Here is a 57,671-nt window from a genome sequence, read left to right on the forward strand (position 1 = left end):
GTAATCGGACGTAAGAACTGGCTGCATGCCGACACACCTCGTGGTGCTCATGCATCGGCGACTTTTTACAGTCTGATTGAATCGGCTAAATCGGCCTCCCTTGAGCCGTATTGGTACATTCGTTACGTACTTCAAAAATTGCCGAAAATTGAATCATCAGAGAGCTCATGGGAGGATCTGCTTCCAGAAAAATTAACCCCGGAGATGTTACTCACCTCTTCTTTTTAAGGGGTGGGGTTTATGGAGCGGTTACCTCATATTCACTAAAACTGATCATCTCTGAGCTGCCGTCCGGCTTCCGCTCGGTGATCCATATCTCATCTCTTCTGAAGATTGATTGATTCATCAAGAGTAGATCGTGAGTCGTAAAGAGCAGCTGTTTCCTGTTAGTTTCAGTACAGCTGGAAAGGAATACCTCCAGAAGCTGTCGAGTTAGTAGTGAATGCAGACTTCGGTCAATCTCATCGATGATATAGACCTTTGGAACACCGGTTTCCGCCAGATCAAGGAAGGCTGGTAGAAGGTCGATTATTCGTTTAGAACCGTCTGACTCCTGTCGCATTTCAAAACGAGTATTCGTTCCTTCTGTGTTTTGATGATACGTATAAAGCTTCTTTACATTCAGCTCTCCATTCTGGCGTGTGATAACGATCTTCTCATCATCGTTATTGAGTTTAATAGAAAGACCCTCACGGGCATCTTTTTTCAATTTCTGTTTCAAAGTCTCCGGAAGAGGAAGACTATCCATTGAAATCTCTTCCCCACCCAAATGGCAAATGCCGGTATCCAGATTGGGAAGAATGGCATTCATGGTCTCATACAGATGACTGCCCTCGGTAACAAAATGCTCGAAGGATTCAAATCGCGTATCAGGAGCCACCAGAACAAGAGTCTGGGCAAACCAGTTATAAACTGGTGCAAATACAGCGAGTTTCTGCGATACACTGTTGGTAAGGAATAGCTGATTCTCCCTTGTTCCTTCAAAAGCAAACTCAAGACGTTTGGATCTTATTGAAGAATGAAACTGCGGATTAGGGTCATTGTGATGTCGGTGATAAAGAAGCTTCTCACTAGTACTGGTAACCTTTATCAGCTTCTCCTCAAGCACCTCTTTGGTGGTGAGAGAAAATAAAAACTCATAAATATCATCTTCAACCAATATTTCAAAAATGAATACGACTGGCTTTGTTCTGGAAACCTCGTCCAGCAAAAAGGGTTCAATATTAATCTGATAGTCCGGTAGAGATCCTTTGATTATGAAGTGTTTGGCGAAGTTTATTGCTTTAAAGAAGTTGGTTTTACCCGAAGCATTTCCGCCGTAGGAAGAGCCCGAAAGCGATATTTATTCAGTTTGGTCAGTCGGTCCCCATGTTGCTGTTCTTTGGTCGCCGTCATTGTAAAACTCGTCTTATCTCGAAAAGACATCCAGTTCTCTATGGTAAAGTTGATAAGCATAGCAAATACACTCCTGTAGTGTTAAATATATACCTATTGTCCGCTATTTGTAGCAAAAGAAGAGAAATAATCACATCTATTGTAGCCTAATGGATTCTACCACATTACGCTTTAACTGTGGTAGATTCTAAGGTTGTGATCAAGTGACAAAACGTTGACATCTATAGATATTAGTATACAATTAGTCACATAGTGACTCAGCGGGATATTGCAAAACAACTTCTATCCAATAACTCAATAGTAAGTTCCAGGGAACTTGCAGATTCCGGTGTGCACAGAGAGACCATTCGCAGGCTGATAGAATCCGGCGAAATGATAAGAATTGCCCGTGGACTATATTCTTCTCCTCAGTTTATCCCTGCTGAAAAATATTCGCTTATTGTAGCTCAGAAAACCGTAAAGAGAGGAGTCGTATGTCTGATGAGTGCACTAAGCTTTCATGAAATTGGTACTCAGAATCCTTCTGAAGTATGGATGGCAATTTCTCGGCCTGGTCGCATTCCGACTGTTGATAATATCCCAATGAAAGTAATAACCTTCTCCGGGGCTTCATTTACTGAAGGTATTGAAACGCATCAGATAGATGATGATGAAATAAAAGTATATTGCATATCCAAGACAGTTGCCGATTGCTTCAAGTATAGGAACAAGATCGGGCTTGATGTGGCAATTGAAGCGCTGAAAGATGTAATACAAAACAAGCGTACTTCCATAGAGGAGATTATTCATTATGCGGAAGTATGCAGGGTAAGAAAGATTATGCGGCCATATATGGAAAGTATAGTATGAGTGAATCACGAAAGGATTATTCGGCGTCGATACTCGCAAGATTATTGAATCACAGTCGTGAACATAAGAAGATTATCAGTCGTTGCTTATCAGGTATGTTGCCGAGAGGTTCCTGTATAGATTGGGACAATCGGATTATCGGAAAAGCTACGTCCTCAAGGGAGCATATCTGCTCACTATCACGCTTGAAGATCAGATATACCGGACAACAAAGGATATTGACTTTCTGAAAACCGGTAATACTGATCGAGAATTCATCCTTGAATCTATCAAGAGCATTTGTGATATCCAATACCCTGAAGATGCAGTCAGGTTCGATACTGATACGATCATCATTCAGGATATCCGAGAACAAAATAAATACCATGGACAGAGAGCAAAAATTAAGGCTTATATTGGAAAGGCCAGAGTACCCCTGCAAATTGACATCGGTATTGGCGATTCAGTACATCCCGGACCTGTTACCAAGTCGATACCGTCTCTCTTGGAGATAGAGACTGCGAGTGTTGAATCCTATCCTATTGAAACAATTATTGCCGAGAAACTGGAAGCGGCGGTTGCTCTGAGTCTGCTTACCAGCCGTATGAAAGACTTCTATGATTTATACATTATAATCCGGACATTCGAGTTAAACTTCGTCGAGGTGGCTACTGCAATTCAGCAGACTTTTGAGCGTCGCAAGACTGATATACCAATTGAAATGCCGGTTGTCTTCACGGAGAAAGTATATCAGGATTCTGCAAAACAAAAGCAATGGAAGGCCTTTGTCGGGAAACTCCGTAATGAAAACTCAGCTCTCGAACTATCTGAAGTTATTGAAGTTATATCGCAGTTCAGTAGTGTCTTCTGGCATAACAGCAGAGAGAAGCCGATTCTCTGGATACCGGCTGAAGGTTGGAGATAGAAATAATTATCAGGTTACATGAGAGAGATCGCATGCGCGAATCTGATGTAGCCAATTCAACGTACTTTTAACAGCGTTCAACTACAATGAACAGCACGTAACTAACCTAAGTTTATTATCCAGGCATACCGTTTTTTTATGTTTTTATTGACATCACACCTCGGCGCGGTACAATAAGGTGAATAAAAAATGGTGGACATGAGCCCAATAGTTACCGACCTACCATAAAGCCCGCCTCATCCCTGAGGAGAAGAACATGACAACACTATTCGATCGATCTGTCGTCCGTAACGGGATATTCAGACTTGAAGAGGTAACGCGACAGGGCCTGAGTGGGCTCTTTTTCGATGAAGCCCCGTCACTTGTACTTGGATTCGTATCACCTTATCTTGATTTTGATGAAGTTGTCCGTAACGTGAGGTCGCTTCTTCCGCAGACCACAAGGCTTATCATGACGAGTACGGCAGGGGAGCTGTGTATTGATTCGCCGGAAGCGCTTTCGCCTTATCTGGAGACCGGAGATCGATGGGAAACGGTTGTACTGCAATCCTTCTCAAAGGAGATGGTGAGGGCCGTTCATAGCATTACCATCCCTCTGGAGGACGAGGATATCAGGAAAGGGACCGTGGTTAAGTCGTCGGCTCAGCGTGTTTCGGCTATTGTGCAGGAACTGAACAAGATCAGCCTTCCCTTCTCGATCGACTACCGGGATACCTTCGGCTATACCCTTATCGACGGTCTATCGAACAGCGAAAGTTTCTTCATGGAAGCGGTATACGAGAGCGGAGCATTCCCCTGTCTCCTGATCGGAGGAAGTGCCGGCGGAACACTCGATTTCAGACATACCTATATCTACGATGGCCTCGAAAATCGGCAGAACTGTGCTGTCGTCACCTTCATGAAGTTAGCCCCTCAGTTTCGCTTCGGGGTATTTAAAAGTGATAACTTCAAAAAGACCGAACATTCATTCTTCATCCTTGACTGCGATGTGGCCATGCGTATGGTTGCCGAAGTGCTGGATGACGCCAACATGAAGCGGGTAAACATTATCGACGCACTCTGCAACGTCCTGGGCTGTTCCGAAAAGGATCTTGAAAATCGACTCGAAGACTACTCCTTCGGCATCGAAATCGATGGAGAAATGTATGTACGTTCCATAGCCTCCGTCGATAGAATTGGGAGGACGGTAAAATTTTTCTGTGATATCGATATAGGAGACCAGCTTTATCTTTTACGACGGACGGATTTTCTTTCCGCCACCGATCGCCACTTTGCCCGCTACTGTGCAGGAAAGCCGAAGCCTGTCGGAGGCATTATGAACGATTGCATTCTCAGAAGGCTTTTCAATGCAAAGAAACTTCCGCAGCTCTCCAGCTTCAAAGGGATACCCGTAGCAGGCTTTTCAACCTTCGGAGAACTTCTCGGCATCAATATCAACCAGACATTAACCGCAGTATTCTTCTATGAGGTACATGCCGCCGGAGACTTCTCCGATCCCTATGTCGATTACTTTCCGGTCAAATATGCCGCGTTCAAATCCTATTTCATCGAACGCAAGTTATCCCAGGAACTGCTTATCAGAAATCTCTACAGGAAGGTGCTTTCCGACATATTCGAAAGCACACCGCTCATTCAAACCCTTACCGAGGCCTATTCTAATATGATTGAAGAGATCAGGCGTTATATCGATTATCTAAAGCGGCTTAAAGAGGAACTCTCTTCGGTCTCTGCCGCCATCGGAGACTCGGCAGCGGACAATTCGGCAATCTATACTCAAATTCAGGCCCTTGCCGAACATATGGCAAAGATCGATTCGATTTCCATAACGGTTTCCGATATCGCCGAGCAGACGAATATCCTTTCCATTAACGCGGCGATTCAGGCGACACGGGCAGGAAACCACGGGAGGGCCTTCTCTGTCGTCGCCCAGGAAATACGTAAACTATCGACGGAGACTCAGAGAAACGTCGAAATGATTAACGGCTCGACAAAAACCATTGTCGATGCCGTTAACAACATCAAAACAAAAACAGAAGGGGCAAGAGTGAATCTCGAAAGTATGGTTCATGCCAACATGAATATCAAAGCACAGATGGACAAAGTCATTACCGAAACGACAAGCGCGATGAAACTCATGGAAGCACATGCAGAAAATAACGTATCAATTGTGAATTTTCTCCATGAAATAGCAAATTCTAAATCACTGATACATTCCATCATGGGGCGAACGCAAAACCACGGCAATGCGCTTCTACAATCTCAGCAGAGATCTGTCGAGGAAATATCGAATGCCCTTGTCTATTGAATGGCGAAGCTAAGCCCCACCCAAAACTGAACGGGGTCATCGGAGAAGGCAGGCTTAGGGTAAAGATCAAAGCCCGGCGCAACCTCTACGAAGAGTTCCGCAATGTTGTCCAGAAAGAGAAGGCTTATGCCCACAGGCAGCCGTGTTCCCCATTCAACCACATCATCTGCCGATGACTCGGGATAAAATTTTGCATAGGCACCGAGCCCAAAGTAGCAGTAAAGTGGTCCGCTTATGGGGATATATCCTGCAGGACGCCAATCGCCGCTGATAAAGATGAACTGGCTTCCCTCTGTAAAATCATAGCCCAGACGCAGATCAAAGGGGGTCGGACGATAGATGAGCACGGCGTTTGGTGTCCCAAGTCCCAGACCGATCCGCGAAGAACCAAGCCCCGCAGCTGCCAAATTTTGGGTTGAGACGAACACCAACATAAGAAGTACAAAAAGCGTCAAAACGCCTGATTTTCGCATATATTCCTCCTCATATGTGTATTACTGTACCCCTTTTTCACAAAAAAGACCATGGCTTACGGCTTGAAAGCTCACAGGAGCATTTTTTCTTTGTAAATAAAATAAAAAACTGACTATCGTTACTTTTCTTCTTAATCGTTATATAGTATATATAGATAAGAAAGGAGCTATATATGACATATCTAATCGTAGGCGGTGTTGCCGGTGGGGCCGCCACCGCGGCGCGGCTAAGAAGGAACGACGAAAAAGCGGCCATTATCATTTTCGAGCGGGGGGATTATATCTCCTATGCCAACTGCGGCCTTCCCTATTATCTGGGCGGAACAATCAAGGAACGGGGAAGTCTCTTTGTCGAAACCCCGGAAAGCTTCAAGAAGACGCTGGATGTGGATGTCCGCATATCCAGCGAAGTCGTAGATATAGATACAGAGACAAAAACCGTCGGCGTTAAAGATCTCAAGAGCGGCAGGGAGTATCGGGAATCCTACGACGCGCTGATCCTTTCCCCAGGAGCAGAGCCTCTGCGACCGCCGATACCGGGAATCGATTCCGAACGGATTTTCGCCCTGCGAAACGTACCCGACGTGGACCGACTCAAGGGCTTCGTCGACGAGAATCAGCCAAAGCGGGCAGTGGTCGTCGGAGCAGGCTTCATCGGTATGGAGGTGGCGGAAAACCTCTATGACCGGGGAGTAAATGTCACCATCGTCGAGCTTGCAAATCAGGTTATGGCGCCCCTGGATTTTGAGATGGCGGCCCAGGTGCATGACCACCTCAAGATGAAAGGGGTCGAACTCTACCTTTCAGACGGTGTAAAGGAGTTTGCGGATCGAGAGGGAAAGATGGATATCACCCTTAACAGCGGAACATCCATTGTTGCCGACATGGCGGTTCTTTCCATCGGTGTACGCCCGGAAACAAGTCTTGCGAAAAAGGCGGGGCTGGAGACTGGGAAAGGGATACTTGTCAATGAGTATATGGAAACCTCCGCAAAAGGAGTCTACGCCCTTGGGGATGCAGCCGAATTCCGCGAACCTCTTACAGGGGCCCTGGGGATTACCCCCTTGGCTGGTCCGGCCGGAAAGCAGGCAAGGATTCTGGCGGACAACCTCGTTTATGGCAAAAAGAAGAGGTACAAGGGTGCCATAGGAACCTCCGTTGCAAAGATTTTTGATATGACCGTAGCCTCCACAGGCGCGGCCCGGAAGGTCCTCGACAGAGAGGGCATTCCTGCCATCAGCGTTGTAACCCACGGCCATTCCCATGCAGGTTACTACCCGGGCGCCACTCCCATGGTACTCAAGCTGGTCTTTTCGCCGGAAGACGGTAAGATTTACGGTGGGCAGATCGTCGGCTATTCAGGCGTTGATAAGCGAATAGAAATGATCGCCGGGGTGCTGAGGAGAGGCGGTACCATCGAGGATCTGACAGAACTCGAGCAGGCCTATGCTCCTCCCTACTCTTCCTCAAAGGATCCGGTGAATATTCTCGGATTTACTGCGGAAAACGTTCTTTTGGGGCGCAGCAACCATACAAACTGGAAAGAGCTTCATGAGCTTATCGAAAAGAAGGAGCCGAACCTCTTCCTTCTCGACGTAAGAACTCCCGACGAATACAATCTGGGCTCACTGCCGGAGGCAGTCAACATTCCAAAAGAAGAGGTCAGAACAAGTCTCGATCGAATCCCAAAAGACAAGAAAGTTGTGGTCTACTGTGGTGTTGGACTGAGGGCCTATCTGGTTGAGCGCATCCTGAAGCAAAACGGCTACAGGGATGTAAGTATCCTTTCAGGTGGTATGAAGATCTACAAGGCCGCGGTGGCAGATCAGAACAACCGGGATCTTTTTACCCAATACGAAACAGGCTATGCCCTATCCGGGGAAAGCGCAGCCAAATCCGTGCTCTCGTCGGCGGTGACGGTACTGGAGGTTGACGCCTGCGGACTCCAATGTCCCGGTCCCATCTTAAAGCTGAAAACGGAAATTGAGAAGATCAAACCTGGAGAACGGCTCCTCCAAAAGGCTTCCGATCCGGGATTTGCCCGAGATGTCAAATCCTGGTGTAACATGACGGGAAACAAGCTGGTAAGCCTCAGGGAAGAAAAAGGGATCATAGAAGCGGTTATCCAGCGCTCAGGTGAGGAGAGTGGAAGCCAGGCAACGCTATCCGGCGTTCATATTGCAAAGAATACGGGAAACGAGCTGACCCTTATCTGTTTCTCCGACGATATGGATAAAGCCCTGGCATCCCTGGTCATTGCCAACGGAGCCCTGGCATCGGGCAAGAAGGTTACCATCTTCTATACCTTCTGGGGCCTGAGCATCATCAAAAAACGGAACAAACCCCGTGTCTCGAAGGACTTCATGGGCAAGATGTTCGGAATGATGCTTCCCGGCCACAACGGGAAACTGAAACTTTCGAAACTCAACATGGGTGGAATAGGAGCCTCCATGATGAAGGGGATCATGAAAAAACAGAAGATCGATACCCTGGAGAATATGCTTCAGACCGCCATTGACGGAGGCCTTCGCATCATAGCCTGCCAGATGTCCATGGATGTCATGGGTGTCAAGCGCGAGGAGCTTATCGATAAAGCGGAAATTGGCGGTGTTGCAAACTACCTGGAAGCCGCCAGCAGCGCGGGAATCAATCTGTTTATCTAAGCCATCTTATCTGATCCAAGACCAATATCCCGGTACCTCTAACATCGGGATATTGGAATCAATAATCATGCAGTTACCCTACAGGAGGTCAGTGATACTGACAGCACGAAATACCTTCCTCTTTGGTATTATGGCGTTCTCGGTATTGAGAAATGTAGCCTCCCTCGTATTGCTTAAACAACTTATATAAGGCTCGCGACGAAGAAAAACCAATCTTTTCCGCAATTTCCTCGATAGAATCATCCGTGGTACAAAGAAAATCCTTCGCATAGGCAATCCGCAATAAATTGGTATTTTTCATGAAGGTAGTGGAAAACATGGACTTGTATGCACGATTGATGTGACGGGGGGTGACATTGAGAGCCTCTGCAACACTTTGTACAGATATCTCTTCCCGATAATGCGTATGAATATATTTTGATACCGACATTGCCAGGTTTTCCTTACCGGAAAACCGGATATCCGTCACCGCCTTTGTTGCAATCATACGCAACGCACGAATGAAAAATTGATAACAAATCATGACGGCTTGAGTATTCCAGCCAACTTTTCGCTCTCGTATCTCTCGCTCAAATGTCGCCAGAAGATGCTGCTCGGAGAGAGGCTTTGAGATATAAAACCGATTTTTATTGACGATCTCCATTGCATCGAATATATCCCGATATTCCATCGGCCCATCCGGTCCCTTCAGGGCGTTTGTATCATGGAGGACCAAATCAAAAATCAAGGCAAAATATTTTTTGGGGACGTCAGGCTCATACAATACATGGTGTCTGATATCCTTGGAAAGAAAACATGCCTGTTCTTTTTTAATCTCCGTCACCCTGTCGGCTATCCTAATCTTTATGCTCCCGTCCACGACATAATAAATCTCGTAGAGTGCATGGTTATGTGGGAATTCCGCAATCCATTGATCCATAAGCTCCGCATAATACAAAATAAATTTATATCCGGAAAAACTAAGCTCGGAAATGTTTCTCATGTATTGTCTGCCGCTCATACATCATCTCCTTTTCCCAGAGTACAGAGAAGGATGCTCTTCCATCCCTCTCTGTAAAAGAAGAGCCGCAAATCAGAGAAGTGACGCCCCTTCATGATAGATGTGACCAATCGCATCAGCCGTTTTATATGCACCGACGACCATCTCATGGGTAACAGGAAACGGGTGATGACGAATAAAGGGTTCCCGCAAAACCGCTTTCGCCATTATATCATACTCTTCCTCGGTCAAATTATTTAAATGCATATCCTCAAAGGTGATGGGAAGCCCTACATCCCTGCAGAAGCGGTACACCTGATCAAGCTGCTCGTTAGAGGCCCCCTGCATGATTAATTGACAACAGGTAGAAAAGGCGACACCCTCGCCATGATAGACATACTCTTCTCGATCAGCAAGAGCGAGGGTACCAAAATAGAAACAGTGGTCGGAGGCCGAGCCATTGTTCTCAAAGCCCATACCGCTCATCAGAATATTAACCTCCGTGATGATATTAAAAGCGTCTGTCAGCACCTTTTGCTCCGCGGCGATTTTAGCCTGGCGACCATAACGAAAAAGCATATCGTAGGATAATTTAGCGACCGACAGGGCCGTTGCGGTACCGACACCGCCAAAATGGTTATCAAAATAGTGATCCTGGCACACAACACCGCCGACATACGTAGAAAGCGCATCACCCATCCCGGCAACAAACAGGCGTACCGGAGCATTGATAAGAATTTCGGTATCGGCCAATACAACATCGGGGCTCTTCGGAAAGCAGAGAACATCTGCAATTGTTCCATCCTCATTGTACACCAGCGACGTTGCACTCGTAGATGCATCGCTTGCTGAAACGGTGGGAACGACAACCACATGCGAGCCTGTATCGTGAGCCACAACCTTTGCCGCATCGGCTATTTTTCCCCCGCCGACCCCAAGGATAGCCGAGGCCTTTGTGCTTTTGGCAAGATCCTCAATATGGTGAATCTGTTCCCATGTAATCTGCTTCTCAAACTGGAAAAAGGTAACGTGTTTCCCTTCAAGCGCCGTTGCTATCCGATCCCTTAAATCCCGCAAACGCCCCTTACTGGCGATTACAAGAAAGTTCTCCCCCATCCAGTCGATATAGGTTTTTAGATTTTTGATTTCACCATAGCCTTGTATGTAACGGCCGCAACAACCAAGTATCTGAGTTTTCATCTGTTGCCTCTGTTCAGCAGATCTTTTATTGTTACTGCGATTCCATGGCGATCCATCCCGTAATAATGGTAGATTTCGTCCGGTGCTCCCAATACTGAGAATTCATCCGGCATTCCAATACGTTTAAATATGCCCTGATATCCTGCCTCGCACAGAACCTCTGCAACCGCTCCCCCAAGGCCTCCGTTTATTGAATGGTCCTCAACCGTAACCACCATACCGGTTTTTCGGGCCACACGAAGGATGGTATCTATGTCCAAGGGCTTTATGGTATGCATATCCACCACACCGATGCTCAAGCCCAGCTCCTCCTTTAGTATTTTAGAAGCCATTAGACATTCATAGATGTTTGAACCACAAGAAATTATGTATCCATCGCTTCCCGCAAGGGTCTCAATGGCCTTTCCAATCTCCAATTGGTACTCCTCGGCATAGACATTCGGAGACCCGGCCCTATCAATGCGAATAACCATCGGACCTTCGTACTCCATCGATGCACGAATACACTTGCAGCATTGGCCAGCATCTGCCGGTACCACAATCGTCAGGTTGGGAATGGCTCGGTACAATGCCAGATCGGCGATAACGTTGTGTGTGGGGCCGCCACCGGAGGTAACACCCGAATGGGTACCTATCAGACGAACCTTGACATCGTTATAGGCAATGTCGGTATGAATTTGGTCGGCCGCGCGCAGGGATAGAAAAGGTCCAAAGAGTTGCGAGAATACCGTGCAGCCGGACAGAGCAAGCCCTGCGGAGGCTCCCACCTGATCGGCCTCCGCAATTCCGAAATTGAAACAGCGTTCGGGAAACTCCTTGAGTAGTTTCCCGGCAGAAGATGAGGGTGCCACATTATCGCTAAACGTGAAGGCAAAGTCTTTTCCTTCTTTCGCCATTCTGTAGAGTTCTTCTCCATATGCCTCTCGTGCATTGGAAAGCATTTGATCAAAATTGTATGTTGTCTTTACCGCCATAACCTTAGTTCCTCGTTTGTCCGTTCGACACATCGGCAAGCGCGATGTTTAGGTCGGCTTCGCTGATGCCTCCGCCATGCCATTTATGGTTCCCTTCCATGAAGCTCACACCTTTACCCTTTACCGTATTACTAATGATGAAGGTAGGTGCATCATGCTTTTTACAATTGCGTTCGGGTAAGCGATTGAGAGCGGCACAAACCTGCTCCATGTCGTTGCCGTCTGCTATCTCTATGAGATTCCAGCCAAAGGCTTTAACCTTGTCCGATACGGGTTCGATGTTCATCACCTGCTCGGTAGTACCTGTCATTTGGAGTTTATTCTTGTCCAGGATGCACACCAAATTGTTCAGTTTATAATGGCCGCCTGCCATGAGTGCCTCCCAGTTCGTACCTTCATCAAATTCACCATCACCAATCAGGCATATGACACGGTAGTTCTCACCTCGGTAACGTGCACCAAGAGCATAGCCTACCGCAATTGGAAGGCCGTGGCCGAGGGAGCCGGCGGAAACCTCAATCTGCGGACACCGCTTACGGTTTGAGTGCATACCAAACTTATAGGTATCCAGCGATTCGAAGTACTCGACCATATAATCCTGGGTGTATGCACCCTGATCCGAAAAAATCGTATAAAGGGTTTCCGAGCAGTGTCCCTTTGAAAGGATGAAACGGTCCCGCCCATCCATGTGCGGGTTCAAAACATCGAAATTCAAATACTTATAGTAGAGCGCTACCGCCATTTCCACGATGGACAGTTCACCACCTAAATGGCCCATGCCTATTCTGTAAATAAACTTGAGCAAATTGCTGCGAATATCGACGCATTTATCCTCAAGCTCGGCAACTGTCTGAAGTCCATTCCTTTGCATAATCTTCTCCTCATGTTCCTCTATTCGCCATCAAAACGATTACAGCGAATAATTACTTTCGGGTATCTTCCGCTTAGATGAGCCGTAAATGCCGCCTCGCAGTCATCAATATCGAAAATCTGGTCGGGGCCGGTAAACATACCAAAATCCATTTCCGGTAGCATGCTGACCGTTCGCTCAAAATTGTAATGGGAGCAATAGGTTCCCGTGATGGTGACCTCTCTGCTGTAGCAGTACTCGTACAGATTCAGCGGCAGGTGATAATTATTCGGAAACATGGCGGTATAAAGCACAGTCGAGCACTTCGCCGCCAGCTTGATAACCGCTTCGGCGGCACTAGGCACACCGGAAACCTCAACGATAACGTCATAGCCAAGTCCCTGGGTAATAGACATACCGCGGTCAAAGAGATTTTCCTGTAACGGATTAATCGTATAATCAACCCCAAAGCCCTTGGCGATACGGCAGCGTTCTTCATTCGGCTCACTCAGTGTCAGGGCAGTCGCACCATATTTTTTGAAGAGTTGACAGATTATTAGACCTATCGGACCGCCGCCGGAGACAAGGACCCGACTGCCGATCTTCATATTGGCCTTATCCATGACACGAACACCAATCGAAAGGGGTTCGGTCAGGCACCCTGTTAAAAGGCCGACATTGTCCGGCAGTTTGACTACTTGTGATTCGTGCCAGACAACATATTCGGCCATACAGGGTTCATTGCCGGCATGTTCGCAGTATTGCTGATTGCCGGTTACACAATGATAACAGGTGCCGCAATAGTGCAGGAAATTACCGCTAACCCTATCCCCTACTTTCAGACCACGAATTCCGGCACGTTCCCCTAATTCGAGAATTACGCCTGACATTTCATGTCCTAAGCCAAAAGGCGGAGTAAGCCCAAAGGCTCCCCCCACGATATGCGGGTCGGACCCGCATATCGAACAATAGGCCACTTTTATTTTGACATCCTCGGGGCCGATAGATTTGACGGGAAAATCGACAATTCCGACTTTTCCCCGTTTCGCTTCATCACGCTCCTTCATGTTGCCTACTTTGATGCCGCAGACCACTTTCATATGGATAACCTCCGCTGTATGTTGTTTAAGCTAGTTTTCCGCCTCGCCCTGGAGCGATAACCGACGTTTTGTCAGTTCTTCAACGATAAAGTCATATTTATCTTCCGTCAGGGAGTAGCTTCGGTAGACTATGATTCCGATGATCAGAATCACGGCGGGAATGATTGAATTCATCGCTTTTATTGCAGTCAGGCATGCTGCGTTTTGCACTCCATTGGGAACATAATGGACAAAGCTGAAAACGATGGTGGGCAGGATACCCGCAATAGTCAAAGAGATTTTGATTGAAAAAGACGCCAGCGAAAAAACAAGCCCCCCGCATCGCCGGCCGGTAACATATTCTCCGTACTCTACACAGTCAGGCAGGGTCGACCAAATAGTCGCCAGGGTCATCCCGTATCCGAAAGCACCAAGCACTTTACCAAAGCAAAAACCGGCATTGGCACCTTCCGGCACAAAGAAGAACAAGAGCATTCCTGCCGTAGAAATCAGGCAGCCGGTGATAACTGTTTTCTTCTTACCGATCCGCTTGGCAATAGCGGGAACAAAGAGCATCGGGATGATGGAAGGAAGCGTCTGCAACATGGACCACGTGGCCATGGAAATACGCCCGCCAAGGTTATAGGTAACAAAATAGGTCCCGACAGAGGAAACCAGAATATTGTAGGTGTATGCAACAAGATACATCACAAATAAAATCAACAGGGGTTTATTTTTGGTAAGTTGTGTTCCGATATCCCGCCATTTGAAGGGTTCCTGTCTATCAAGTTGACTTTCCGGCACACGTTCCTTACATACCTTGCCGGTAACCAGAAATGAAATAACCATAACGACCGCCATAACGATCATTGCACGTTGATAACCGTTCTGTGGTGTAGTACCTAACCGCTCAGAAAGGATCGGAACAAGTACGGCACAGGCAACTCCTCCGAGACCTGAACAAAACATTCGGAATGAATTAAGTTTTGCGCGCTCTATCGGATCCTGTGTCATGGAAGAAGAGAGGGACGTAACAGGAATAATAATTCCGGTAAAAAGCATGCCGAACAAAATGTAGGTAAACCAGGCATAGGCGACCTTTGAGATGCTCTCCGGCGTGGTAAACACAAGTATGGTCGAAATACCGTATGGAATACACAACCCCACAAACCATGGAATGTATTTTCCCTTTTTAAAATGACATTTCTCTACAAGGGCCCCCATAAGGGGGTCATTGATTGCATCCCATATACGGGCGGCCAGAAACAAAGCCGTAACCTGGACCGCTGAAATGCCGAAAATGTCCGTATAAAAAAATGTTAGATAGATGGTAATGGTCTGGAATACCAAATCACTACCAAAGCCCCAAAAGCCGTAAGCCAGCTTTTCACCACTACCTATTTTTATGTAGTAGCGCCTGCTTTCATCACGTACTGTGCTCATGTTACTCTCCTTAGATGGCACAACTTTCCCATCATCTGTTACAGGGAACACCTGCCGATTTGAGTCAGATATTGCGTACTTTATTTGAAAGGAATTTTGAATAGCTCGAGCTTTTAGGTCCGGATTTGATTTTTAGTCCACATACCTCCTTAACTTTTCATAGGCCTCGGGAATAACGACATCTGGGCCTTTTCTCCAGATTCCGGGATTAAGGACCTCAACAGATATCACTCCGTCGTAGTCAATGGCACGCAGGTTATCGACATAGCGCACGACATCAATCCGACCGTCTCCAGGCATGCAGCGATGCATTTGATCGATCCTGGCAAACGGTATCCTTTCCGCATCGTTAATATGTGCAATAAAAATCTTACCGGGTTCTATATGAAGGATATCGTCGAAATCGGATCCCACATCCCATAAGAACATATTAAAATCATCAAGGACTATACCCACTTCGGGTCTGTCGATTCGACGGACAATCTCCCATGCAGTTTTGATGTTTCCTACGGCCATTGTACCGACAGGCTCGAATGCAATGTTCATTCCATGGGGCAATCCTCTATCGGCAAGTCTATTCAGAACAGCAACGGTATCATCAAAAATCATTGCATCGGTGGTACCTTCCGGCAAAGTACTGCGCTCGCTAGAAAGTACAATAACTTTGTCGGCGCCACAGCTATCGCCCAATTCACAAGCAAAATCGAACTGCTCGCAAATACGCCTCCACTTTTGATTTGTACAAAAATTGAGATCAAAGATGGCATTAATAGAAGCACATTTCAGACCATGCATTTTTATGAGGTCACCCAATTCAGACATGGAATGTGTTCTCAAATACGCTTGGGCCTTGGCAAAATCTATTTCAATAGATGAGAAACCGACCTTCGCACAAAGACTAAGATCCTTTTCTATCGTAGAAGTACCCGAACAAGTCTGAAGGTTGTAGCACAGTTCCATGAACATACCCCTTTCCATCCAATGGATAAATAATTTTGATGCACGAATTCTCATTTTCCAATGTTTATAAAAGACGACAATCATAAAGTTTGGTCTCTTTTGTACATAGGCAGATGATTACCATGTAAGTAAATAGTTCATGGAATTACACTAAGGCGAAGAAAAATAAGTAATATGGAATAGATATGAGGCGGGGATCTTACTATACTTTTTATAAAATGGACCGGCCTACCGACTCTCTCCGCATCGAAGGCCCATGCAGGGGGGGATCCGGCTCTGGGTCCACAGATTTTGTTCGATGCAGGATTGAAGTGATAGTAGGCCGATCGGGCAAATGCCTGCCACTCTTTTTGGGAAAGGATGGCGGGCTTTGCCTTTGGGATCGTTTATTCATTATCCTCCTTTAACTCGATCCCTCGTTCGGTAAGAAAGTCGTTCAGTCCTGCAATGAACGCATCTGGATCGGCTACCTTCTTGAGTTCCAGTAATTTTCCAAGCGGCTGAGGAAAGGGCCCCGAGCATGTGATGGGCGAGACTCTGTTTTCAATAAAATAGGAAACTACGCCGGGGATTTTCATGATTTCTTCAACCTGCGTGTTGCTGTCTATCATGCTGAACCTGCCTTCAATAGTGATAGCCATTTTGCAGGGGCCCTTTTACAGGCCCCAGAATCGACACAATAACAGATCAATAGAGGCCGAAAGGTTTTTCGGTCATACTGATATAGATGTTCTTCATCTGCGTGTAGTGATCGAGTATCACTTTGTGGGTCTCACGCCCGATACCCGACTTTTTGTACCCTCCGAAGGGGGCATGGGCAGGAAGATTATTATAGTTATTTACCCACATACGTCCTGTTTCCACGGCTCGGGCGACCCGGAAAGCACGATTGATATCCTTTGTCCAAACGGCACCGCCGAGACCATATTCGCTGTCGTTTGCCATATCAATGACTTCCTGCTCGCTCTTAAACTTGATTACGGCGGCAACAGGGCCGAAAATCTCTTCCTGAGCAACCCTCATGCTGTTCTTTACATCCACAAGCATGGTTGGCTTCATGAAAGCACCGTTTTCAAGTCCATTACCCTCTGCCCGAGTTCCGCCGCAGGCAATCTTCGCCCCCTCTTTTTCTCCGATATGTACATAGGCGAGGATTTTATCGAGCTGATTCTGATCAATCTGGGAGCCCATGACCGTATCTTTTTCCCACGGCATCCCCACCTTGATGCTGTTAAAGGCTTTAACGAGCTGGGCGAGGAACTTGTCGTAGATATCCTCATGAACGAAGACACGGGAACCAGCGCAGCAGACTTGTCCCTGGTTGAACAGTATCCCCATCTGAACGCCTTCGATGGCCTTATCCCATGGAGCATCGGGGAAGAAGATATTTGCAGATTTACCACCCAATTCCAAGGTTGCGGGGATCAATTTCTTGGCAGCGGCATCGGCAATCTGATACCCGACCTCCGTTGAACCCGTAAAAGCCAACTTTCTTAAATCCTTATGATCAAGGAGGAACTGGCCGGCTTGAGACCCTCTGCCGGTAACGACATTGAGAACTCCGGGAGGCAGTACGTCGTTGACCAGCTTTGCAAACTCAAGGATACTGAGAGAGGTTGAGCTTGAGGGCTTAATCACGACACAACACCCCGCCGCAAGAGCAGGAGCAATCTTCCAGGCAGCCATCGTAAAAGGGAAATTCCAAGGTATGATCTGCCCGACCACTCCGATGGGCTCACGGAGAATGATGCTCATGGTCTGATCGTCGATCATCACCGCCTGTCCCTCTTCCGCGCGAATGGCACCAGCGAAATAGCGAAAATGATCGGAACCGAGGGGAACATCGATTCCGGATGTCTCCCTGATCGGTTTACCGTTGTCCAGCGTTTCAATCATTGCCAACTTATCGAGATTGGCGTCGATCAGGTCGGCAATCTTAAGCAGAAGCGCCGATCGTTCCTGAGGACTGATCTTTTTCCAGCCGTCGAAGGCCTTCCATGCAGCCTTCACCGCCTTATCGACATCCTCTTTACTGGCGTCGGGAAAGGTAGCAAGGACCTCTCCGTTGGCAGGGCAGTACGCAGTACAAGTTTTCCCGTTCGAGGCTTCCACCCATTGGCCCCCGATCAGCATCTTGTACTTTTCATCCATTGGTCTCGGCATGTTCATGTGCGTTCTCTCCTTATTACGTTTTCTTATGGGTAAGCACGTACCCGCTTAGTTATTATGCAAAAAACGTACCAAAAGGCATGGACATGGTGTTATTGGCAAAATCATGGTAAAATAAGCAGGAAAAACGAAGATATCATCTGTGATGTGTGATATTTCGGAATATTCGAAGTTCCTTCATCGCAGGTGATGCCACGATGGTGTCACTTTTTTTTGCAAAAATGATACAGTTACGTTACACCTTTGTGACACTTTTTTGGACCATTGTTTTAGCAAAGGGTGATGTAATAATGGAATCAAGTGCGACTGAGACAAAGGTGATGTGGGAACGATTCATCACAAAAGGTCGAATCGAAGAGGGAGCTCTTCGTAAAGAGATTACCGAGGCCTGGATGCGATGTATTAATGCATCCGTTGATCCCTTTGCGGACCGAAGCAGCACGGTACTCCCCCAGCCCTTCCTCAACGAAATTCTACAACATCATAAAACCCTCATCGATATCGCCCGTCCCTTTATGGAAAACCTCTATCGATTCGTCGCGGGATCGGGGTTCGTGGTTATTTTATGTGATGAAAAGGGGTATCTGATGGAGGCCGTAGGCGATAACGACGTGCTGTACGGTGATCACGGCTTGAATCTCCAACAGGGCGCATGGTGGGCGGAGGAAGAGGTCGGAAACAACGGAGTGGGAACGGCGCTCCGTCTAAAACGCCCATTCCAGGTCTCCGGTGCGGAGCATTTCTGCCGTAAGCACCATCCATGGACCTGTTCAGGGGCTCCTATCTTTGACGACAACGGAAGGGTCATTGCGGTCTTGGAGATGTCAGGGCCTGTTGAGAAGACCCACCTGCACACTCTCGGCATGGTTGCGGCCGGTGTGGAAGCAATTCAGCAGCAGATGAGGGTTAAGAAACAAAATCGGGAGCTGACGGTCCTGAATAACAGCCTCAATAACATCTTTCTCACCGTTTCCGATGGTGTCATTGTCATTGATTCCAGAGGCGCCGTCGATCAGGTAAATCCAGCGGCGGAAAACATTTTGCATCAAAGTGCGGAGAAATTGGCGGGACATCCCTTTCAGGAGTATATCGATAATTGGCATCCCATTCATGAGATGCTTGAAATGGGTACTGCTTTCCACGAAATCGAACTTTCGATCAACGACGGCGATGGTGCCATCACCTGCCTCACCTCGGCAAAACCAATCAAAGACGGCGGGGGAACAGTCACAGGCGGGGTCATTTTCATCAATCCCATCACACGGATCAAAAAACTCATCAACCGTTTCAGCGGGGCCCACGCTTCTTTTACCTTCGATGATATCATAGGATGCGGCCAGTCGCTGAGCAAAGCAATCCATCTGGCAAAACTGGTGGCGGACAACGAAAGCATCGTACTGCTCAGCGGCGAAAGCGGGACCGGTAAAGAGATGTTTGCCCAGGCGATACACAATAAAAGCAATCGGAGGAAGGGCCCTTTTGTGGCGGTAAACTGTGGTGCGATCCCTCGGGAACTGATCGAAAGCGAACTTTTCGGTTATGTGGAGGGGGCGTTCACCGGTGCACGAAAACGGGGAAAGCCCGGAAAATTCGAGCTGGCCTCGGGAGGGACCCTCTTTCTCGACGAAATCGGAGAGATGCCCCTTGAACAACAGGTTGCATTGCTAAGAGTTCTCCAGGACAAGAGTCTTACCCGTATCGGCGGCGATAAAACGGTAATGATCGATACCAGGATCATCTGTGCCACCAACAAGAATCTCCAACTGGAAGTGGCACGCGGGACCTTTCGTCAGGACCTCTACTACCGCCTCAATGTGATCTCGATTCATCTTCCCCCATTGCGTGAACATCGTGAGGATATCCCGACAATGTTCGAGGTGTTTCTTGAAAATGCCTGTAAAAGGATCGGTGTGAAGGTCCCCCGGATAAACGATGAGGTGATGCAGCGCCTGCAATGTTACGATTGGCCCGGTAATGTGCGAGAATTTCGAAATGTTGTCGAGCGGGTGGTCAATATGACGGCCGGTAGCGATATTTGCCCGGAGAACCTTCCCGATGAAATTCTCTCTCCGCGAAAAGGGCTCTGGCCTTCGCCGATGCTCAGTGAGGCCCACAATTTCGATGAAGAGCGAAAGAAGATAAAAGCACTGGCGGAAAAGAAGGAGCAGGAAGAAATTCTTGCGATGTTGTATAAGCATAACGGCAATGTCAGCCAGGCTGCACGTGAAATGGGCATTTCAAGGAATTCACTCTATCGGAAAATGCATAAACAAGGCGACTGACCTCTTTTTTTAACCATATCCTAACATGAAGCTTATCGTATACTTACCGGAGCGTCATACTCCTTTCCTATGGAGCGGATATCCTTCTTTTGTGATACAGCGGAACTTTCTCTGATGCAGGTAACAGATCTTCACCTTGCCCTTCGGTATCCGTTAAAACGGTTTTTCTTACACAAACTTGCCAGGCTTGTCAAAACCGAGGCCCCCCAGCTATTGATCAATAGTGGCGATTTCTTCTGTCGACGAAAAATCACCTCACCAGTGCCGATTATTCGACTTTTCGATCACTATATCGGCACATTTGTCCCGTGGACCTTTGCATGGGGAAATCACGATTTGGAGATAGGCAGAAAGGGAAGAGAAGCGGGACTCTTCGAAAAGGTGGAAAAAGCATTACTTCGTTCAAAGCACTGCTTATATGCAAAAAGCAGCATTCCTCGTCCATCATCTACCGGCGGCGACGCATTTACCGGTGGAAATTTCGTTATCGAGATCTTTCAAAGGGGCGAAGAAAAACCCTCCTGGCAAATTTTCATCCTCAATTCGGGAAGGAAACAGCATATCACAAAGGAAGTATCCGCCGCCATGGAAGAAGAGATTTGTCGCTACGAAAGAAGTGTGCCCGGGATTTGCTTCTTCCATCGCCCTATAAAAGAGACGGATAAGGCAATGAAATGGGGGCTTTTCAAAGGTGCAGGAGGAGAACGTGCCGACTGTGGAGATGAGAACGGCCGATTGCATGCCGAGCTCAAGGAGTTGGGAACCATTAAAGCCTGCTTCTACGGCCATGACCACGTCAATAATTTCTTTTTTCGGAAAGATGGTATTGCATATGTCTACGGAAGGAAGACACTTCCCTTTGCCTATGGTTCCTCGAGCCTGTCAAATCTGGATAGGTCTAGACAAAAAGATCCAAGAACAATAGCCTGGGGCTTTCTCATGATCAAACTTCCCCTCAGTCAAAAAGCCTTTCAGGAAGCTCCTGCCATTGAGATTGCATCTATTCTTGAAAATCGGGAAACAGCGTATAGGTGGCAGATTCCTCTGGAGGAAGCCCAGAGCGAGGCAGAAACATTCGAGGGAATGAATATTACAATGATGTGCTGAGAATTTTCTTTAAAGTATCATCATCGTTTTCGAAATGCCGATACACGGCCATAGGTGTAACCCCGATAAGACGTGCAAGCTTTCTTAACGAAAACTCTTCATGTCCTTTTTCCACTATGAGGCGACGCTCCTCATGCAATAAAGCATATACGCTACGATTTCAGAAGTCAACGAGAAGCCGCCTTTGCAATCTCTGCATGCATATCACGACAAAATCCGATAAACTCTCCGACAAAAGGCATGGGAGAGAATTCGGTATAGACAAACGTAATTTGACGTTCCAGGATACCGGATGAAAACGGAATTGCAGAGAGGCTTCCCAAAAGAAGTTCGCGCTCTACCGCATGCCGCGACATAACCGAACAGCCGAGACCAGATTCACAAAGAACCTTTATCGCACTCAGGCTCCCCACCTCCATGACAACGGAGCTCTCATCGATGTGAAGTCCCAACCTCCCGAGGAATTGTTCAAAATGCTCCCGGGTGCCCGAACCACGTTCTCGAAGGACCAGGGGGTAGGTGTTGATCTTCTCTTCGTGTACCACCCTATCCCTGGCCCAGAGACTATCAGCAGCGGTAATAAAAAGCAATTCGTCAAAAAGAAAAGGTTCATGCAGAAAACGTGAAGAATCAAAAGGGCCCTCAATGACGGCGAGATCGATTTTTCCTTTCTGTAGCAGTTCGAGACATCGAAACGTATTTTCAATCGTCACGTTGAGCTCCCGCCTTTCATGACCCTGCTTATACCGGGCGAGATATCGGGGTAAAAGGAATTCTCCCACCGTCAAGGTTGCCCCGAGAGAGAAGAATCTCCGGCCTCCCTCGAAATTCAAGAGCTCTTTTCTAATCTGGCGCGAGTGGACGGCAAGAATTTCGCCTTCATGCTGTAGGAATTCTCCGGCTTGGGTGAGTTGAACGCCCCGTCCACTCTTCTCAAATAACTGCGCCCCAAACAGCTCTTCTAAATGATGAATATGCTGGGTTACGGCAGGCTGTGTAAGCCCTAAAAGCTCCCCTGCCTTGGTAAAATTTCCTTCACGGGCAGCCGTCAAAAAGGTGACAAGACGAAAATCAAGCATAAAGATCTCTAACGGGCATCATCCTGAACGATTCCCTCCGGCAATTTGTTTATCAGTTTCATTAACTCTTCAAACATGAAGTCGATGTCGATGACGGCCCTGATATTTCCCTTCTCATCCCGAATGGGAAACGCAGCAGTCAAGATCAGCCTATTGGTATAAAGGGAAAAGAAAAGATGGGATATATACGGCTTACCCGTTTCAAGGACCTGGCGGAACCACTCCTTTTCCTGAAAATTCTTGGTAAGCAAGTTTCTGAACAGAGATTTCTCGCCATGCTTCGAATAAATTTGACTTATGCGAAAACCATCGGTGTTCGTCACGGCCAGAAGCTGGATCGATCCTTCCCTTTTGACGATCTTGCCAAGGTAACCGTCCATTACAGCGGGATCGAGAGTCTCCAGCTCCGGGGCATGGGTCACATCTTCAGCAATTACCATGGCAATCCGTTTTGCCTCTTCCTTTGCCTTGTCCAGTTCCGATTCAAAGAGCCCGGGAAGATAGCGCCTGGCCTGTGCCATAAGCTCATCGTATGATATTGCAGTGGTCCGTCCATGTGTATATTGAGTAGAAACCCAGAGAGCTATATGGCGGATGCCGGGCGAACGTTTTGTCACCTTTTCGCATTTTCCCGATTTGATCAGTGAAACATTTTCGTTGAGCCAGCGGGCGATACCGGCAAGCCCGGATTTATCGGTTACCATGGTGCGAATGGGGCGGCCAAGCAATGTTTCGGTATCGAAAATATTGTAGATCTCGGGATTTTTGAGGATCCCGTCGGCATGGATCCCCGCCCTGGTGGTGTTGAAGTTTTCTCCGGTAAAGGGATAGTTTTCCGGTATGTCGGCACGTATCTCACTGCGAAAGTAGTCGGCAATCTCACTTATGACCGTGGTATCTATCGAATCATCACCGGTAAGCGACATGTATTCGATGACTGCCGCCTCAAGAGGAGGGTTTCCAGTACGTTCACCATAGCCCAGGATACTGGTATTGTTGGATGCGCAACCGTAGAGCCAGGCGCTTGCGGCATTGATATGGACCTTATGAAAATCATTATGGCCGTGCCATTCGAGTAATTCCGAGGGATAGCCCAATTCGGAGTGAAAGGCATGCACCAGCCTGGGGACCGAGCGGGGAAGCACGGCTCCGGGATAGGTGACCCCGTATCCCATGGTATCGCAAAGCCGGATTTTAACCGGCACCTTTGCCTCCTGGGAAAGATCCAGGAGTTTTTCCGCAAGGGGCAGGCAGAATCCATAGACATCCGCCCGTGTAACATCCTCGAAATGACAGCGGGGAATGATGCCCTCGGCAAGGCACTCTTTTACAATGCCGAGATAGGCATCCGCCATCTTTGCCCGGTCCGATTTCAGTTTTAGGAAGATATGGTAGTCGGAAACCGAGGTCAGAATACCAGTCTCCTTCAGCCCCAGGGATGTAACCAATTGAAAATCCTTTTTATCGGCTCGTATCCAGGAGGTAATCTCGGGGAATCGATATCCCTGAGCCTGACACAGGCCCAGGGCCTCACGGTCACGCTCGCTGTAGATAAAAAATTCGGTCTGTCGAATGAGGCCCTTTTCTCCGGAAAGCTTGTGGAGAAGGCTATAGATATGGGCGATCTGTTTGGGCGTATAGGGAGGCCGGGACTGCTGCCCATCACGAAAGGTGGTATCGGTTATCCATATCTCCTTGGGAAGATTAATAGGAACATCAACGCCGTCAAATCTGATTCTTGGAACAGCCGTATAGGGGAACTGATCGCGATACAGTTCGGGAAGATCCCTCCGAACCAATGGAAAACTTCTTTTTTCAGAACCAATAAGCTCCATAACGGCCTCCTTTAATACAAGTTATTTACAATATAATGCGATTTTTGTCAATTTAATGTATGCATTATTTGAAAAACTCATATAAAACAAGACATATTACTTCAGTAAAGGTTGCCTTTTGCTTAGTGTTCCGAATCCTGGTGGTCTGCCTGCACTTTTTTCAATAACATACTCGATTTAGGGGCAGGTACTCGCTTTTTTCTATGGTTTCTCCTCCAGGTAGCTGCAGGAAAAGGAATTACGTTCCTTCAACCACCAGGATTCGGAACAGTAGGTTCCTTTATTGGCTCTCCGCAAAAAAAGGGGCTGCCCGGACTGGCAGCCCCTTCAGACTTCTCGGAAATCCCTTTAGAGCTTGTCTTTTGTAATAACGGAAACGCCGGTATCGACATACTTCGCACCGACGTCTTCACCCTTGAGGACCTTCACGGCACTCTTCATTCCCTCGTAGCCCATTACGTCAGGATTCTGAGCCATGGTTGCAAGCAGGTAGCCGTTCTTGATAAGGCTCAGGATCATATCTGATTTATCAAAGCCTACACCGATGATATTCTTTCCGGCCTCCTGAATGGCGTTTCCGGTTCCTACGGTACAGCCTTCGTTGGCACCGAAGATTCCCACACAACCAAGGGTAATGTAGTTGGCGGCAATATCGTTGGAGCGGGCCGCATCGCCGTCAGAGTACTGGGTTTCAAGAATTTCAAAATCGGTTCCTTTGAAGGCTTCGCGGAAGCCCGCTTCACGGGCCACAGTGCTGGCTGTTGCTGCATTAACATTCACGATACCGATCTTGCCGCTGGTAACACCTGAGGCAGCAAGGGCCTTGATCATTTCTTCACCAGCTGTCTTTCCGGCGGCTTTGTTGTCGGTAGCAAGGGTTTGATAACCAGGAAAATCAGCGGCGGAATCGACATAGAGAATCTTTACCCCTGCGTCGGAAGCCTCTTTCAGGGCACTGGTAACGGCGGTAGGCCCGTTGGCAGCAAGAAGAATGGCCTGTGCACCACCGGCAACGGCGTTGTTGATCATCTCAATCTGTTTGGCATCATCTTTTACATCGGGTGCCATCCACTTATAAGAAACATCTCCCAGTTCCTCGGCGGCTTTCTGACAGCCGGCATCCACGTTTACCCAGTGCTGGTCCATCTGATCCATGGTGATCAAATAAATCTTGTACTTACCCGATTCCTGCGAACCCGATGCGAAAAGTGTGGCTCCCACACTCAAAAGCACCATCATCGCAACCATAACCCGAATGCTCTTCTTCATAACATCCTCCTATGTGGTATTCTCATGCACGATCTTCGTGCGATAAACCCGATATACACGCTATTAGATTAGGCTTCCGCGGCCTGTGCTGCGCTTTTATCCTTCCGCAGCTTGAAGGAACCTGACCGGACAATCACATCAAGCAAAACGCTGACGACAACAATAACACCGATAATAATGTTTCGAATGGCCACCGGGGCACCTGCAAACTGCAGACCATTCTGTAAAACGCCCCAGATTGAGGCACCGACCACGGTACCGAGCAAGAGCCCCTGGCCGCCGAGGGTGGAAACACCGCCGATAACCGAAGCAGCAACAGCATACAATTCGTAGGTGGTTCCCGCATCCATTGCTCCCATCCCGCTGGTTGCACAAAAAATCAAACCGACGACCGTCGAACAAAAGGCGCTGATCACGTAGGTCTTGGTCGTGACGACAACAATATTGACCCCGGAAAGCCGGGCTGCATCGATATTCGAACCGACTGCATAAATATGGCGTCCTGTCCGTGTCCTGCTGAGGACAAAATTGAAAATGGCCCACAACACAAAGGCTATCCATATGGTGTTGTAGAGATTAAAGGTCTTCCCATAGTAGAAAAAGTCTCGAAATCCCTGCGCCGCCTCTCCGATGGAATCGGTATTGTAGTTGTTGTTGGCGATCTGTGCGATTCCCCGGGCGATGGTCATGGTTCCAAGGGTTGCAATAAAGGGAGGAACCTTGCATAGAGAAACAAGCAGACCGTTACCCACTCCGACAGCAAGACAAGCGATAAGGGTTAACAATACCGAAACCCATGGGTTGATTCCCTTGGTCATGAGAGTAGCACTGATCATTGTCGACATCCCGACCACCGAACCAATCGAAAGGTCGATATTGCCGGTGATAAGTACATATGATTGACCAATACCAATGAGCAAAATAGGAGCTATCTGACGAAGGAGATTGCTCAAATTCTTTGACGAGAAAAATACAGGATTAAGGATGGCGAACACTACACAAAGGAAAATCAAACCAACCGTTACGGTGAGCACCTGCCCCATACCCCGGACCGATAACATCCGTTTTAAGACACCTACTCTCTTATCTTCGTTAACCATACTACCATTTACCTCTTCTCTTCAGTAATCTTTTTCAAGTAAGTCCGGTTCTTATGCCGGTTCCCGTTCCTCACCAAACTTGTCTTCAAATCTGGTCGCAAGTTCGAGGATCTTTTCCTGGGTAACCTCCGAAGCATCAAGCTCCCCTGTTACCCTTCCGTCGCACATCACGATGATTCTGTCGGCAATGCCCATGATTTCCGACATTTCAGACGAGACGAACAGAACCCCGATCCCTTCGCGCTTTAATTCGTTCATGAGGTTGTAGATCTCAACCTTCGCCGCAACATCGATACCTCGGGTCGGTTCGTCGAACATAACTATTCGGCTTTTTCTTGCAAGCCACTTACCTACTACGATCTTCTGTTGGTTTCCTCCAGAAAGGCTGGCGGCGGGAACGTCGGCATTCGGCATGCGCACGGAAAAACTCTTTTTCGTCTGCCGCACCATCTCCGACTCACGGTGGCGGTTTACCACGCCCAGACGGTTACAGATGATATCAAGGTTCGGTAAGGCGATATTTTCACGGATGGAGAGTTTTATGCACAGTCCATCTTTCTTACGATCTTCGGGAACAAGGACCACGCCCTGACGAATGGCGCTTGCGGGAGAATCAATGGAAATGGGCATACCGTCAAGGATAAAACCTCCTGAATCCCTCGCATCAATACCGAAAATCGCCCGGGTCGTCTCGGTTCTGCCCGCACCCATCAAACCGGCAATGCCTACGATTTCTCCTTCATTGACCGTAAAGGAGACATCGCGGACCATCCGTCCGGCATTGAGGGAACGCACCTCGAAAATGGTCTTTCCCTTGTGACCTTCGATACGCGGAAACTGTTCATTGATCTCTCGGCCGACCATGTTTCCGATAATTTGATCCATGGTCAAATCGGTAAAATTGCTTTGAAGGATGAACTTCCCATCCCGCATGATGGTCACCCGATCAACGATATGTTTCAGCTCTTCAAGACGGTGACTTATATAGACGATACCGTGTCCTTTCGCTCTCAGTTGCCTGATAAGGATAAAAAGATCGTCGATCTCTTTGCTTGTCAGGGCACTGGTCGGCTCATCCATGATGAGAATACGTGCATTACTGGAGAGAGCCTTTGCAATCTCCACCATCTGCTGTTTGGAAACAGCAAGGTCACCGACAAGCATGTCGGGATCGATATCGATCTGAAGCTGGCCAAGGATATCCGCCGCCTGGTGCCTCATATCCCGATCGTTGAGGATCCCCCCTGCAACCACATGTTCCCTCCCGAGGAAAATATTCTCGGCAACGGTAAGATGAGGGCACATGTTGAGTTCCTGATGGATGATTGCAACACCATGCCTTTTCGCCAGCTTAGGGTTCAGGTCCCCTACCGACTCTCCGAAAATGGTGAGGTCCCCTTTGTCGCGGGTATAGACACCGCTGAGAATTTTCATGAGGGTGGACTTACCTGCGCCGTTTTCTCCCAAAAGGGCCATTACCTCTCCCGAACGCAGCTCGAAAGAGACGTCATCCAGTGCCTTGACCCCGGGAAACGACTTATCAATATGTTCCATGGTTACGATTACTTCGTTCATACATCCAGTACAAGGCCATTTCCGTAATCTGTAAAGGGTGACGAAATTGGTAAAAAGGGGGTCATTCTTTGGATATGTGTACGGAATCGAGAGAAGAGAAGGTCTGTCGCGCTATTTCTCGCACGACTCTGCCGTTTTTTACCACCAAAAGCCGGTCGGCGACCTGAAGGGAATCGGAAAGACTGACAGCAAGAATGAGGACAGCAATTCCCCGCTGCCTGATCAGATTGATAAGCTGAATGATACGAAGTCTCTGATAGAAATCGATGCCGGCAAAAGGCTGGACACAGACAACCAGACGCGGTTTCTGTAACAATATACGATGATAGACCAACTCATAAAGATCGTGGAGCGAGAGCCCTGCAAGGGAAGGGGCATCGATCACCGGTCCTATCAGCGGAAGGTATTCCCGTCGAATGCTTCGCAGATAACGCCTCTTTGTCCAGAAGAACGGGAGACGATCATCGGCAAGGAAACAAAGGTTATCCAGATAGCTCATATCGGCGAAGAGGTTACTGCGGGTGGGTTTTTCATCGATGAAGGCAAAAAGCCGTCTGGCTTTTGAAAAAGAGCGGCCCGCTATACGGATACTCCCCTTTTCCGGCGTTTTTTTATCACGACAAAGAGCGAGGAATGGGGAAAGCAGGGAATTATCGAGGTCAAGGAGGATAAGGCATTCACCGGCAAAAAGTGAGAGCGAAAGGTCCTGAATCGTCTCCCGATAGAGATTTCGAAGCTCAAGAACGGGTTTTTCGGCTCTCCGCTTATCGGTTGTCTGCCTGGGAGCATCCTTGTTAATAAAAAAAACAAACCCCTGGGGGAAGCGGCACATGAGATCGTTATTCATTTGGTCCGCTCGCAGGGTCTTGAGGATTTTCCCATCCTCCATCAAGACCGTTCGATTGCAAAGGGGAAAAACCTCTTCATGATGGTTGCAGACATAGAGAAACGAGAGGCCGAGGGAGGCATAGTAGCGAATCACCCGATGGATACGCGACAGGTCAACGGGACTCGCAACATTACTAACATCCCTAATAATGATCAAACGGGCACCGGCAACCACTGCTTTCAGCAATTCCACCAGCCAGCGCGTAAAAAAGGGCAATCGTTCTACCGGTTCATGCGGGGGAATTGAGATATCAAGCCCCTCACACAACCGTTCCAACTGATCGGAAAGCACCCCATCGTTTATGAGGTACTTTTTCATGCCGCCACGAACAACGAATATATTGTCGGTAACACTCATCGACCCGATGAGCCTGCTCCGTTTTTCAATAACGGCAACAGGATTCGCAGTCGAACGCTTCCAGCGATAGTCATTCACTACCCTCTCGAAAAACCACACATAACCGTAACGGATAGGCCCGTTATACTTGATGAGGTCGAGGAGCTCCTCCAACCCCTGGGCGTTGATGGGTATAAGCCCGAGAATTTCCCCCACAAAGAGATGCATGCTCAGCGAATCAAGCAACTTGACGTTTTCCCGATAGATCGTGATTCTGTCAAGCCACAGGAGCTCCTTCCTCATTGTACCCCCGATTTTTGATCAACGATCCGCGGCAAAACAACCTCCACGTCGGTACCGACGGATGGTGTACTGGTAATGGTCACCCCATATTGCTCACCAAAAAGAAGTTTGATGCGGTTATTGACGTTTACGATCGCAATGCCACCCCGATTCCGTCCTCCACTCACATGACTTAGAGAACGTATGGCAAGATTTCGATTTAGTTCCTCGAGCACTTCGTTTTCCATGCCGACGCCATCGTCACTCACGGTAATGAGTAGGCGGGTCTCGGTCGTTTCCAGCTGAACCCGCAAGAGCCCCTCCCCGACCTTACGTTCCAGGCCATGCAGAATAGAGTTCTCTACAATGGGCTGAAGAATCAGCTTGGGCAAGCGGTAGGCATAAATTTCCGAGCGCTCAGCCTCGTCTATCTCAATACGCAGCTGCAGCCGCTTGCCGAAGCGATACTGCTGAATCAGAAAATAGGTTTCGATATTGCCGAGCTCATCCTCGACCGTAACAAGATGATCCATGGTACTGATGGTATAGCGGAAGAAGGTGGAAAGGGCCTCGGTCATTTCGGCTATGGAATGTACCCCCGCACTTAAGGCCTCGCTGCGAATACCCTCCAGGGTGTTATAGAGAAAATGGGGATTTATCTGGTTTTGCAGGGCAAGATACTGTTCCTGACGTTTACTCGCCTGAAGCAGATCCCGGGTCTGCAAGAGCTCGTTCAGCCTTGCAAGGGTGTCATGCATTCCCGCGCTGTAGGGATACCGGACGTCGTAGACCCCCTCCAGGGTATAACCCGCTGCAAAAAGTGCAAGCAATTTCTCAGTTTCGTTAAAGGGAACCACGATCTTCTGCCAGGTTATGCCAAAAAGGGTCGCCAGAAAAACGGAGAAAAGCAAGGGAAGCCAGATTGAGACAATCTCTTCGGCGGCAAGGGACCATAGCACCACCACGGCGATGAGCATGGCAAAGAAAAGAAGTGCAAAGAGTAGTAAAAGCTGTACCATCAAACCCATTTTTCGAACCACGGGGCACCTCAACTGTACAACTTGCGAAATTCACTCGGTTTTATTCCAACCATCCGTTTAAAAAGCCGGGTAAAATACTTCGTATCGCTATACCCGATCGCAGAAGAAATCTGAGCGACCGTCTGCTTGGAAGAGCGCAGAAGCTCTTTTGCGTAATCAATGCGGATACCAGTCAGATACTCAAGGAAACCGGACCCTGTTTCCCGTTTGAATATGAGGCTGAAATAAGAGGGGCTGAGACCCACTATGTCGGCTACCTGTTCAAGAGAAATTCCGCTCTCCCTGTAGTGATCACCGATGTAACGTCTGGCCTCTCTGATTGGCCGGCTCTCCGCCTGTCGCCGTGATTCGGCCATCGATTCCAAAAGAGTCTTTGTGAGTGTGCGAAGACGATCATGCAGGGCCTTTACACTAGGCAGGAGGTCCAATTCACTCTCGAAACGCCTCTCAAGGGCCGAAAGATCTTCAAGGAACTCCTCACCGCGATTTCTTAAAAGAACAAAAAGGCGATGACCGGCATCCTTGAGCGCATCAAGAAGAAGAACGCCTGTACACGCTTTCTGTGACAACACCGAGCGCATTAGTCTGTCGACAGCCCCCATGGCCGCCTCTGTATCAAGGAGATCACAGGCATGTTCCATATCACGATTCCATACGGCCAGGGCATCATTACAAGAACCGGACGAAAAAGGGGGAAGCTCCTCATACAGCTGACCGGTTTGAGAAAAGAGGCGTTGTCCTATGGCGATCTCGGCATCTCTGCGGGACTCGGCTATTCGTCCGATAGCATCGATGGCCTGTCCGAGGGAAGTGGTAAGCTGAACGACCTCAAAGATACTCCCCTGGACTTGCAATTCGTCGTTGATACGTTTTACCGCTTTTCTTACTTCTTGTCGTTCCGATTCCGGATACCCAATCACAATATGTATCCGACACACGCCGATATAAAGTTCCAAATCGCTTGAACACCCATCGAGAAAGGCATGAGAAGCCGATTCCGCCTTTTCCGCGATCATGCGCACAATACCGTCGGAAAAATCAGAGGGCGGACAATCAATCTTTATCATGATGGCTTGAAAAAGGCCGTCGCGAAAGTGATAGCCATAGGTATCGTTGATCGTTTCCAGTTCAACATGACAATCGGAAGGGAAAGCAAAGACAAAATCATGGAAAAAATCTTTTCGAAGTTTGCCAAGGCTGTTTTCAAGACGAGCAGCAAGTTCCCGACTACTCTGCTCTGCAGAAACACGCCGATAATGCCGTTCCGCTATCTTTTCCAAGGTGGCTGTCAACTCATCCTTTTTAATGGGCTTGAGCAAGTAATCCTCTACACCGTAACGAATAGCGTTATGGGCATATTCGAACTGATGATAACCGCTTACAATGATAAAATCGATACCTTCCGTACTTTCCCTGATTCGTCTGATCAACTCAAGGCCGTCAAGTCCGGGCATACGGATATCGGTAATGACAAGATCGGGCCTTTCACGCTCTACAAGGGCCAGGCCGTCGATGCCGTTGTATGCCGTACCGACCACCTCCATTCCCAGGGAAGACCAATCAACCAGCTGAAGTATCAACCGACACACTTTTTCTTCATCGTCGAGAACAACGACCGTCACAAACTATCCTCCAGCCTCCGATATATTCACGTAAGGGTAATCCATTCTTAGGTCGAAAGACAATACTCATTATTTTTTGATAGCAAAATGTTGAACTTTGCCTCTCCATTACTACAATATGAATTCGGGGGTTCACAATGAAGATGAAACTAAGAAACGAAATTCTCATTCCCATTCTGCTGACGGTGGTCATGGTTCTGGGTGGAATGACGACCCTGATCGTCGTACGTGTCGGCAAAAGTGCGAAGCAGGATGCGGAAAGCCTAGCGTTGGAGATAGCAGCGCATCAGGGCAATCAGTTTATATCTCAAATTGTTGTCGGGCTTGAAACTGCAAAAACCATTTCAGGTGCTATGGCATCGATCGTAGAAAACAAGTTGGACATTGGGCGGGAAGAGGCAAATTTGATGCTCAAAACCATTCTTCAGGAGCACCCCGATCTTCTTGGGGTATGGATGGTATGGGAGCCGAATGCCTTTGACGGTAAGGACAAGCTGTATATCGATACGGTTGGGCATGACGAGACGGGCAGATTCATTCCCTACTGGAATCGCGTGGGAGGCTTACATCTCGAACCGACAATGGATTACGACGGTGGGGTTTATTATGAGGTACCGTTAAAAGAAAACAGGCTGTATGTAACCGAACCGACCGTCTACGAAATCGGCGGAAAGAATACAATGGTGATCAGCCTAGCCGCTCCCATACGGGTAAACGGTAAGGCTGTAGGTGTCGCAGGCCTCGACCTTTCCATGGAACAGATGCAGGCTCTGGTTGCCGGAATTAAACCCTTTGAAGTCGGCTATGCCTATGCCGTAAGCCAGGAGCTGACAATGGCCGCTTATCCTCAAAGCGACATGATAGGCACATCTGCATTGGAGCATGTCAATTCAAAATATAAACAGGCCTTTAGCGAAGCCGTTAAGAATGGAACTGTTTTTCAGTTTCAGCAGGAATCGGCAAAAGACAAGGTTGTCTCCCTGCAGACCATCTATCCTCTCCACATAACCGGTGTAGAAGAGAACTGGGCCTTCGGCATTTCAATTCCGATGGATGTGGTTCTGACCCAAGCCCGAAATCTTGCCTTCCTCTCCGTGGCCATCAGCATCGTCGCTATTCTGCTTATAGCACTCATTATCTTCCTTATAACACGCAATATCGTTCAAAGCATTATCAAAGGGATAGATCTGGCAAAGGAAATTGCGATGGGTAACCTTACCGTTGCTGTCGACCGGCAATATCTTTCCCGAAACGACGAGCTGGGAGAACTCGCAAAAAACCTGAATGACATGAAGAATCAGCTTTCACGTGTTGTTTCCGAGGTCATCAACTCGGCTGAGAACATTACCAGTGGTAGCGGACAACTCAGCGAGAGTGCCGAGCAGCTCAGTCAGGGAGCTTCGGAACAGGCAAGCTCAGCCGAGGAAGTAAGCGCCAGCATGGAAGAGATGGCAAGCAGCATTCGAAACAACGCCGATAATGCCTCAGAAACAGAGCGTATGAGCAAGCAGGCGGCCATTGAGGCAAAGGAAAGCGGAGAGATTGCCGCAAGAGCCGTTGTTGCAATGAAAAATATTGTAGAGAAGATCACCATTATTGAAGAGATTGCACGGCAGACCGATCTACTCGCACTCAACGCTGCCATCGAAGCAGCCCGAGCCGGTGAACATGGAAAGGGCTTTGCCGTCGTCGCAAGCGAGGTCCGCAAATTGGCAGAACGAAGTCAGAAGGCGGCAGGAGAGATAAACGAACTGTCACGACACACCGTCAAGGAAGCCGATGAGTCCGGACAGAAACTGGAGGCCCTTGTCCCCGTCATTCAGAAAACGGCCGAACTCGTTCAGGAAATAAGTGCGGCCAGTAAAGAACAGAATAGCGGAGCCGAACAGATTAATCAGGCCCTTCTTCAGCTTGATCAGGTGATCCAGCATAATGCATCGGCATCCGAAGAGACAGCTTCCACGGCCGAAGAGTTGGCCGCCCAGGCAAAGCTGCTGCAGCAAGTGATAGCCTATTTCCGTGTCGATGAAGAGGAAAACCTGCCTGCTGTCACCGATTATTAGTGTTCCGAATAGTGGTGATTACTCATCAGCGATATCCAAATTGACAAGAAAACGGCCTCGCTTTTTCGGAGGCCGTTTTCCCTATCTAAAACATCCTTACTAAAACATCCTCAAAGAGAGCATGAACAGCCAATCACTGACTATTGAGCTTCCGTCGTATCTCCAATCCTCATAATGGCCATAAAGCTCTCCATCGGGAAGACGAGGGAGGAAATCAGCCGCTCTTTTTTCGAACCGACGCTTCCCCCCAAGGTGATTCCATCGGGAAATGCAATCTGCATCTCCGAAGCGGGAACGAGAGCAAAAAGCTTTGAAATATCGGCGGTCCAGAAAAGATGCGGAAAGCTTACACTCTGTGCCCCTTGAGAAGGCTCAAAACGGTGGTGAGGCATCTCGACAAAGGCATCCAGCATAGCCGGTCCACCCTTTCCCATATAGGAATACACCATGTGATCACCGGCACACATGTAAAGCGTATAGAGATCGGAAAAACGTTCGAGTTCTTCACCTTCCGCTCCGAGGGCATCAATTCCGCTATAGCTGGTAACAAGCTTGAGATAGGGACGGCCAGCCGGAGTTGTCCCCTCTTCCATCTCCTGCTTTATGCCAAGGGGAAACGAGTTCCCGAACATTTTCTTGAGCAGCAAGCCGGTAAGCTCGTTACGGACGGAAGTCTTGCTCCTTTCAATATATGCTTCGGGGTCACTTGCACCTGCGGCAATACCTAAACTGAAATGAATATCTTCAATTCCCGAACCGGCAGGAAGCCCCATGGAGAACGAGAAAGCCGCATAACCGGTAGCCAATCTATTCAGGGCCCGATAATCGTCCATCATGGTTTTCAGCGCCTTCGCACCCTCCGAAGTTCCATCCATATCGTCCAGGAAAAACCCGTAAAAGGCATCCATCATAGCGTTCGAGTCCCGAGGATCGAGACCCATAACCCCGCTGATCATGGCATCGGGCAAATAAGGGGCCTCAAATTCCGCTAAATCATTCATAGGCTTGAGAGAACGAAGCAGGGAACCGGTTTTTCCATCCAAGGAGAGGTCACTATTGAGCACCATTCCGTTTTCATCGGCACTAAGCGCTGCTGAAACAAAATCGATATCATGAAGCAGAGCAAGATACTTCTCAACGAGAGTACCGACCCATGCCATCTCACCATTGTTCGACGCAGCCATCTGATCAGACAGCTCCTTGGCGTCAAGTCCCAGCGAATCTATCAGGCTGCCGAAGTCCAAATATGCCTGGATCGAGGAATCGGGATAGTCGCGAAGGGTTGAGAGGTCAGTATGCTCCTTCGGCGGAAAATCTTCCATGAGTTCGGTCTTTGAAAAAAGAACAAGATATCCTTTATAGAACATCCAGTGGTCATCGCCGGAATTGAGCTTTTCGGCAAGGCTATTCACATCTACGACATCGGCAAGAGGGATAAAAAGCATAAACCTATCGGGGTCAGCGGTTATATCATCGCTTATCAAGGCAACTCCCACCGGCTGGGAAAAATTCAATTCTTCCATCGTAAAAGGAATCCCTTTGGCAATAAGCATCGTAGACAAAAAATCTTTTATTGGGATACCGCCGATGTACGCATCAAAGCCCAGCGGCTTCATAAACTTGTCGAGATCCGTCATGAGAGCATCTCCGTTGGGAATCTGCATATAGAGCGCCGTCCCCCGGGGAACCATGGTCTCAATGATTGGCGTAGAAGCACAGCTGGACAAAAGTAAGGCAAGTACAGCAAGCCCGGAATAGAAAAATTTCTTCATTATCTAAACTCCTCCATATCGTTATGTATAACACATAGACAGGAGATGTCACAGAGGAAAACTTTACAGCTGTCCCAAAGCCGACCACAAAAAGTGTGATCGGCTTGGAAAATTTCTTTATACGCGAATTGGCCGCTACGTCATCGAAGTAAGCAAAGGAGCCACCCGCTTCGCCAACATCTCTTTTTCAGCCTCGGTTAGCGGGAAAAATGGGGCTCGGGGTTCGCCGAAGGGGCAACCGATGAGGTCAAGTACATACTTCTGAGCTGCCATGAAACAGCGGGTTTCAAGCAGCATCTCGATGATCGAATTCGCTTCTGTCTGGAGCCTTCGGGCCTCTTTCATATCACCAGAAGCAAAGAGAGAGGTAATGGAAAGATATTTATCTGCCATAAAGTTGAATGTGCTGCCGATTGCGCCATCCACTCCCATCGAGAGCCCCGCCAAATACATCTCATCCAAACCGTTGTAGATAAGGAGATCAGAATCACCGGCCTTCATTCGTTCTACGCCGTAGAAATCGTTTGAGGTAAATTTCACACCTATGATGTGAGGCTCCTTTCTCAATGCTTTCACAATATCAGGAGTAAGAGTGATACCGGAAAGCTTCGGGAAATTATACGGTATCACCGGAAAAGAAAGCGTTTGAGCAATATCGAGATAATATCTGACAACCTCATCGACAGAAAACTGATAATAAAAAGGAGGAATGGAAGAGACAGCATCGACCCCGGCAACGGAGACGGCATGTCGTCCCAAATCGAGGGTGAGATCGGTTCCGATCGCCCCGATATGAGCTATGATCGATACCCTTCTCCCAACCTGATCCGCGACAATTTCCAGGATTTGTTTTCTTTCTTCCGGTTTTAAGAGAAAAGCCTCTCCTGTGCTGCCACAGACATAGAAACCGGATACCCCCTGTTTTATATTCCACTCAACGATAGCGCGCAGTGCTTTTTCATTAATTTTCGTTCCTGAAAACGGAGTAAGTAACGCAGGGAAAATTCCCGTCATCTTTTTCATTTGCTTATCCTTTGTAGAAATGTCTTTTGCCACTTTTCAAATGGTCGCGTATTATCTTTTCCGCGCGATCGGGATCATCGGTAGTGAGTTCCTCTATTAATGCTTTGTGGCTTAACCGTTCCTGACGCTCTTCCTGCGCGAGAAAGGTATTGACCTGATAAAAGGTTCCCACACGCATTACTCGCTTGAAACTATCACTCAATGATTTGGAACACGTAAGAGCCACAAGCTGATGATGAAATTGAATATCACGTTTCCAATGTTCGATTAAATCATCAATGGGCTCGTCAACCTCAAGAGCACATGCCTCAAGAAAGCTGCGATGCTCAAGGATGGCTTGGCCGCAATAGATTCTCGCGGCCTGGCACTCTATTGCTTCGCGAAGTACCAGTAAATCATGGACATCTTCCTTATTGATCGCCTTTACCACGGTACCGCGCCTCGGAAGCGTATCAATAAACCCCTCGCGGGTAAGACGTGCCAAGGCCTCTCGTACAGGAGCCATGCTAACCTGTAGATCCTTTGCAATATCTTTCCGATTTAAAACCATACCCGGAACAATTTCGTTATTCAGTAGCTGATTCAAAAACATGTGATAGACCTGATCGACCAACGATTCGTTATTGTCTTTCGGTCCCTCGTCTTTTTCCATCTTTAAACTCCGACTCTGGCGACATTATGAGCATTCTATACTAGTTGAGATGCTTTTTCAACTGATATTTCAGTTAATATTTCAGTTGACATATCAGAAATTCGATGTGAAAATACGGTTAAGACTAGTCTGGTGACAAATCATTGAGAAGGAGTATGCTATGAAAAAACTATTGAGCATTGCTATCTGTCTATTCATTTCAATAGGATTGTTTGCACAGGGGGAGCAGGATTCCGGATCTGCAGATAAGCCGGTTACACTAAAGTTCGGCGTTGACGGGAATACTGCCAGTATTGAATATGCCGTAGCGGTGAAATTCGCAGATACCCTCAAAGAAGTCTCCGGTGGGAACATGACATGCGATATTTTCCCAAATGGCCAACTTGGAAATGCAAAAGAGATGATCCAACAAGTCACAATGAATGAACTGGACGCCTATATGGAACCCATCGGCGGTGTCAGCAGCTTAATTCCGGAACTCTCGGTTTTGGAGATGGCATATGTCGTAAAAGATCTCGATCACATTGAACGCATTCTTACCAGCGATTGGGGAGAAAAAATTCAGAAGGAACTGAGTAGCGACTTTAATATTAAGGTTCTGGATCAAACACTGTTTGGTACTCGACAAACTTCGTCGAACAAGCCTTTGAATTCCATCGCCGATTACAAGGGCCTTAGGATACGAACCCCCAACTCCCGGGGTTTAAAAAATTGGGCAGAGGCAATGGGAGGACGCCCGACAACCATCGCCTTTAATGAGGTATACCTCGCATTAAAGACAAATAGCATCGACGCACAGGAAAACCCCTTGCCGACCATCGAATCCAAAAAATTCTATGAGGCTCAGGCCGCTATTGCCATCGACAATCACGTTGTTCAGGACAAATCCATTCTTTTTTCGCAGGCACGCTGGGACAAGCTTTCAGATGAGCAGCACTCCTGGTTGGAGGCTGCAGGGCATGCTGCAAAAGAAGAAAGCATCAAACTTGTTACCGAAGAATCGGATAAGCTCATAGGTTTCTTCCAGTCCGAGGGCTTGACCATCACCTATCCGGATATAAAACCAATGCAGGAAGCGATGAAACCCTATTATGCAAAGATAGAAGAAGAACTTGGTGTTCAGGGTTTGATCGAAAGGCTTATCAAGCTGTAATAGAAACGGGTGGGAAGTTTCCCCGTCAGATAGACATTATCGGGAAACTTCCCTTTATCACCTTTATATAATCGGAGTATATTGTGAAGGCCCCTACATGGTATGAAAGAACATTATTACTCGAAGAATGTGTGGAAATCACTTGCTTTATTTTTTTATTTTTCTCGGTTCTTTTGCAAATATTCTTCAGAATCAAGCTAATATCTATCCATATCAATTATGCACCGATCTGGACGGAAGAGCTTTCCCGATGGCTTTACGTCTACATTGTATTTTTCGGAGCAAGTCAAGGTATCCACTACCGAGAGCATATCGGTATCGATCTCTTCGTCAATAAGTGCCCGAAAGCCGTACAATCTTCTGTTCGACTTTTCGCCGATATTGTCATGGCCATAGCTTGTGTGATCATTGTCTATTACGGAATTCGGAATATGCCCTTCGCCGTGAAGCAACGGCCATTAACGTTACCGACCACTAACGGTACCCTGTATGCAGTAATTCCAATCACTTTCTCACTTATGACAATTCGTACCGGATTCAATATTCTCGGTGATCTTCATGAAATCAAGTTATGCATGCTTACGAAGAAAAGAGGAAGTGAAACATGATAGGATTCTTTTTGACTTGGATCATTCTATTACTGATAGGAATGCCCATCACCTTTACGATCATTATCGCAAGTCTCATCTATATGCTGCAGCATGGAGGGATTATGCTGGCCGCACAGCGCATAGTTGCCGGAGTTGATTCCTTTACCCTTCTTGCCGTACCGTTTTTTATTTTCAGCGGGAATCTCATGAATGCCACGGGGATCACCGATCGTATCTTTAAATTTGCAAAGACAATGGTTGGTCATATCTCCGGAGGTCTGGGCCACGTGAATATCCTTGCGAGCCTTCTCTTTTCGGGGATGTCGGGCTCGGCTCATGCCGACGCCGGAGGACTGGGCCAAATCGAAATTCAAGCGATGCGGGAAGAAGGCTATGACGACGGCTTCAGCGGCGCAATAACTGCAGCATCAAGTGTGGTCGGCCCCCTGATGCCGCCAAGTATCCCCATGGTCATCTACGGCGCCATAGCAAGTGTATCGGTGGGCAAGCTTTTTATGGGCGGAATCATTCCGGCAATTCTCTGTGCCTTTTCCCTCATGGTATATGTCTACTTTTATTCGAAAAAACAGAACTACAAAATATACAAAAAGGCGAGCGCCTCCGAACGGTGGCATGCATTTATAGAGGCCTTCCCCGCCCTGGTAACTCCGGTCATTATCATTGCCGGGATTTTCTCCGGGGTTTTTACCCCCACCGAGGCGGCGGCCGTTACATCGCTTTATGCACTCATCCTTGGGATTTTCGTCTATAAGAGTTTTTCGATCAGAAAAATGCGACAAATCTTTAAAGATACCCTGAGTAATACCGCCGTGATAGGTTTTCTTACCGCTGCAATATCGCTCATGGGCTATGTTCTTGCCAGAGAACAAATTCCGCAAAAAATTGCAAGTTTCTTCCTTACGTATACGGCAAATCCCCTCCTTTTTCTTCTATCGGTCAATGTTCTTTTGATCATTCTCGGAACCATGATAGAAACCATGGCCATTATCCTTTTGGTAATTCCCATTCTTGTTCCCGTGGCAATGCAACTTGGTATAGATCCCGTACATTTTGGTGTGGTCGTCACCATGAATATGATGGTCGGCATTTTAACACCCCCGATGGGGGTATCGCTTTTCGTGGTATCTAAAGTGGGAAACATCCCTTTCGAACGATTATCCAAATCCATCATTCCCTTTTTTATACCGTTATTTTTCGTCTTATTTTTACTAATGATATTTCCGGATATCGTTATGTTCCTCCCCAATCTGATGGATTAAAGGCAATGGAGAGGCATGCATGGAAAATCTTCATACATTATTTGATTTGACAGGCAAGGTTGCAGTTGTTACCGGCGGCTACACAGGCCTTGGGTACGATATGGCCTGTGCACTTTCCGAATATGGAGCAACGGTAGTTATAAGCTCCAGATCCCGGGAGAAAGCTGAGAATGTCGCCCGGTCTATGTCCGAAACATACCACAATAGGGTAATCGGCCTCGATTTGGATCAAAGCAACTATGACAGCTGCAAAACCCTTGCCGACAGCGTTCATGAGGAATGTAAGCGCATAGACATCCTGATAAACAACGCAGGAGGCGGGTCGGGAAAGGGAAAATGTAATTTCCTCGAACGTAATCCGGAGCTGATGCGTTCTATGATCGAGACCAACCTGCTCGGCCCTCTCTTCTGCTGTCAGAGTTTCGGGCGCTACATGGTCGATCAAAATTCCGGATCGATTATCAATATAGCATCGATAGCCGGTATTACAGGACGTGATCGATCGATGTACCACAAAGCGAAGAAGGAAGAACAACCTGTCGAGTACGCAGCATCGAAAGGCGGAATTATCGGGATGACGCTGGATTTGGCGGCCTATATGGCCCCTTTCAATGTAAGGGTAAATGCTATATCCCCAGGCGGCTTTGATAAGGGAGAATTAACAAAAGCGTTTGTGCAGGCCTATTCGGAAAGAACTCCGCTCGGTCACATGGGAGTCCTCAACAAAGAAATCATGGGAACCGCACTTTTCCTTGCCTCGGAGGCATCCTCTTATATCACGGGCCAAAATATCGTTGTCGACGGAGGATTTTCAACCTGCCGGTAGGGCCCGGCAGGTTTTTATCTTCACTGTCAGTCGGCCGTAAAAAGCAGGATCAAGGTCGGCCGAGGTATCCAAACGGCGCCGGAGCTCTAAACCGCCTTCGAGTTCAAACGAAAGCTCTCCCCCGGTATCGTAGGAAAGCATGGGACCGATCAAAAATTGGGCCAGATTGAGCGCCTCTGTATCTACCACTCCATCGGATGATTCGGCTTTTACGACCGTTAGTGTCGAGCTGTTGATAGCGTTTACGGATAAACGAAGGCGCTTGCTTAACGGGTAGGTAAACGAAAAGCGAAAGAGAAATAATAGTGAAACGATGAGACCATTTTCCCATTCCTTTGAAATCCCCACTATCGGCAGCAAGGGGTATTCGAAATTTTCTGAATAAACGACTCCCCATTGAGTGGAAAAATCGGACAACGGCAGAGAGATCAACCCCATCAGGAAGATTGCCCCGGCCTCCCCTAAAGGTTCCAGGTCCCGATCCCAAAGATATTCAAGGCCCAACCGGCTAAGGAGCATGATCCCTTCGGAATAACCAAGTACCGCACCGATAGAGGCTGACATGTGGTGTAACAGATATTCTTCGGAGCCTTCGATATTTCGACTATGTACTCTATCGAAATAGGAGACCAGTGAGGCAGAGACACCGCCCCTTTCCCCAAAGGGTAAAGGAAAGAGTGGCGTATCAACCCCGATGCTTATTCCCGATTTATCAAGGCCCTCCCTGCCGGAAGTTTCCCTATTTCCGTAAACCTGTAAAGAGAATGCGGGACAGATGGAAACTTGAGAGTCGGCAAACAGGGGCGGCCGTACCATAAAAGCACATGCCAAAAGACATCCCGCTATCTTCAGGATGTACTTCCCTTGTTGCACATCCCGTGTTGACAAACATCGGCTCATAAGCTTAAGGTATATCATTATTGACCAATGGTCAATAATGACTAATAGACAGGAATATGGTATATGACGATACGAAACGGAAAAAGAGTAGCGATAGGTTTTCTCATCCTTATGGCAGTTCAGGCAAATGCGGAGGAACTTGCACTTATCCTGGACGGTCCCTCGGAAAACTACGTCCCCTTGCTGGCCGAGATTACACAGCAGTTCAGCAACGAAGAGATAATGGCCGAACCGGTGCTCATTGCGGACAATATATTGAGTATGGCTCCGCCGGAAGCGATCATCAAGGTAAAAAAGGCCTGGCCGGAACATGGCTTCAAGAGGATTCTTGCCTTGGGATATGCCAGCTCGAAAACGGCCTTTGCCATAGCTGGCCAGGAAGATATCATCCTTTCGGTTTGCGAAGGACTCCCGGATAAGGCGGTGGCAGAGCTACGGATGCTTGCAGGCACATCGGGAAACGTTCTTGTTATATCGGTCCCGCCTATACCGAAAGAAGAAATAGGGAGAGCAAAAGAGCAGTTCAACTTTACCCGTATAGGGGTGATGGCAGACCAGGATCTTTCCCGATGGAACGATACAATCCCCAGCTGGTATCAAGAAGCTTTAGCGGATGATAGCGAAGTCGGCATTGAGCTCTTGGACTACACAGATACAGAGACCATGATCGAAGGCATTCAAGCATTGGACTATGATGCCTTCTATCTCTTACCAACCGCTCGTCTATCGGAAAAAGAACGCCGGCAGCTATATCTTGCATCGAGCAAACTGCATATCCCCCTTATTAGCGGTGCCGGAGAAAAAGAGGTTGAATTGGGCGCCTTGGCAGCCTATAAGCCCGCATTAACGACACAGCTTGCACGGGAAATTGTCGTAAGTCTCGATCAGCAAAAAGCGGGATGGAAGGCCCTGACAACGCCATTAGTGGAAATACATCCCCCGCCCAAACTATCGATAAACCTCTCAAGTGCAGACAATATAGGTCTTTCCCTTAGCTGGGAAACCCTTCTTGCGGCAGAACTACTTGGCAGCTCCAGTGCAGTTGTACCGTTTCCCGATATAAAGGAGCTGCTGGAGCTGGCAAAGCGGCATAGTCCCGAACTGAGGGCATCGGAAGATGCAGTACATGTTCAAGAAGCCACAACAGCGCTTTCACGCAGCCACTTACTCCCCTCCCTCGATACCTACCTACAGGGAAGCCGCATCGATAAAGACCGGGCCGAAAGCCTCGGAACCCCGGATGAACTCCAGCTGATCGGCGGCTTACAATTTCAACAGCTTTTGTGGTCAGAAGAAGCGTGGGCACAATATGATATCCAAAAATCACTCTTACAACAAAGCAAACAGCAAAACTCCAGTACCCTCGATTCCATACTCTCTTCTACGACCGATGCCTATTATACGATCATACAGGCCGATGCCTCGGTGAGGGCAGCCCAGGAAAACCTTGCAAGCACAAGGGCTTATCTTGGTCGTGCAAAACTACTTAAGAAGACGGGACAGGGAAGCGAGGCCGATGTTGCGCGTTTCGAGGCTAAAACGGCCCGGGACTCCCAGCAGCTTATTGATGCCGTGTTTTCGGCAAAAAATGCCCGCTTGGAGCTCTTCAGAGTCACTGGTTTTACGGAAGAAGGCAAACACTATATCGTTCCCGAAAGTAATCCTGGCGGAGACACATGGGAACACTTCCTTTCAGAAATTGACAACGGACGCAAAAGTGAGAAGCTGACTGCCTTTTTCCTTTCTGAGGTCTATGCCTATTCCCCGGATCTGGCAGCCTTAGGATTCTTTGTACGGGCTTCGGAAAAAGAGCGACAATATAGACGAAAGGCCTTCTACTCCCCAACGATTTCCCTGGTAGCGCAGCTTGAACGGAGCCTCTACACAGCAGGAGCATCTTCACCAGCAAGCATTCAAATTTCCGGATTCCCGGAAATCAACCTCCAATCCGAAGATGCGGATGATACAAGCTGGCTTATTGGTATTAATGTATCCTTCCCCCTTTTTACGGGAACGGAAAGAACGGCGCAACTGCACAAGGCAGAGGCAAAGGTCGATCAAGCAACCGCAAGCCTGCTCGACGGGCGGAACAGGATAGAACAAGTTGTACGGCAAGTGGTTTCTCAGGCACTTGCCGTCAGCAGGAAACTGGACCAAAGCAGGGCAGGAGAACGAGCTGCACAGCAGCTTCTCGATCTCACCGTGCACTCATATGTGCAAGGAATTGCAACAAGCTACGAACTTCTCGACGCCCAGCAAGATGCTTTCTTAGCCAGGCAGCAAACCATAGATCTCAAAGCGGAACTCAATATTCTCTCTTCCAGGCTTCTTAGGCTTGCAGGTCGAAGCGAAGCACTGTTTTCCGAAGAAAAAATGAGGCAACTGATACAAGACTACAAGGACAGCAGCAAGGAGCAGTAAACAGATGAAGCATAAGGTGATTTCATGTTTTCTTCTCTCCATATCGACTATGGCGGTACTTTCCTGCGCAGTAAAAGAAGAACAAACACAGCAGACGCAAAAGTATCGGCCCGTGTGTACGATAACAGCAAGAGAAGGGGATCAAAACAGGCTCTATCACTATGTAGGGACGATACGTGCTGCACAGGAAGTGAAACTAAGTTTTAAGGTATCGGGAAGGATCGAAAGGATTTTTTGTGACGAAGGCCAGATCATGGAAAAAGGACGGACCATCGCTCAAATAGAAAGAGAAGAGTATCAGATCGAAGTCACGCGGGCAGAAGCGGCCTTGCAGAGTGCCGATGTGCAAGCGCTACATGCTGAAACCGACTACAACAGGACACGGGAGTTATATCGAAACGATGGGATAAGTCGCAGTGATCTGGATGCAGCACTCACCTCTCTGAAAGTGGCAGAAGCAAATCAGAGTGCAGCCCAGCAACAACTGAAAGCGGCAAGGGTAAAACTTGATGCCACATCCATGAAGGCACCTCTCACAGGGGCCATCGCCTGCCTGACAGTAAACGAACATGAAATAGTCAGTGCCGGCCAGCCAATAGGTATCATTTCATCCAATGACGCCTACGAGGTTAGCTTTACGGTACCGGGGAGGATTGTATCGTACATGGCCCCGGGTCAGTTCATTCGTCTCAAAATCGTCGATATTTCGGAAACGCCCCTCACCGCCCGGATCCAAACCATCGGTGCCGGAAGCGAGCAATCAAACACCCTCTACCCCGTCACCGCCCGGTGCATCGACATGCCCGAAGGTATTCGCGCCGGTATGTCGGCGGAGGTTCTTGTTTCCCTGGAACATCAAGGGGATCGGCAAAGTATTATCGTTCCGTCACATGTAATCATGAGAGAAAACGAAAAGGAATTTCTTTTCATAGCAATCCCGAAAGATGAAAACCTTGCCCATATTACAAAACGGGAGGTAGAAACGGGAAGCCTGACAAATGCGGGGATAGAAATTCTTTCAGGTATCACACCCGGGGAAAAAATAGTCACCGCCGGGATGGGGCTTCTTAGTGAAGGAGAGACCGTTCGATTGGAGGCGGGAGGGAAATGAATCTTACGCGCGCGGCCATCACCAACAACAGGACGACAGTTATTATCATTCTTCTTATGATTGTAGGCGGAATATACTCCTATATATCCATGCCGAAGGCCGAAGATCCCGGCTTTACCATACGAGTTGCGCAGGTCATTACCTACTATCCAGGGGCAAGCCCGGAACGAGTCAGAAAACTTGTCACCGAGCCCCTGGAAGATGCAATAGAGGGGATTCCCGAGGTCGAGGAAGTTCGTTCGCAGTCGAAAGCGGATGTTTCGATCATCAGTGTCAAGATCGCCTTTGCATATTCCAATCTTGATCCCATATGGAGCGACCTGGAAGAAGTGGTGGGATCAATCGCACAAGATCTGCCCGACGGTATAACAGGCCCCTATATCAACGACAAATTTTCCGATATCTATCCGATCCTCCTCACCGTTTCGGGCAGGGATTTTACCCTTCAGGAACTCGGAGATGTTGCAGAAGGGCTGAAACGGGAAATCCAAAAGGAAACTCAGGTTGGCGACGTACGTATAGAAGGGGTACCTGATGAACAGATAACCGTACGCTATGATTCTTCCCAACTCACAAATTTCCGGATTACGCCGTATCAGCTTGCAAGTGTGATGGAAAACACCAACATCGTCCGCCCGGGGGGAAGCATAAGAACCTCGCAGGAACGCATTTCGATAGAACCCTCGGGTTCCTTTGCCGATCTGGAGGCATTAAAGAGCACCCTGATTACTATTCCCGGCCGGCAAGAGGTGGTCCCCCTTTCCGACATCGCCGAAGTGGTAAAAGAAGAAAAGCACCCTTTCGACAAGTACATCTCGGCAAACGGAGAACATGCTGTTCTCATAGCCGTCAATATGAAAGAAGGTGGAAATATCACGACCATGGGAGATCAGATGAGGGCCCTGATCGAAGATATGAAAGACCACTACCCCATCGGGATAAATTTCGATTTCATTGTTTTTCAGCCCAGCATAGTCGAGGATCTTATATCGACCTTCACATCCAATGTACTTCAAGCCATGATCATTGTCCTCATCGTGATGTTTTTCTTCCTGGGATTCAGGGAGGGAATTCTCGTGGCCTCATTGGTCCCGCTCTCGATGCTTACCACCCTCAGCATTATGAAGGCGACGGGAATCTGGATAGATCAAATGTCACTTGCCTCGCTGATTATCGTTTTGGGGATGTTGGTGGATAACGCCATCGTCATCACGGAATCCACAACAGTCCTGATGAAAGAGGGGATGACGGTCTTTGATACCTCCCTAAAATCGGTAAAAGAATTACGGATTCCCCTCCTTACAAGCTCGCTAACCACCGCCTTCGCCTTTCTTCCCATTGTCATGTCGCAAAATCAGACAGGAGAATTTACCCGGCCGCTTTTTTGGGTCGTATCCATCACGCTTCTCGCCTCATGGATGATCTCCACGACAATCATTCCCTTTTTTGCTCAACGGCTCCTTGCAAAAAGGTATCAGGGAAGAAAAGCGAAAGCATCTCAAAGGAAAAACAAAACATCACCTTCCCGTTTTCCTGCCTATTACGAAACGTTGCTTGCACGCATGTTGAAACATAGAGGTATAGTTGTCCTGGTGCTTATGGCAGCGTTCATCGGAGCACTCTGCCTTTTCACTCGCATCCCCTCCTCTTTTTTCCCTACCGCAGACTTTCCCGTCTTCACCGCAGAGGTAGTTCTTCCCCGGGGAAGCTCAATTGAGCGTTCGGCAGAGGTAGCAAGAGACTTCGACCGATTTCTCACCACAGAGAGGGGCGCCGACAAAGGAGATGTGGTTAGCTGGGGAACCTTCGTCGGAGGAGGAATCCCACGATTTCGGCTCAATGTTTCTCCGGAATCAGCCAGACCGGAATACATCTTTATCATCATCAACACCAGCGATTATAAGGACATAGAGCCGCTCATGGCCAAAATCGAAAACTATGCGACTACAAAGCATCCCGATGCACGATTGACCCAAAAGCGTTTTACTACCGGGGTGGAAGTTGATGCTCCGGTGGAGATTCGCATCTCGGGGCCGGAGAGAAGGCAGCTGATGGAAATCGTCGGATTGCTAAAGGCAAAACTTGCCGAGACAAAGGGTTTAAAACATATTCGGGACGACTGGGGAGCCGATGTCAAGAAGCTTGATATCACCATCGACGAGGAACTTGCACGAAAAGCCGGGGTGAGTAATCAGGATATTGCTATATCACTGCAGGCCGCTACACAGGGTATTACAGTTTCCCAATATCGCGGGGATGAGGAGATCATTCCCATTGTTCTCAAAGATGGTGCGATAGACGATAGGGACATCGACAGACTTTCATCGCTGCAGACCTATGCCCAGTCATCGGGAAAAGCGGTCAACCTTTCCCAGGTGGCCGGTGTCGACCTCCTCTGGCAGCCGGCGGTCATTATCAGAAAAGATGGACTTGATACCATTACCGTCCAGGCAGAAACGACGAAGGATGTAAGCGCCATCGAACTGGCTGATAGGATCGATAGTTGGCTGATAAAAGAAAAAGAGCATTGGCCTGTCGGCTTTTCCTACGAATTCGGCGGCGAGATGGAGGGATCTTCCGATGCAAACAAGGCTATTATGAGGGAGGTTCCCTTAGCCTTTCTTCTTATACTTCTTCTACTGGTGGCACAGTTTAACTCTCTCAGAAGGGCCTTTGTCATTCTGGTTACAATCCCCTTCGGTTTCATCGGCGTAGTTATCGGACTCTTGGTAAGCGGCAGTCCCTTTAGCTTTATGAGCCTTCTCGGCCTTGTTTCCCTTGCGGGGATAGTGGTGAATAACGCCATCATTCTGATCGACAGGATCGAAACGGAACGAAAAAACAAGGGAAGCCTGGAGAAGGCCATCATCGTTTCGGCTTCGAAAAGATTATGGCCGATTCTGCTTACCACAACGACCACTATCGGGGGGCTGATCCCGCTTATGCTTTTTGGAGGTCCGCTGTGGCTTCCCATGGCCTCCGCCATTATCTTCGGGTTAGGTTTTTCGACAATCCTTACCCTCGGTTTTGTACCGGTACTCTATCATCTGCTCTTTTCTCCAAGGAAGGGAAATCCCCGTAAGGGGGCATCTCTTAGATAATTTCGATTATGTCGACCAAAGACAAAAAAGCTGGTAGCATGGAAAAACATGAGTGAGCGGGTTAAGAGGAAGCAATCTGCAGCAAGGCAGCGGCTTATAACCGCTGCCAAAAAGCTGTTCTATGAAAAAGGTTACGATAAAACAACGGTCCTCGACATAACGACAAGGGCCGATGTCAGCAAGGGGTCATATTATACCCATTTCTCCACCAAGGCCGATATTCTTGCCACCATCGTTATCGAAAACTTAATCCGTCAGACCAAAGAAATAGAAGCGATACGGAACACTCCCGTCTCCGGCATCGAAAAGCTGGAGAAGGTCCTTCGTCTTTTCGTCGATCATTTTCTCGCCGAGCCCGAGAATGGTGATATCACGACGAATACGGAAGTAGCCTTCTGCAGGAACGAGCTTTCCCGCGATGTGGCACGTATGATTGTCTCCCATATCGGCCTTTTACGCCAACAGTTCATGCAGATCGTAGGTGAAGGAATCAAAGACGGTACTATTCGCAACATCGATAATTTTGAAACCTTCGGGGATGTTGTTATCCCGATGGCCAGATCCTATCTCGCCCGGACGGCGCTTTTTGCCAATGCCGCCCCGCCCCGTCCGGAACACTTCAAAAACAATGCCAAACACATGGTCGACTTTTTCATTGCCGTTCTTTCTCCTTAAATCCGAAAAAGTATCCTCATGAACTGCCGGCATATCCGTAAAAACGTCAATCGCCTTTCGAGAAACGTAATACATTCCAGGAAAGAGGGGGAAGTATTACTGAACAGCTACCGTTTTCCCAGGCAGGGAGTGTGCCCCTGCGGGGAACAACGTTTTGTTGATCGGCAGAATTGTAGGCCTTGGGATCGGGACCATCGAGGATGATATGGTCTGCAGGCATAAAATCTTCAAACGAACGCAGGTCACAAGATAGCTCCATGCTCTTTTCCGGGGATCGATTTACGGCAAAAAGCGTTAAATCTCCTTCTTGTTCATTATATACAGCTATTGCGGTAAGGTAAGAAACATCACCAAAGGTTACACTTTCATAGCTTGGGGCATCCAACGGGGTCTGAAGCACGGTACCACGTCCGTAACGTGAGGCATGAAGAAAGGGATAGTAGATGGTTTGGGCCCATGCGCCTTTTTCCGGTTCGGTCATGATCGGCGCAATGACATTTACCAGTTGGGCCAGACAAGCAATCTTGACGCGGTCGGCATGCTTTAGAAGGGTAATCAGTAGCTCTCCAACAAGAACGGCATCTTCCAAGGTGTAACGGTCCTGGAGGAGCGGAGGCCCGACGGTCCAGGGTTCCTGTTTTTTATCCGCTTCGTTAGAATGAAACCAGACATTCCATTCATCAAAAGCGATATTGATCTGCTTCTTACTTCGCTTTTTTGCCTTTACAAAATCACAGGTGGCTATGACGGTTCGAATGTAATGGTCCATATCCTCCGACTGGGCCATATATTCAAGAATATTATCATCTTCATTACCATAGTAGTTGTGGAGTGCAATATAATCCACCTCGTCGTAGGTTTCCATAAGGACCGTAGCTTCCCAATCCGGATAGCTTGGCATGCGACTGTTTGAACTGCCGCAGACAATCAGCTCGATGGATGGGTCAACCCATTTCATCACCCGCCCTGCCTCCGAGGCAAGCCGGCCGTACTCATAGGCTGTTTTGTGCCCGATCTGCCAGCGGCCGTCCATCTCATTTCCAAGGCTCCAGACCTTTATATTGTGAGGTTCGGGATATCCGTGGGAGCGACGCAGATCACTCCAATAGGTACCGGAAGGATGATTACAGTATTCAATCAGACTTTGTGCTGCCTCAATACCGCGGGTTCCGAGGTTTACCGCAAGATTGACTTCGGCCCCGACCTTACTCGCCCAGTCCATGAACTCATTTGTTCCGATTTGGTTAGGCTCGATGCTGCGCCAGGCAAGATCCAGCCGAGTAGGACGTTCCCTCTTCGGCCCTACACCATCTTCCCAACGATAACCGGAAACAAAATTCCCACCGGGATAGCGGATCAGCGGAACGTCAAGTTTTTTTACCATCTCGATAACATCACCACGAAACCCTTGCTCATCGGCTGTTGGATGATCAGGATCGTAAATGCCACCGTAAACAGCCCGCCCAAGATGTTCAATGAATGAACCGAAGAGTCTCGGATCTACCTCAGAAAGCGTAAATGACGTATCTACAATTATTTTACCACTAAGTGTTTCCATAGATGCAATACTCCTTATCCTATATCTGAGTCCTATATCTGATTATCCTTTGATTGATCCTGCACTCAGCCCGGAAATAAAAAACCGTTGAAATAAGAGAAAAACAATGATAATCGGTACGGTGGCAACAAAAGCACCGGAAAGAAGCATATCGTAATTGTTGCCGTAGGGAGTCAAAAGTGAATTCAACCCTATTGGTATGGTGAACATTTTCTCGGTTCTCATGACGATCAGGGGCCAAAGAAAGTCATTCCAACTTTGGAGAGAAACAAGAATGATCATGGCGCCGAAGGCCGGTATCATCAACGGCATCATGATTCGAAAAAAGATACCGATCTCCGACACTCCGTCTATTCGCCCGGCATCAAGAAAGGCCCTTGGCAAGGTTACGGCATATTGCCTGAAAAAGAATATAGCAAAGGGATAGACAACAAACGGCAGTATCACTCCCCATACCGTATTAATCAAACGAAGGCTAATGATCATACGGTATAGCGGCAAGATAAGGATTTGGATGGGCACAACCATCAGAAATAGCACGAGGGAAAGAAAAAAACTTCTCCCCTTAAATTCATACATACCAAGACCATATCCTACAAAGGCCGAAAACAAGACCGACAAACCGGTTCGAAGCACCATGATGACAATGCTGTTTCGCAGCCAGAAACCGTAGGCACCCTTACGGGCGGTAAAAAGCCCCAAGATGTTCTCAGCGGACAAGCCTTCGGGGATAAGGGTTTTTAACGTAATCCCGAATCTCATTAGTTCCTGCCCCGGACGGAAGGCGGCAAGAACGAGAGCATACACAGGAAACAAAAAGACAAGCCCGGTTACCGTTAGAATACCCACCGTGCCAAAGCCGATAACTTTCGATTTTTTTCCCACTGTTCGCATCTAAACCCGCTCCTGTTTGAAAAAACCAGTTATTTTTAGAAAGGTAAAGCTGACCAAAAGCACCAGAAACAGAAGCGCTATACCGACTGCAGAACCAAACCCCATGTCCGCCGCTTCAAATCCCCGTCGATAAATATAACGAACGATAGTAAGCCCGGAATTGTCCGGGGAACCGGCACTCCACAAAATGTAGCTCTCCTCAAACATGGCAAGCCCGCCGAAAATGCTGATAGCCGTAACAAAAACGGTTGTCGGTTTTAGGAGAGGGATTGTTATCCGAAATAATTTCTGGACAGGACCGGCTCCGTCTATTTCCGCCGACTCATACAGATCATGAGGTATTTGCTGCAAACCAGAAAGGAAATAAACAATATTAATTCCGGTCCATCTCCAGGTAGCTATCAATACAAGAAGAAACATGGACTTCCACGAGCCAGCTAAAAGCCATGCCTGAGGCTCCCCGCCGAAAAGCCCTACGAAGCGATTCACGAGGGCCATATCGCTGGAAGCAAAAAGCAGACGGAAAATCGTGCCAACGACAACTACCGACATCAAAGCCGGAATAAAAAGCATCCCCCGCAACAGATAACTTTTTTTTCCGGGAATCGAGTTCAGCAAGACAGCCAGAATCATTGGGACCGGAATCAAAACGACAATAGTCCAAAACATATATGTAAGACTATTTTTCACCGCTGTAAAAAACTGTGGATTCAACAGTCGTTTATAATTCGTCCCTCCTATGAAACGGACCTGTCCCGGAACGATTTCCTGAAAACTCATAACCAGCGTACTGATAACCGGATATAAAAAAAAGATAAGAAAAGATAAAATAAACGGAAAAACAAACATATACGGAGCACGTTTTCTGCTATCGGCGAACAGGGTCATACAGTTACCTCTCACAGCTTCTCAAAAGGCTCAAAGAAAGACTGCGAGAAGCAATATACTTCCCGCAGTCGCGGTATATTCATCGTGACTAATACATAGCGCGGACCTGATTGGCTGCATCAACCAATGCCTCTCGAGGCGTTTTGCTCTGGTCTTCAAGCACCTGATACATTACTTCCGACTGTATGACATTAATGATATCGGGAACCGCAGGTGACATATGGACAGGATAAATCTCATCCTTGACCTTGAGAACTTCATCGAAGATTTTTGTACCATTTATGTAATAGTCGGTAAATTTGTTCTTCTCATGCAGTGCCGGATCTTCCCAGACACTCCATCGGGGAGGATCAAAGCCCAAGAGTTTCCATAAAAGGATATTGCCTTCTTTTGACAGCTTTGCAAAGGCAAGGAAATCTTTTGCAAGCTCAATATCGTCCGCTTGATTTGTTACCACGGTACCGGTGCCGCCCATACCTGCCGAACGGTGACCGGTCGGAGTAAACCTCGGACAGGGACGGATGAGGATCTTGCCTTTAAGATCCGGCATATAGTCTGTGAAACGGTTCATATACCAGAAAGGCATAGCAATACTCGCAGCTCCGCCATTGTTCATGAAACCATAATACTCTTCAGAATGACAGAATCCGCCGGGTGTCGGTATCGCAATGTTGTATGTATGCATCATATCGTAAAGGAATTGAAGAGTATCGATATTAATGTCGTTGTCTAAAATGATCTTGCCATTTTCGTCCACAAAGTCGGAACCCCGTTGTGAAATCAAGGGCCAAAAACTCCACTGTTCGGTCACTTCGATGGTAGTCATTGGTTTACCGGTTGCCGCTTTTACCTTTTTTCCAGCCTCGACATAGTCATCCCAGGTTTCAATGGTATCGGGATCCACCCCAGCCTTATTGAGAATATCCATATTGTAATACATGACCAAGGCCCCGACATGGAACGGAAGTCCGTAATATTTGCCGTCTTTGGCATAAATTTCAAAGCGTCCCTTGACCAATTCGTCCATGATGGGTTCAACTTTATCATTCATCGCCGCAAATTGAGGGACCCCTTTGAGATAGTTTGGGAACCGCGCAATCTCGACGTCAACAATGTCGGGGGCCCCAACTCCCGATTGAAGTGCAACCAGTAATTGATTGTGCATCTCATCATAGGGGTAGGCAGTTGCCACCAATTCTATTTGGCGATCAGGATATTCTTCATTCCAAAGTTTGGCCATCTGCTCATAAAATTCAATATGCGTCTCCTGAAATGTCCAGAGTTCAAGTTCTGTACCCCCTTTCACGCCCTCTGACTCACCCTGACCGCCGGCAACCACCGAAAAAACGAGGACCAGGGCCAAGCTCATAAGAAAGAAAAAACGCTTAGCAAACGCAAAAAACATACAAACCCTCCTTTCTGATATATATCATAATACATGATATTAAAAAATATAATTTATCGTTAATACCATATGTACACACTATTACACTCAACTATTGATGTGAAATATTGTAACATGGTCTATTTTAGACGTAAAGTTCATTTTTTACGATTTATATCCTAATATATGTCTATAAAATGGAGAAAATACGAGGGAAATCTAAACAAAGGATCTTGTTGAATATCATTATTTATGATTCAATAAAATGATGGATGAGGATCAGATTCTAGTTATTGAACCACGACAAGGCCTTGATATATTAAAAGGGCTTGCTTCGGAAATACGGGTTGAAATTCTTTTGCTTGTTCAAAAACGGTCACGCAATATAAATGAAATAGCCCAAGCCCTCGGCATGGCACAATCTACCATCGCAACAAACGTAATGGTATTGGAAAAAGCCGGTCTGATACGAACAGAAAGTATTAAAGGCAAAAAAGGAATGCAAAAGATTTGTCATCCTGTTTATCGTGAGATGGTTGTCAAACTTAAAGGTGAAGAGCCGCAGCAATCTCGGGATGATATTGTTGAAGTAGAGATGCCTATCGGACTTTATACACGCTATAACGTTACCGCACCCTGCGGATTATGCTCGGCAGAAAATATTATCGGCTATCTTGATGTTCCTTCTTCATTTTTAGATCCGGCAAGAATGAAGGCCGGCCTCATTTGGTTTGAGACAGGATATATCGAATACAAATTTCCAAATAACAGCCTCTACAAAGAACGCCCGGTCACAGGCGTTGAGTTTATAGCCGAACTATCATCTGAAGTCCCGGGAACCAATAAAGAATGGCTTTCCGACATTTGTGTTTCGATAAACGGCATAAAAATCGGGATATGGACGTCTCCCGGAGATTACGGAGACCGGCGAGGGAAATACACTCCGACATGGTGGAAACTTGAAGGATCACAATACGGTCTCCGTAAGAGTTGGCGAGTAACCCCGGAAGGCTCCTTCATTGACGGGGTTAAAATATCGGATATCACCCTTGCGGACTTATCACTGGAGGCCCACCACTCGATAACAATCAGAATCGGGGTAGAAGAATCGGCAGATCATGTCGGAGGTGCCAATATATTTGGAAGAGGCTTCGGGAATTATAACCAAGATCTCATTCTTCGTATATTATTTTGATGATAGTACCAAGCTCAATGATACATCACCGAGAAAAAGAATGCACCCGGGAACTTTTCTCAAGAAAGGACAGGACCATTGACAGATCCTGCCACGGCAGGTCGGCCAATTGATGGTGCCTGCCCTGAAGGGTCAAAAGCCGACGCCGCAAAACAACCTCGTGAAGAAGGGCCGAAGTGTACGGATCTTTTTCAGGATGCATAAGTGCATTGGCAAGACGGGAAAGCCTGAAGGCGGTAAGCAGCTGGGCCGTGGAATAGCCACCGCCCCAGGGCCAGGCGGCGCTTCCCAGGGCCCTCTGAAAGGGGGCATCGGCAATCTGACCGGCGTCAAACCCCTCTATTCCGGGAACGGGATAGAAAAGGCTTATGCCGATCACCGTCGGCAAAGTCTCCAGATAGAGGAGGTTTTTGACGGCTGTGTCGAAAGACTCGCCGGGAAGTCCGGCAATGAAATAGGTAATAATCTCCGCGCCAAGCTCGGAGGCAGCCGAAACAAGCCGGGCATAGTGTCCGAGGCTGCCGCTACGCCGTTCCCGCTTTCGCTCCCCGCTCTCCACCGAAGCAATGGAAAAATTGAATTTTCTAAATCCCAGTTTAAAAATGATCCGAAGATCATCGGGATCGAGGAAACGGTAATCGATACCATTCTCTGCGGAACATCGTGCCTCGGGGAACCTGCGGTGAAGAGCGGAAAGCAGTTCGAGGAACCAGGCGCGATCCGCTGAGAGGTTGTCGTCCTCAAAGGCGATCAACCGCACATGCCTGTCGACTACGGCTTTTTCAGCAATGGCCATGATCCGGGAAACCGATGCCGTGCGAAAGCGAAGGCCGTGGACAAGGCGATTGGCGCAGAAACGGCAACGCATGGGGCAGCCACGGCTGGCGGATATTGACAGAATACCGCCCTTTTCATAGTAAAAAACGGCGGGGGAAGCCTCCTGTTCTCCTCCACACGCATCGGTAGGAGCGTCGAAGCGCCCCGAGAGCGGGGCACCGGCGGCAAGCCAACGGAGGAGGGAGAGCTCTCCCAATCCGGTAAAAATCAAATCGAAAAAACCACATCGCTCAAAACGGGAGGGGTCGACCGAAACACCGGCGCCCCCTATTCCGAGACGCAACGCAGGATAGAGCTTACGAAACGAGGATGCCATGGAGAGGGCATCTTCTCCGTAGGCCCAGGCGAAGAGGCCGATAAAAACCAGATCAGGTCTGCCCTCACCTACCAGCCTTGCAGCCTCATCATAGTCCGGGCCAAATCGACGAAATGAACCGAAGCCGGAGAGGGCTCCCCGTTCTCCGGGAACCAGAAAAGGACGAAGATGGGAAACTGCCTTGGGCAGGGCAAGAGAGCTCACCTGCTTATGACGCGGGAAATTATAGAGAGCTACCTCGCAGCCTGCATCCCTCAGGATTTGCCCCACAAGCTCCAATCCGAGGGCATTCAAACGGTGAGACGTTCGGTAAAAATCACGCAGGGGTGGCTGAATAAGCGCAATACGCATGACGATCAGCTTGTTCCGGAGG

The 57,671-nt window shown here is 48.0% G+C and carries 47 protein-coding genes (1 of these 47 running past the window's edge); 17 read left to right on the plus strand and 30 right to left on the minus strand.

Going from position 1 to position 57,671, the window contains the following annotated elements:
- On the plus strand, positions 1-228 hold a 228-nt coding region (locus F459_RS24560), incomplete at its 5' end, for a transposase domain-containing protein (protein ID WP_020613134.1).
- 10 nt (positions 229-238) lie between these two features.
- On the opposite strand, the gene F459_RS23005 is transcribed toward F459_RS24560, so the two are convergent.
- Positions 239-1,342 (minus strand): AAA family ATPase, encoded by a 1,104-nt coding sequence (locus F459_RS23005; protein ID WP_081623732.1) that lies wholly within the window; start codon positions 1,340-1,342, stop codon positions 239-241.
- Positions 1,343-1,647: 305 nt separating this feature from the next.
- Here F459_RS23005 and F459_RS0112890 point away from each other — a divergent pair, with 305 nt between their 5' ends.
- The 3 genes from F459_RS0112890 (at position 1,648) to F459_RS22330 (ending at position 5,453) form a co-directional block, all read left to right on the plus strand.
- Entirely contained in the window at positions 1,648-2,244 is a 597-nt protein-coding gene (locus F459_RS0112890; RefSeq protein ID WP_070415629.1) for a type IV toxin-antitoxin system AbiEi family antitoxin domain-containing protein, read from the plus strand.
- An 82-nt stretch (positions 2,245-2,326) separates the two neighbouring features.
- Entirely contained in the window at positions 2,327-3,148 is an 822-nt protein-coding gene (locus F459_RS23010; protein ID WP_020613138.1) for a nucleotidyl transferase AbiEii/AbiGii toxin family protein, read from the plus strand.
- A gap of 256 nt (positions 3,149-3,404) precedes the next feature.
- Entirely contained in the window at positions 3,405-5,453 is a 2,049-nt protein-coding gene (locus F459_RS22330; RefSeq protein ID WP_020613139.1) for an FIST N-terminal domain-containing protein, read from the plus strand.
- Here F459_RS22330 and F459_RS0112905 read toward each other — a convergent pair.
- Entirely contained in the window at positions 5,447-5,926 is a 480-nt protein-coding gene (locus F459_RS0112905) for a hypothetical protein (RefSeq protein WP_020613140.1), read from the minus strand. The genes F459_RS22330 and F459_RS0112905 overlap by 7 nt on opposite strands.
- Before the next feature lie 173 nt (positions 5,927-6,099).
- On the opposite strand from F459_RS0112905, the gene F459_RS0112910 reads away from it, so the two are divergent.
- A complete protein-coding gene (locus F459_RS0112910) occupies positions 6,100-8,589 on the plus strand; it encodes an FAD-dependent oxidoreductase (RefSeq protein ID WP_020613141.1) in 2,490 nt (829 codons plus the stop codon).
- Positions 8,590-8,677: 88 nt separating this feature from the next.
- Here F459_RS0112910 and F459_RS0112915 read toward each other — a convergent pair whose 3' ends face one another.
- The 9 genes from F459_RS0112915 to F459_RS0112955 all read right to left on the minus strand — a co-directional run bounded on the left by F459_RS0112915 (position 8,678) and on the right by F459_RS0112955 (position 18,243).
- On the minus strand, positions 8,678-9,589 hold the full coding sequence (locus tag F459_RS0112915) for an AraC family transcriptional regulator (protein ID WP_020613142.1): 912 nt from the start codon (positions 9,587-9,589) through the stop codon (positions 8,678-8,680).
- Between the two features lie 72 nt (positions 9,590-9,661).
- The gene (locus F459_RS0112920) at positions 9,662-10,768 is read right to left on the minus strand and encodes a glycerol dehydrogenase (protein ID WP_020613143.1); all 1,107 of its coding nucleotides are present in this window, start codon (positions 10,766-10,768) and stop codon (positions 9,662-9,664) included.
- Entirely contained in the window at positions 10,765-11,742 is a 978-nt protein-coding gene (locus F459_RS0112925; RefSeq protein ID WP_020613144.1) for a transketolase family protein, read from the minus strand. The genes F459_RS0112920 and F459_RS0112925 overlap by 4 nt, the downstream gene beginning before the upstream one ends.
- 4 nt (positions 11,743-11,746) lie before the next feature.
- Positions 11,747-12,613 carry a transketolase gene (locus tag F459_RS0112930; protein WP_020613145.1) on the minus strand — a complete coding sequence of 289 codons (867 nt, stop codon included), beginning with the start codon at positions 12,611-12,613 and terminating at the stop codon, positions 11,747-11,749.
- A 20-nt stretch (positions 12,614-12,633) separates the two neighbouring features.
- Positions 12,634-13,692: a zinc-dependent alcohol dehydrogenase gene (locus F459_RS0112935; RefSeq protein WP_020613146.1), complete on the minus strand. Its 1,059-nt coding sequence runs from the start codon at positions 13,690-13,692 to the stop codon at positions 12,634-12,636.
- A gap of 30 nt (positions 13,693-13,722) precedes the next feature.
- The gene (locus F459_RS0112940) at positions 13,723-15,114 is read right to left on the minus strand and encodes an MFS transporter (RefSeq protein WP_020613147.1); all 1,392 of its coding nucleotides are present in this window, start codon (positions 15,112-15,114) and stop codon (positions 13,723-13,725) included.
- A 132-nt stretch (positions 15,115-15,246) separates the two neighbouring features.
- Positions 15,247-16,074 carry a sugar phosphate isomerase/epimerase family protein gene (locus F459_RS0112945; RefSeq protein WP_169517948.1) on the minus strand — a complete coding sequence of 276 codons (828 nt, stop codon included), beginning with the start codon at positions 16,072-16,074 and terminating at the stop codon, positions 15,247-15,249.
- A 386-nt stretch (positions 16,075-16,460) separates the two neighbouring features.
- Entirely contained in the window at positions 16,461-16,685 is a 225-nt protein-coding gene (locus F459_RS0112950) for a hypothetical protein (RefSeq protein ID WP_013255207.1), read from the minus strand.
- Between the two features lie 76 nt (positions 16,686-16,761).
- The gene (locus F459_RS0112955) at positions 16,762-18,243 is read right to left on the minus strand and encodes an aldehyde dehydrogenase family protein (protein ID WP_211214007.1); all 1,482 of its coding nucleotides are present in this window, start codon (positions 18,241-18,243) and stop codon (positions 16,762-16,764) included.
- Between the two features lie 197 nt (positions 18,244-18,440).
- On the opposite strand from F459_RS0112955, the gene F459_RS0112960 reads away from it, so the two are divergent.
- On the plus strand, positions 18,441-20,525 hold the full coding sequence (locus F459_RS0112960) for a sigma-54-dependent Fis family transcriptional regulator (protein WP_051086175.1): 2,085 nt from the start codon (positions 18,441-18,443) through the stop codon (positions 20,523-20,525).
- Positions 20,526-20,594: 69 nt separating this feature from the next.
- Complete coding sequence (locus F459_RS0112965; RefSeq protein ID WP_020613151.1) at positions 20,595-21,632, plus strand: metallophosphoesterase; 1,038 nt, start codon at positions 20,595-20,597, stop codon at positions 21,630-21,632.
- Here F459_RS0112965 and F459_RS24680 read toward each other — a convergent pair.
- The 9 genes from F459_RS24680 to F459_RS0113010 form a co-directional block, all read right to left on the minus strand.
- Positions 21,616-21,747 carry a TetR family transcriptional regulator gene (locus F459_RS24680; protein WP_020613152.1) on the minus strand — a complete coding sequence of 44 codons (132 nt, stop codon included), beginning with the start codon at positions 21,745-21,747 and terminating at the stop codon, positions 21,616-21,618. The genes F459_RS0112965 and F459_RS24680 overlap by 17 nt on opposite strands.
- Positions 21,748-21,799: 52 nt before the next feature.
- Positions 21,800-22,711 carry a LysR family transcriptional regulator gene (locus F459_RS0112975; RefSeq protein WP_020613153.1) on the minus strand — a complete coding sequence of 304 codons (912 nt, stop codon included), beginning with the start codon at positions 22,709-22,711 and terminating at the stop codon, positions 21,800-21,802.
- A gap of 8 nt (positions 22,712-22,719) precedes the next feature.
- Entirely contained in the window at positions 22,720-24,546 is a 1,827-nt protein-coding gene (locus F459_RS0112980; RefSeq protein ID WP_020613154.1) for a triose-phosphate isomerase, read from the minus strand.
- 348 nt (positions 24,547-24,894) lie between these two features.
- A complete protein-coding gene (locus F459_RS0112985) occupies positions 24,895-25,815 on the minus strand; it encodes an ABC transporter substrate-binding protein (protein ID WP_020613155.1) in 921 nt (306 codons plus the stop codon).
- Between the two features lie 68 nt (positions 25,816-25,883).
- Complete coding sequence (locus F459_RS0112990) at positions 25,884-26,915, minus strand: ABC transporter permease (protein WP_020613156.1); 1,032 nt, start codon at positions 26,913-26,915, stop codon at positions 25,884-25,886.
- Between the two features lie 51 nt (positions 26,916-26,966).
- Positions 26,967-28,490 (minus strand): sugar ABC transporter ATP-binding protein, encoded by a 1,524-nt coding sequence (locus tag F459_RS0112995; protein ID WP_020613157.1) that lies wholly within the window; start codon positions 28,488-28,490, stop codon positions 26,967-26,969.
- A 61-nt stretch (positions 28,491-28,551) separates the two neighbouring features.
- Positions 28,552-30,018: a sugar ABC transporter ATP-binding protein gene (locus F459_RS0113000; RefSeq protein WP_020613158.1), complete on the minus strand. Its 1,467-nt coding sequence runs from the start codon at positions 30,016-30,018 to the stop codon at positions 28,552-28,554.
- Positions 30,015-31,037, minus strand: coding sequence for a sensor histidine kinase (locus F459_RS0113005; protein WP_026295025.1), 1,023 nt, complete (start codon positions 31,035-31,037; stop codon positions 30,015-30,017). Before F459_RS0113005 ends, F459_RS0113000 begins: the two co-directional genes overlap by 4 nt.
- An 8-nt stretch (positions 31,038-31,045) precedes the next feature.
- Positions 31,046-32,659: a response regulator gene (locus F459_RS0113010; RefSeq protein WP_020613160.1), complete on the minus strand. Its 1,614-nt coding sequence runs from the start codon at positions 32,657-32,659 to the stop codon at positions 31,046-31,048.
- Between the two features lie 137 nt (positions 32,660-32,796).
- Between F459_RS0113010 and F459_RS0113015 the strand changes: the two genes are divergently transcribed.
- Positions 32,797-34,722 carry a methyl-accepting chemotaxis protein gene (locus tag F459_RS0113015; protein WP_020613161.1) on the plus strand — a complete coding sequence of 642 codons (1,926 nt, stop codon included), beginning with the start codon at positions 32,797-32,799 and terminating at the stop codon, positions 34,720-34,722.
- A 140-nt stretch (positions 34,723-34,862) separates the two neighbouring features.
- Here the strand turns inward: F459_RS0113015 and F459_RS0113020 are convergent, their stop codons facing one another.
- The 3 genes from F459_RS0113020 to F459_RS0113030 all read right to left on the minus strand — a co-directional run bounded on the left by F459_RS0113020 (position 34,863) and on the right by F459_RS0113030 (position 38,169).
- Positions 34,863-36,494 carry a hypothetical protein gene (locus tag F459_RS0113020; RefSeq protein WP_020613162.1) on the minus strand — a complete coding sequence of 544 codons (1,632 nt, stop codon included), beginning with the start codon at positions 36,492-36,494 and terminating at the stop codon, positions 34,863-34,865.
- Between the two features lie 135 nt (positions 36,495-36,629).
- Positions 36,630-37,517, minus strand: coding sequence for an N-acetylneuraminate lyase (locus F459_RS0113025; RefSeq protein WP_020613163.1), 888 nt, complete (start codon positions 37,515-37,517; stop codon positions 36,630-36,632).
- Between the two features lie 4 nt (positions 37,518-37,521).
- Positions 37,522-38,169, minus strand: a complete 648-nt coding sequence (locus F459_RS0113030; RefSeq protein WP_020613164.1) for a GntR family transcriptional regulator — start codon at positions 38,167-38,169, stop codon at positions 37,522-37,524.
- A 160-nt stretch (positions 38,170-38,329) separates the two neighbouring features.
- On the opposite strand from F459_RS0113030, the gene F459_RS0113035 reads away from it, so the two are divergent.
- The 4 genes from F459_RS0113035 (at position 38,330) to F459_RS0113050 (ending at position 42,018) form a co-directional block, all read left to right on the plus strand.
- On the plus strand, positions 38,330-39,322 hold the full coding sequence (locus F459_RS0113035; protein ID WP_020613165.1) for a DctP family TRAP transporter solute-binding subunit: 993 nt from the start codon (positions 38,330-38,332) through the stop codon (positions 39,320-39,322).
- A 173-nt stretch (positions 39,323-39,495) separates the two neighbouring features.
- Positions 39,496-39,930 carry a TRAP transporter small permease gene (locus F459_RS23230; RefSeq protein WP_169517949.1) on the plus strand — a complete coding sequence of 145 codons (435 nt, stop codon included), beginning with the start codon at positions 39,496-39,498 and terminating at the stop codon, positions 39,928-39,930.
- Positions 39,927-41,192, plus strand: coding sequence for a TRAP transporter large permease (locus F459_RS0113045; protein WP_020613167.1), 1,266 nt, complete (start codon positions 39,927-39,929; stop codon positions 41,190-41,192). Before F459_RS23230 ends, F459_RS0113045 begins: the two co-directional genes overlap by 4 nt.
- A gap of 19 nt (positions 41,193-41,211) precedes the next feature.
- Complete coding sequence (locus F459_RS0113050; protein ID WP_020613168.1) at positions 41,212-42,018, plus strand: SDR family NAD(P)-dependent oxidoreductase; 807 nt, start codon at positions 41,212-41,214, stop codon at positions 42,016-42,018.
- Here F459_RS0113050 and F459_RS0113055 read toward each other — a convergent pair.
- Positions 42,004-42,918 (minus strand): hypothetical protein, encoded by a 915-nt coding sequence (locus F459_RS0113055; RefSeq protein WP_154651686.1) that lies wholly within the window; start codon positions 42,916-42,918, stop codon positions 42,004-42,006. The two genes, F459_RS0113050 and F459_RS0113055, sit on opposite strands and share 15 nt — an antisense overlap.
- A gap of 63 nt (positions 42,919-42,981) precedes the next feature.
- Here F459_RS0113055 and F459_RS0113060 point away from each other — a divergent pair, with 63 nt between their 5' ends.
- The 4 genes from F459_RS0113060 to F459_RS23235 are packed head-to-tail and all read left to right on the plus strand — an operon-like array spanning position 42,982 to position 50,226.
- A complete protein-coding gene (locus F459_RS0113060) occupies positions 42,982-45,339 on the plus strand; it encodes a TolC family protein (protein ID WP_020613170.1) in 2,358 nt (785 codons plus the stop codon).
- Positions 45,340-45,343: 4 nt separating this feature from the next.
- On the plus strand, positions 45,344-46,450 hold the full coding sequence (locus F459_RS0113065) for an efflux RND transporter periplasmic adaptor subunit (protein ID WP_020613171.1): 1,107 nt from the start codon (positions 45,344-45,346) through the stop codon (positions 46,448-46,450).
- Positions 46,447-49,551 (plus strand): efflux RND transporter permease subunit, encoded by a 3,105-nt coding sequence (locus F459_RS0113070; protein ID WP_020613172.1) that lies wholly within the window; start codon positions 46,447-46,449, stop codon positions 49,549-49,551. The genes F459_RS0113065 and F459_RS0113070 overlap by 4 nt, the downstream gene beginning before the upstream one ends.
- A gap of 48 nt (positions 49,552-49,599) precedes the next feature.
- On the plus strand, positions 49,600-50,226 hold the full coding sequence (locus F459_RS23235) for a TetR/AcrR family transcriptional regulator (protein WP_020613173.1): 627 nt from the start codon (positions 49,600-49,602) through the stop codon (positions 50,224-50,226).
- Between the two features lie 46 nt (positions 50,227-50,272).
- Here F459_RS23235 and arfA read toward each other — a convergent pair whose 3' ends face one another.
- The 4 genes from arfA to F459_RS0113095 all read right to left on the minus strand — a co-directional run bounded on the left by arfA (position 50,273) and on the right by F459_RS0113095 (position 54,971).
- Positions 50,273-51,784 carry an arabinosylfuranosidase ArfA gene (gene arfA / locus F459_RS0113080; RefSeq protein WP_020613174.1) on the minus strand — a complete coding sequence of 504 codons (1,512 nt, stop codon included), beginning with the start codon at positions 51,782-51,784 and terminating at the stop codon, positions 50,273-50,275.
- Positions 51,785-51,826: 42 nt separating this feature from the next.
- The gene (locus F459_RS0113085; RefSeq protein WP_020613175.1) at positions 51,827-52,678 is read right to left on the minus strand and encodes a carbohydrate ABC transporter permease; all 852 of its coding nucleotides are present in this window, start codon (positions 52,676-52,678) and stop codon (positions 51,827-51,829) included.
- Positions 52,679-53,458, minus strand: a complete 780-nt coding sequence (locus F459_RS0113090; RefSeq protein WP_245540173.1) for a carbohydrate ABC transporter permease — start codon at positions 53,456-53,458, stop codon at positions 52,679-52,681.
- Between the two features lie 196 nt (positions 53,459-53,654).
- Entirely contained in the window at positions 53,655-54,971 is a 1,317-nt protein-coding gene (locus F459_RS0113095; RefSeq protein WP_020613177.1) for an ABC transporter substrate-binding protein, read from the minus strand.
- Positions 54,972-55,215: 244 nt separating this feature from the next.
- Here F459_RS0113095 and F459_RS0113100 point away from each other — a divergent pair, with 244 nt between their 5' ends.
- Positions 55,216-56,145 carry an ArsR/SmtB family transcription factor gene (locus F459_RS0113100; protein ID WP_020613178.1) on the plus strand — a complete coding sequence of 310 codons (930 nt, stop codon included), beginning with the start codon at positions 55,216-55,218 and terminating at the stop codon, positions 56,143-56,145.
- A 25-nt stretch (positions 56,146-56,170) separates the two neighbouring features.
- On the opposite strand, the gene F459_RS0113105 is transcribed toward F459_RS0113100, so the two are convergent.
- Together F459_RS0113105 and F459_RS0113110 are read right to left on the minus strand one after the other, a co-directional pair.
- Positions 56,171-57,649, minus strand: coding sequence for a B12-binding domain-containing radical SAM protein (locus tag F459_RS0113105; RefSeq protein WP_020613179.1), 1,479 nt, complete (start codon positions 57,647-57,649; stop codon positions 56,171-56,173).
- 5 nt (positions 57,650-57,654) lie between these two features.
- On the minus strand, positions 57,655-57,671 hold the 3' end of the coding sequence (locus F459_RS0113110) for a putative manganese-dependent inorganic diphosphatase (RefSeq protein ID WP_020613180.1). 1,645 nt of this gene lie beyond the right edge of the window; only the last 17 of its 1,662 coding nucleotides appear in the window; its start codon lies off the right edge, out of view — the gene reads right to left on this strand; the stop codon is at positions 57,655-57,657.

Source organism: Sediminispirochaeta bajacaliforniensis DSM 16054 (genome assembly GCF_000378205.1).
Lineage (GTDB): Bacteria > Spirochaetota > Spirochaetia > DSM-16054 > Sediminispirochaetaceae > Sediminispirochaeta > Sediminispirochaeta bajacaliforniensis.

Coding starts and splice junctions, on each gene's coding strand:
- F459_RS22330 (WP_020613139.1), top strand. CDS start 3,405: ATGACAACACTATTCGATCGATCTGTCGTCCGTAACGGGATATTCAGA.
- F459_RS0112905 (WP_020613140.1), bottom strand. CDS start 5,926: ATGCGAAAATCAGGCGTTTTGACGCTTTTTGTACTTCTTATGTTGGTG.
- F459_RS0112910 (WP_020613141.1), top strand. CDS start 6,100: ATGACATATCTAATCGTAGGCGGTGTTGCCGGTGGGGCCGCCACCGCG.
- F459_RS0112915 (WP_020613142.1), bottom strand. CDS start 9,589: ATGAGCGGCAGACAATACATGAGAAACATTTCCGAGCTTAGTTTTTCC.
- F459_RS0112920 (WP_020613143.1), bottom strand. CDS start 10,768: ATGAAAACTCAGATACTTGGTTGTTGCGGCCGTTACATACAAGGCTAT.
- F459_RS0112925 (WP_020613144.1), bottom strand. CDS start 11,742: ATGGCGGTAAAGACAACATACAATTTTGATCAAATGCTTTCCAATGCA.
- F459_RS0112930 (WP_020613145.1), bottom strand. CDS start 12,613: ATGCAAAGGAATGGACTTCAGACAGTTGCCGAGCTTGAGGATAAATGC.
- F459_RS0112935 (WP_020613146.1), bottom strand. CDS start 13,692: ATGAAAGTGGTCTGCGGCATCAAAGTAGGCAACATGAAGGAGCGTGAT.
- F459_RS0112940 (WP_020613147.1), bottom strand. CDS start 15,114: ATGAGCACAGTACGTGATGAAAGCAGGCGCTACTACATAAAAATAGGT.
- F459_RS0112945 (WP_169517948.1), bottom strand. CDS start 16,074: ATGGAACTGTGCTACAACCTTCAGACTTGTTCGGGTACTTCTACGATA.
- F459_RS0112950 (WP_013255207.1), bottom strand. CDS start 16,685: ATGATAGACAGCAACACGCAGGTTGAAGAAATCATGAAAATCCCCGGC.
- F459_RS0112955 (WP_211214007.1), bottom strand. CDS start 18,243: ATGAACATGCCGAGACCAATGGATGAAAAGTACAAGATGCTGATCGGG.
- F459_RS0112960 (WP_051086175.1), top strand. CDS start 18,441: ATGGTGTCACTTTTTTTTGCAAAAATGATACAGTTACGTTACACCTTT.
- F459_RS0112965 (WP_020613151.1), top strand. CDS start 20,595: ATGGAGCGGATATCCTTCTTTTGTGATACAGCGGAACTTTCTCTGATG.
- F459_RS0112975 (WP_020613153.1), bottom strand. CDS start 22,711: ATGCTTGATTTTCGTCTTGTCACCTTTTTGACGGCTGCCCGTGAAGGA.
- F459_RS0112980 (WP_020613154.1), bottom strand. CDS start 24,546: ATGGAGCTTATTGGTTCTGAAAAAAGAAGTTTTCCATTGGTTCGGAGG.
- F459_RS0112985 (WP_020613155.1), bottom strand. CDS start 25,815: ATGAAGAAGAGCATTCGGGTTATGGTTGCGATGATGGTGCTTTTGAGT.
- F459_RS0112990 (WP_020613156.1), bottom strand. CDS start 26,915: ATGGTTAACGAAGATAAGAGAGTAGGTGTCTTAAAACGGATGTTATCG.
- F459_RS0112995 (WP_020613157.1), bottom strand. CDS start 28,490: ATGAACGAAGTAATCGTAACCATGGAACATATTGATAAGTCGTTTCCC.
- F459_RS0113000 (WP_020613158.1), bottom strand. CDS start 30,018: ATGAGGAAGGAGCTCCTGTGGCTTGACAGAATCACGATCTATCGGGAA.
- F459_RS0113015 (WP_020613161.1), top strand. CDS start 32,797: ATGAAGATGAAACTAAGAAACGAAATTCTCATTCCCATTCTGCTGACG.
- F459_RS0113020 (WP_020613162.1), bottom strand. CDS start 36,494: ATGAAGAAATTTTTCTATTCCGGGCTTGCTGTACTTGCCTTACTTTTG.
- F459_RS0113025 (WP_020613163.1), bottom strand. CDS start 37,517: ATGAAAAAGATGACGGGAATTTTCCCTGCGTTACTTACTCCGTTTTCA.
- F459_RS0113030 (WP_020613164.1), bottom strand. CDS start 38,169: ATGGAAAAAGACGAGGGACCGAAAGACAATAACGAATCGTTGGTCGAT.
- F459_RS0113035 (WP_020613165.1), top strand. CDS start 38,330: ATGAAAAAACTATTGAGCATTGCTATCTGTCTATTCATTTCAATAGGA.
- F459_RS0113045 (WP_020613167.1), top strand. CDS start 39,927: ATGATAGGATTCTTTTTGACTTGGATCATTCTATTACTGATAGGAATG.
- F459_RS0113050 (WP_020613168.1), top strand. CDS start 41,212: ATGGAAAATCTTCATACATTATTTGATTTGACAGGCAAGGTTGCAGTT.
- F459_RS0113055 (WP_154651686.1), bottom strand. CDS start 42,918: ATGAGCCGATGTTTGTCAACACGGGATGTGCAACAAGGGAAGTACATC.
- F459_RS0113060 (WP_020613170.1), top strand. CDS start 42,982: ATGACGATACGAAACGGAAAAAGAGTAGCGATAGGTTTTCTCATCCTT.
- F459_RS0113065 (WP_020613171.1), top strand. CDS start 45,344: ATGAAGCATAAGGTGATTTCATGTTTTCTTCTCTCCATATCGACTATG.
- F459_RS0113070 (WP_020613172.1), top strand. CDS start 46,447: ATGAATCTTACGCGCGCGGCCATCACCAACAACAGGACGACAGTTATT.
- F459_RS23235 (WP_020613173.1), top strand. CDS start 49,600: ATGAGTGAGCGGGTTAAGAGGAAGCAATCTGCAGCAAGGCAGCGGCTT.
- arfA (WP_020613174.1), bottom strand. CDS start 51,784: ATGGAAACACTTAGTGGTAAAATAATTGTAGATACGTCATTTACGCTT.
- F459_RS0113085 (WP_020613175.1), bottom strand. CDS start 52,678: ATGCGAACAGTGGGAAAAAAATCGAAAGTTATCGGCTTTGGCACGGTG.
- F459_RS0113090 (WP_245540173.1), bottom strand. CDS start 53,458: ATGAGTTTTCAGGAAATCGTTCCGGGACAGGTCCGTTTCATAGGAGGG.
- F459_RS0113095 (WP_020613177.1), bottom strand. CDS start 54,971: ATGTTTTTTGCGTTTGCTAAGCGTTTTTTCTTTCTTATGAGCTTGGCC.
- F459_RS0113100 (WP_020613178.1), top strand. CDS start 55,216: ATGATGGATGAGGATCAGATTCTAGTTATTGAACCACGACAAGGCCTT.
- F459_RS0113105 (WP_020613179.1), bottom strand. CDS start 57,649: ATGCGTATTGCGCTTATTCAGCCACCCCTGCGTGATTTTTACCGAACG.